Source organism: Pseudomonas sp. LARHCG127, assembly GCF_052871455.1.
The window spans coordinates 9,090-64,631 of the sequence record NZ_JBIXJT010000003.1 but is presented as its reverse complement, the minus strand read 5'-3'; the positions used below and the strand labels follow the sequence as shown (position 1 = coordinate 64,631).

Sequence of the window (55,542 nt, the reverse complement as noted above, 5' to 3'; positions counted from 1 at the left end):
CTTCTCGTTCGTGCTCGGCTACAACGAAGGCAAGCTCGGCGCGGGCAAGCCAACGGATTGGTCGGCGCTGTTCGACACCAAGACCTACCCCGGCAAACGCGCCCTCTACAAATGGCCAAGCCCCGGCGTGCTTGAGTTGGCCCTGCTGGCCGATGGTATATCCCAGGACAAGCTCTACCCGCTGGACCTGGACCGCGCCTTCAAGAAACTCGACACCATCAAGAAAGACATCGTCTGGTGGGGCGGCGGCGCGCAGTCCCAGCAACTGCTCGCGTCCGGCGAGGCCAGCATCGGCCAGTTCTGGAACGGCCGTATCTATGCCCTGCAACAAGACGGCGCCCCAGTCGGCGTGAGCTGGAAGCAGAACCTGGTCATGGCCGACATCCTGGTCATTCCAAAGGGCTCGAAAAACAAGGCCGCCGCCATGAAGTTCCTGGCCAACGCCAGCAGCGCCAAGGGCCAGGCCGATTTCTCCAACCTGACCGCCTACGCGCCGGTTAACGTCGACAGCGTCGCACGCCTGGATTCGGTGCTCGCTCCCAACTTGCCGACTGCCTACGCCAAGGATCAGATCACGCTTGATTTCGCGTACTGGGCCAAGAACGGTCAGGACATCGCGACACGGTGGAACGAATGGCTGGTCAAATGAAAATGTCGGCAACGGCAACCCAGCACACCGGGGGCGCCGCTGGCGCTGCCGGTGTGGCAACCGTCCCGGCCATTGCACCGCAAGCGCCGTCGCGGCTGCAGCGCTGGCGCGGGGCCGGTAACCTGCTCCCCGCCCTGCTGTTCCTCGGCCTGTTCTTCCTGGCGCCGCTGATCGGCCTGCTGCTGCGCGGCGTGCTGGAGCCGGTGCCCGGGTTGGGCAACTACGAGCAATTGTTCGCCAACTCGGCCTACGCCCGGGTGCTGTTCAACACCTTTTCGGTGGCCGGGCTGGTGACATTGTTCAGCCTGCTGCTGGGTTTCCCCCTGGCCTGGGCCATCACCCTGGTGCCCCATGGCTGGGGCCGCTGGATGCTGAACATCGTGCTGCTGTCGATGTGGACCAGCCTGCTGGCCCGCACCTACTCCTGGCTGGTGCTGTTGCAGGCCTCCGGGGTAGTGAACAAGGCATTGATGGCCCTGGGCATCATCGACCAGCCGCTGGAGATGGTGCACAACCTCACCGGCGTGGTGATCGGCATGAGCTACATCATGATCCCGTTCATCGTCCTGCCGTTGCAGGCGACCATGCAGGCCATCGACCCGATGATCCTGCAGGCCGGTTCGATTTGCGGCGCCAGCCCCTGGACCAACTTCTTCCGGGTGTTCCTGCCGCTGTGCCGGCCGGGGCTGTTCTCCGGCGGGCTGATGGTATTCGTGATGTCCCTCGGTTACTACGTGACCCCGGCCCTGCTGGGCGGCGCGCAGAACATGATGCTGCCGGAATTCATCATCCAGCAGGTGCAGTCGTTCCTCAATTGGGGCCTGGCCAGTGCCGGTGCCGCCTTGTTGGTGGCGATCACCCTGGTGTTGTTCTACTTCTACCTGAAGCTCCAGCCGGAATCCCCGGTGGGCGCCAGCAACGCGAGGTAAGCCGTCATGCTCCTGACTCCCAATGCCATGAGCCGGCGCATGCGGTTCGGCCTGTATTTCATCACCGGGCTGATCGCGCTGTTCCTGCTGTTGCCCATCGCGTTCATCGTGCTGCTGTCGTTCGGATCGTCCCAATGGCTGGTCTTCCCGCCCCCGGGCTGGACGCTCAAATGGTACGGCCAGTTTTTTTCCAACCCCGACTGGATGAGCGCGGCGCTGACCAGCCTCAAGGTTGCGCTGCTGACCACCGTCTGCGCCGTGGCGCTGGGTCTGCCGACGGCGTTTGCCCTGGTGCGCGGACGCTTCCCGGGCCGGGAAATGCTCTACGGCCTGTTCACCCTGCCAATGATCGTGCCGTTGGTGATCATCGCCGTGGCGGTGTACGCACTGTTCCTCAAGCTCGGCTACACCGGGACGATGTTCGCCTTCGTGGTCAGCCACGTCATCGTCGCGCTGCCATTCACCATCATCTCGATCATCAACTCGCTCAAGCTGTTCGACCAATCCATCGAGGATGCCGCCGTGATCTGTGGCGCCTCGCGCCTGCAAGCGGTGTTCAAGGTGACGTTCCCGGCCATTCGCCCGGGCATGGTCGCCGGCGCCTTGTTCGCGTTCCTGGTGTCGTGGGATGAGGTAGTCCTGAGCGTGATGATGGCCAGCCCGACCCTGCAAACCTTGCCCGTCAAGATGTGGACCACCCTGCGCCAGGACCTGACGCCTGTGATCGCCGTCGCTTCGACGCTGCTGATCGGCCTCTCGGTGTTGGTGATGGTGATCGCCGCCGCCCTGCGCCGGCGCAACGAAATCAGCGCTTGAGCGCCTAGGAGAACACGATGAGTGCCGTCAAAGACCCCGCACAACAGAACAACAAGACCCTGGTCAGCCTGCGCAACCTGAACAAGCACTACGGCGACTTTGCCGCCGTGGACGATATTTCCCTGGAGATCCAGGACGGCGAGTTCCTGACCTTCCTCGGCTCCAGCGGCTCGGGCAAGAGCACCACGCTGTCGATGCTGGCCGGGTTCGAGACCCCCAGCAGCGGCGAGATCCTGGTGAGCGGCAAATCCCTGGTCAACGTACCACCGCACAAACGCGACATTGGCATGGTGTTCCAGCGCTACTCGTTGTTCCCTCATCTTTCGGTGCGCGACAACATTGCCTTTCCCCTGGCGATTCGCAAACTGGCCAGCGCCGAGCGCGAACGCCGGGTCGACGCCATGCTCAAGCTGGTGCAGCTGGGAGAGTTCGCCCATCGTCGCCCTTCGCAACTGTCCGGCGGCCAGCAACAACGCGTGGCGATTGCCCGGGCACTGGTCTATGAACCGCGCATCCTGCTGATGGATGAGCCTCTCGGGGCCTTGGATAAAAAGCTTCGTGAAGACTTGCAGGACGAACTGCGCCAGTTGCACCGTCGGCTGGGCATCACCATCGTCTACGTCACCCATGACCAGGAAGAAGCCATGCGCCTGTCCCAGCGCATCGCCATTTTCAGCCACGGCAAAATCGTCGGCCTGGGCAGCGGCTATGACCTCTATCAGAACCCGCCGAACGCCTTTGTCGCGTCATTCCTGGGCAATTCCAACTTCCTCAAGCTCAAGGCCCAGGGCAATGCCGTGGCGAGTTTCGAAGGCCAGTCGCTGTCGATCCGCCTGACCGCCGGCCTGCAAACGGACCAGGACGTGCTGCTGATGGTGCGCCCGGAAAAAGCCCTCGCCCTGAGCGTCGAGCAAGCGACCCAGGAACCCTTGGCGGCCGGCTGGAATGAGGTCTCGGCCAAGGTCGTCGAAGTGCTGTTCCTCGGCGAAAGCCAGACCTGCAGCGTCGTGACCTCCGGCGGCACGGCCATGACCGTCAAGGCGCTGTCCGCCGCCGGCATGCCACTCAAGGCTGGCGACCCGGTGCGTGTGCGCTGGGCCACCGCCGATGCGTGCGTCTACACCCAATGGGCCGAGAGCGACCTGAACAAAGCCGCGGGTGCCCATTGATGAACATCGCGCGCCCACAACCGCCACAGCCCGAGGATCGTCCGATGATCGATGCCAACGTGTACAAACAAGTCATGGGCTCGTTCCCGTCCGGGGTGACGGTGATCACCACCCTCGATGACGACGGCCAGATCGTCGGCCTCACCGCCAGTGCCTTCAGCTCATTGTCGATGGAGCCGGCGCTGGTGTTGTTCTGCCCCAACTACAGCTCCGATTCCTACCCGGTGCTGATCAAGAACAAGCGCTTCGCCATCCATGTCCTCTCCGGCGGCCAACAGAACGAAGCCTATGCCTTCGCCCGCAAAGGCAAGGACAAGGCCCAAGGCATCGAATGGACCTTGAGTGAACTGGGTAACCCGCTGCTGAGCAACGCCACCGCCATCATCGAGTGTGAACTGTGGCGCGAATACGAAGGCGGCGACCACGCCATCATGGTCGGCGCCGTGAAGAACCTGATCGTGCCGCAGCACACACCGGGACCGCTGGTTTATTGCCACGGCAAGATGGGCGCCCTGCCCGTCCTCGCCTGAACCGATCGTCAACAAATAAGAGAAAGCGCCATGAAATTTTCCCTGTTCGTACACATGGAGCGCTGGGACGAAAGCGTCAGCCATCGCCAGCTGTTCGAAGACCTGAGCGAGTTGACCCTGTTGGCCGAGGCCGGCGGTTTCAGCACCGTCTGGATCGGCGAACATCACGCCATGGAATACACCATCTCGCCAAGCCCGATGCCGCTGCTGGCGTATCTGGCCGGCAAGACCACCACCATTCACCTGGGCGCTGGCACCATCATCGCGCCGTTCTGGCACCCGCTGCGGGTGGCCGGCGAATGCGCGCTGCTGGATGTCATCAGCAATGGCCGCATGGAAGTCGGCCTGGCCCGGGGCGCCTACCAGGTGGAGTTCGACCGCATGGCCGGCGGCATGCCGGCTTCCTCCGGCGGCCAGGCCCTGCGGGAAATGGTCCCGGTGGTGCGCGCCCTGTGGCAAGGCGACTACGCCCATGATGGCGAGATCTGGAAATTCCCCACCTCCACCTGCGTGCCCAAGCCAATCCGCAAGCCCCACCCACCGATGTGGATCGCCGCCCGCGACCCGGACTCCCACAATTTCGCCGTTGCCAACGGCTGCAATGTGATGGTCACGCCGTTGATGAAGGGCGATGAGGAAGTCCTGGACCTGAAGAACAAATTCCAGGCCGCCCTGGACAACAACCCCGACGTGCCACGCCCACAATTGATGGTGCTGCGCCATGCCCACGTACACGCAGTGGACGATCCCGAAGGCTGGAAAATCGGTGCCCAGGCGATTTCGAAGTTCTACCGCACCTTTGATGCCTGGTTCGGCAACAAGCAGGTACCGGTCAACGGCTTCCTCGCGCCGAGCCCGGAAGAAAAATTCGCCGAGCGTCCGGAATTCCAGCTGGAGAACATCCGCAAGAACACCATGATCGGCACGCCGCAGCAAATCATCGGGCGGATCAAGTATTACCAGGAACTGGGAGTGGATGAGTTCAGCTTCTGGTGCGACAACAGCCTGCCCCATGCCGAGAAGAAAAAATCCCTGGAACTGTTCATCCAGCAGGTGGTGCCGGCGTTTCGGTGATCAGTTGCATCGCTATCGCGAGCAGGCTCGCTCCCACAGGGGTCGCGGTGTATTGCAACATTTGTGTACGCCACGATCCCTGTGGGAGCCGGGCTGACCGCGAAGGCGGTGGCCCATTCAGCATCTCTGTGACAGTTACACCGCTTTCGCGAGCAAGCTCGCTCCCACAGAGGGCCTGCGGGGTATGCATTATTTGTGTACGCCGCCGGTCCCTGTGGGAGCGAGCTTGCTTGCGATGGCCATCCCACTGACACATATGTGTCAAATGTGACAATTGACCCCACTGCCCCGCCATCCCCCCGCAAACCACTATAAACGGCTCGCAAAGCCACCTAACGTACCGCTCAAACGGATCGACTCTGATTAAGGATGATGCACGTTGGGGGCTTATCGGTTGCTGTTGGCCATGTTGGTGGCCGTTTCGCACATGGGCGTGACTTTTCTTGGATTGAACCCCGGCGTCGTTGCCGTGGTGTCCTTCCTGATCATCAGCGGCTTCGTGATGACCTCGCTGATCGAGAAGACCTACAACACCCCGGGCCAGATCGGCCTGTTCTATATCGATCGACTGTTGCGGCTGTACCCGCAGTTCCTGGTGTACTTCGTCCTGTCCTGCGTCGTGATCCATTTTCTCCTGCCAGGCACACCCCAGGCCGCTGCCCTGACCCTCGAAAACATCGCCACCAGCCTGCCGATCCTGCCGCTGGGCTTCTACATGTTCGGCATCACCGTACCCGAGATCCTGCCACCGGCCTGGTCCCTGGGACTGGAAATGGGTTTTTACCTGCTGATCCCGTTCCTGATTCTCTACAAGACGCGGGGTATTGCCTTTGCGCTGTCCGTGACGGTGTTCATGGTCGCCTCGCTGGGCTACCTCGACACCGACATCTACGGCTACCGCCTGCTGCCAGGTGTGCTGTTCATTTTCCTCTGTGGCAGCTACCTGTATCGGGCCCAGGCCAAGGGGCTGTGGATCGTGTCCGTCACGCTGCTGGTTGCCGCGTTGATGTTCCTGGCCATCGTCGCGGGGATCATTCCCCGTCGGCCTTTCAATGCCGAGGTGACCCTGGGCATCGCCCTGGGCCTGCCGGCGGTGTTCTTGCTTAGCAGGCTGAAGCGTCACCGGCTGGATGAGTTCCTGGGCAATATCAGCTACGGCGTGTTCCTCAATCACTTTGTGGTGATGTATGTGTTGCGGGCGTTCTGGCCGGTGGCGTACAGCGACCTGATCGTCACGACGGTGCTGGTGTTGTCATTCGCCTTGAGTGGTATTTCGTATTACGGCGTTGAGCGACCGGCGCTGAAGCTTCGTCATGCTCTCAGGGCGGGCGTTAAGTACGATGCCACCCAAACTCCCGTCGGCAGCACGGCGGCTTAGCTGCTGACACCCATAAAAAATGCCCGGGACACAGGTCCCGGGCATTTTTTGTTTCAGCACGGCGGAATCAGAACGTCACACTGGCGCTCAGCCTGGCAGTACGCGGCTCGCCGACATTGACCTGCACCGGGCTGCCGGTGGAGGACGGGTAGTATTGCTTGTCGAACAGGTTGTCGACGTTCAGTTGCAATGACGTCTTGTGCCCGAACACTGGCGACTCCCAGCGTAGGAAGGCGTCGGCGACGGTGTAGCTGCTGAGCCATAAATCGTTGGCTTTATTGGCCGCACGTTCGCCGACGTAGCGAGCGCCGGCGCCGGCGTGCCAGGCACCGAATTCGGCAGGCACGTTCAGGTGGTGGCTCAGGTACAGGCTGGCGGTGTGTTTGGGCGCATCGGGGAGGCGATGGCCCTCGTCCTTGGGATCATCCAGTATTTCGGTGTGGGTGTAGGCATAGGTGCCGATCAAATCCCAACGGTCGGCCAGGCGACCAGTGATGTCCAGCTCCAGACCTTGGGAGCCAACTTTACCGGCGGCTTCAGATACGTCGTCAACGGTGGTGACAACGTTCTTTTTAATGATGTCGAACAACGCGAGGTTGATATTCAAGCCTGGCAGCGGATCGTACTTGGCGCCAATTTCGTAGCTACGGCCCTCCTCTGGTTGGAAGGTACGACGATCCTTGTCGACTACATCATTAGGCTTGAACGACCGGCTGTAGTTGCCGTACAGCGAAAGGGTATCGCTGGCTTTATAGACCAGCCCCAGGAACGGAACGAAGGCGTCGCCATTGTCATCACGATTGACATCGTAATCACCGCCTAAGCCTTGATCGCTGTACTGATCGTAGTGTTGATAGCGACCACCCAATACCAGAATCCAGCGGTCATCCAGATGCCAGTTGTCTTTCAGATACACCGAGCTGGAATTCAGCTGGTTTCGCAGGTCACTGTCAGTAGAGCTGACAAGGCTTGGCTCTGGCAGGTTGCCATAGACCGGCGACGTGACATCGAAACCAGGCTGGACTTTTCCACGGTAGGTCTTACCCCGGAACTGATCGGATACCTGGTTATCAATGCCAACCAAAAGGTCGTGGCGCTGGCCGAACAGTTCCTGCTTGCCCATGAAATCCCAGCTGGCGTAGCGGGTTTCATCATCGTAATGAGCGCCATTGGCCCTTCGGCTCAACAGGTTTCCAGTCAAAGTGACGGGCTGCGCAATCGAAAGACTATACCGGTCATTGTTCCACCCATAGGTCACCCGGGTTTTCCACGCCTCACTCAACTCATATTCAAACCGCGCCGTCGCCGTTTCGCGAATACCGACACTCTTGGCCCAAGGCTCGTCCAGGCGTTTGTCATAGTCGATGTCCACCGGGTGCCCGTTCTTGAACACCGTCCCCCGATCAAACGGATTGGAATATTCGTTGTACTCATAACTCAGGTTCAACGAAGCCCGCTCACCCGTCCAAGCCAGTGACGGCGCCACCAGGGTGCTCTCGTTGACGCCGTAGTTGCGCCAGTAATCCTCATGCCCGCGCTCGGCGATCAGGCGATAGGCCAACCCGGTGTCACCCAACGGCCCAGTGGTATCCAGGGCCATGGTGCCGCCGCCTTCGCTGTAGGCCGAACCGCTCAGCGTGGTGCTTTGGGTGTATTCCGGCTTCTTGCTGATGACGTTGATCAGACCGCCGGGCTCCAGTGCGCCGTACAACATCGAGGCCGGGCCCTTGAGCACTTCGACGCGGTCGGTGGTGGCGCTGAAGTTATGGCCCAGGTTCGAACGCACGCCGTCGCGCAGGATCGAGCCGTCGTCGTTGGTGCCAAAACCACGCTTGACCAGCGAGTCCCGCGAGCCGCCCAAGGTGTTGCCCTGGCTGACGCCACTGACGAACTTCATCGCATCAGCCAGAGAGCGCACTTGATAGTCCGCCAGGGTCTGCTGGGTTACCACGTTGATCGATTGCGCCTCTTCCTTGATCGGTACATCGCTCTTGCTCGCCGTGCTGGCTTGCGACGTCGTATATCCCTCGTCCTGAGTGACACGACTGCCCTGGATGGCCGTGGCCGGCAGTTCGACAGCGTCCTGCGCCCATAGCGGGCTGGCAATGAAGCAGCAGGACAAGGTTGGCAACACACACTGGATGAGGACGTTGCGATTTGCGAGGGGGGTGGAACGATTCAAGACGCGCACTCATGGAAGGGACGTTAATGAGAGCAAATATACTTTGAGAATCATTCCCAGTAAATCTTTTGTATCAAATGATGATCGTTCCAAAACCTTTGTGGGAGCGAGCTTGCTCGCGATAGCGGTAAGTCTGTTGCATTGATGTTGGATGTGCCGGCGCCATCGCGAGCGAGCTTGCTCCCACAGGATTTCGCGCCAGAGTGATATCAAATTGCCCTGCCGCCCTAAAGCTTTGGCGCTCGCGGTCGAATGTATTCCATTAAGAGATTTTTTTGCCCAGGAGCAGCGGCATGCAGACGTTAAAGGCCTTGTACGAGTCTATCGAGATGCAGTTTTTCGATACCCTCACCAAAAAGCTGTCGAGCCTTTTCCTGTTGGTGCTGGTCAGTGGCTTGCTTTATTGGGTCGCCCTCAGCGCCCGCGCCGAGATCATGCTGTTGTTGCGTAACGCGCAGTTGGACGGCACGCTGCTAGGGCAGATCGAGGGCCGGCTCGACAGCCTCACCCATGCCTTGCTCTTCGGCGCTGTCCTGACCCTGGGCATGATCAGCTTCATGGTCTGGTATTTCCGCCACCTCATCGTGCGCCCCGTCACCACCATGACCAAGGCCCTGGAAGAGATCGCCAACGGCGAAGGCGACCTGTCCAAGGACTTGCCGCTGGTGACCCACGACGAGATCCGCACACTCGCTGCCACCTGCAACCGCTTCCTGGCCAAGCAGCGGGAGATCATCAGCAATGTCCAGGCGCTGACCGTGCACATTGCTGTCGAGTCGGCCCGTTCGCTGAAGAACATCAGCGACTCCAGCGACAGTGCCACCCACCAGGCGCGCTTCGCCAAGGAAGTGATGGACCAGAGCAACACCGCCGTGGGCCGCATCGAAGAAGTGTCGCGCCAGACCCAGGGCATCTCCAGCACCACGGCGCAGAACCTGAGCATGGCCCGCGATTCCTACGCCGAGCTGTTGGAAGTGACTGGCAACATCAGCGAAATCTCCAGCAGTCTTGGTGAGTTCGCCACCCTGGTGAGCGCCTTGAACCAGCGTTCGTCGAGCATCAAGTCGATTGTCGGGTTGATCCAGCAGATCTCAGCCCAGACCAACCTGCTGGCGCTCAATGCCGCCATCGAAGCCGCCCGGGCCGGCGAAAGCGGCCGTGGCTTCGCGGTGGTGGCCGATGAAGTGCGGACCCTGGCACAAAACGTCAGCCGGGCCACCGACGATATCTCGCGCAACATCGACGCCATGCTCGACGAGGTCAGTTCGACCCATGAGCAGACCACGCAGATCAGCCACAGCGCCCGGGAAACCCAGAAAGTGGTGGAGCGCGCCTCCGGCCATTTCGAAAGCATGATCGTCGACTTCGAATCCACCAACGGCAAGCTGGCTGACATCGCGACCCACATCCAGCAGTTCGCCGACAGCAACACCGGGATCAATGACCGGGTCACCCAGATTCACGCCGATAGCCAACTGATCGACCAGCGCATGCAGCATTCGGCCACGGCCACTCGCGACCTGTCCGGCGTGGCCGAGAAGGTCCAGGCGCTGCTGGGTCGTTTCGTCCTTGGGCACGGCAAGCTGGATGCCGCCATCACCCGCGCCAGCGAGTGCCGCGATACGCTGCAAGTACGCCTGGAAGCGCTGCAACGGGAAGGCCTGAACCTGTTCGATCAGAATTACCAGCTGGTGCCCGGCACCGATCCCAAGCAGTACATGACCAGCTACACCGAACGCTTTGCCCAGGTCTGCCAGGAAGAATGCGACAAGCTCACCCGCAGCACGCCGGGTGGCAAGGTGTCGTTCATGGTCGACAGCAAGGGCTATTGCCCGGTGAATAACAGTTGGGTCTCCAAGCCGCCGACCGGCGACCGGGCGGTGGATTTGCCGGTGTGCCGCAACAAGCGCATCTTCAACGACCCGATCGGCCTGCGCGCGGCGGGCAACGTCCAGCGCTTCCTGCTGCAGACCTACCTGCGCGATACCGGGGAAATCATGACCGAGATCGACGTACCGTTCTTTTTCGGCGGCCGTCATTGGGGCAACTTGCGGGTGGGCTTCGATGCAGCGGTGTTGTTGGCGGACTGATATCACCGGAATCAAGCCAGACAACCGCCCCGTGGCGAGGGATCTGTGGTGTGAGCAAATCCTGGGACCCACCCCACAAGGGATCTGTGGTGTAGGCAAATCCTGAGGACCAACCCAAAACAACTGTGGGAGCGAGCTTGCTCGCGATAGCGGTGTGTCAGCCACATCAATGGCGACTGACCTGACGCCTTCGCGAGCAAGCTCGCTCCCACAGGGTTGCATCATCCACTGGCAGTCAGCGGTTCAACAGCACTTGGGCCCACCCTTGCCACCGTAACGGGCCTCCTGGCGTTCCCGGAAGAACGCCTCATAGTCCATCATCGGCTTGTCCGGGTGCTTGGTTTGCATGTGCTCGACGTAGTTGTCGTAGTCGGGCATGCCGACCATCAGGCGGGCGGCCTGACCGAGGTATTTACCCAAGCGACTCAAGTCATTGAACATCGTTGCAATCCTCTATCAAGCGTCCGGCAGGGCCTGGAAGGGTGCTTCCTTGTCCGTGCGTTCCTTCGTGCCCCAGGCGGCGATGCCAACCTTGAGCGCGTAGAACAGGATGCTGAAGACCACGAACAGGAACAACACCGTCAGCGTTGCGTTGGTGTAGGCGTTGAACACCACGTGCTGCATCTGCTCGATGCTCTTGGCCGGGGCCAGGATCTGGCCGGCGGCCAGGGCGTCGTTGTATTTGCGCGCCAGGGCCAGGAAGCCGATCGCCGGGTTGGCGTCGAACAGCTTGATCAGGCCCGCGGTGGTGGTGCAGATCAGCAGCCAGCTCGCCGGCAGCAGCGTGACCCAGACATAGCGCTGGCGCTTCATCTTGATCAGGACCACGGTGGCGAGCATCAGGGCGATACCGGCCAGCATCTGGTTGGAGATGCCGAACAGCGGCCACAAGGTGTTGATGCCGCCCAGCGGATCGATCACGCCCTGGTACAGCAAGTAACCCCACAGCGCCACGCAGCCGGCGGTGGCGATCAGGTTGGCAGTCCAGGATTCGGTGCGCTTGAGGGCCGGCACGAACGAGCCGAGCAGGTCCTGCAGCATGAACCGCCCGGCACGGGTGCCGGCGTCCACCGCGGTGAGGATGAACAGCGCTTCGAACAGGATCGCGAAGTGGTACCAGAACGCCATGGTGTTCTCACCCGGCAGCACCGAGTGCAGGATCTGCGCGATCCCCACCGCCAGGGTCGGCGCACCGCCGGCACGGGCCAGGATGGTGGTCTCGCCGATGTCCTTGGCCACCGCTTGCAGCGCGTCGGGGGTGATTGCAAAGCCCCAACTGCTGACAGTCTGGGCCACGGCCACCACATCAGTACCGACGATCGCCGCCGGGCTGTTCATGGCGAAGTACACGCCCGGTTCGATCACCGAAGCGGCCACCATGGCCATGATCGCCACGAAGGACTCCATCAGCATGCCGCCGTAACCGATGTAGCGGGCGTTGGTTTCGTTATCCAGCAGCTTGGGCGTGGTGCCCGAGGAGATCAGCGCGTGGAAGCCCGAGACCGCGCCGCAGGCGATGGTGATGAACAGGAACGGGAACAGACCGCCCTTCCACACCGGCCCGGTGCCGTCGGTGAACTGGGTCAGTGCCGGCATTTTCAGCTCGGGCATGGTGACCAGGATGCCGATCGCCAGGGCGACGATGGTGCCGATCTTGAGGAACGTGGACAGGTAGTCCCGTGGCGCCAGGATCAGCCACACCGGCAGCACCGCCGCGACAAAACCGTAGCCGATCAGCATCCAGGTGATCTGGATCCCGGTGAAGGTGAAGGCCTTGGCCCAGACCGGGTCGGCGGCAATCTGCCCGCCCAGCCAGATCGAACCCAGCAGCAACAGCACGCCGATGATCGAGATCTCGCCGATGCGGCCCGGGCGGATGTAGCGCATGTAGATGCCCATGAACATCGCGATCGGGATGGTCGCCATCACCGTGAAAATGCCCCACGGGCTCTCGGCCAGGGCCTTGACCACGATCAGCGCCAGCACCGCGAGGATGATGATCATGATCAGGAAGCAGCCGAACAGCGCGATGGTGCCGGGGATACGGCCCATTTCCTCGCGCACCATGTCGCCCAGGGAGCGACCGTTGCGGCGGGTGGACAGGAACAGGACCATGAAGTCCTGCACCGCACCGGCCAGCACCACGCCGGCGATCAGCCAGAGCGTGCCGGGCAGGTAGCCCATCTGCGCCGCCAGCACCGGCCCGACCAAAGGCCCCGCGCCGGCAATGGCCGCGAAGTGGTGGCCGAAAAGGATGTGTTTGTTGGTCGGGACGTAGTCCAGGCCATCGTTGTTGAGCACGGCGGGGGTGGCCCGGCGCGCATCGAGTTGCATCACGTTGTTGGCGATGAAGAGGCTGTAGTAGCGGTAGGCGACCAGGTAGATGGCCACGGCGGCGACGACGATCCAGAGGGCGTTGATCGCCTCGCCTCGACGCAAGGCCACGACGCCCAGGGCGCTCGCACCTATGACGGCCAGCAGTAGCCAGGGCAGATGGCGTAGCAGGCTATTATTGTTTTTCATTTTTATATTCCAGCCAGGGTGGACAAGAAAGATAGCCACTGGAGTTTAGCGCTAACCTGGGCAAAGGCCATACCCGACATTCGTCTGTCTGTTGCCGAACGGTGACGATGCTCTCCCAGTTCGGTCTATAGTCAGTGAATCTCCAGAGGGAATGCGTAATGAGCGAACGTCGCCGCTTCGTACGAGTTGAATTCCATGCCAGGACCGAACTGAGCCAGGGCCCGTTTATCTGGCCGGTGGAGTTATTGGATTTATCCCTCAAGGGGCTGCTGATCACAAAACCCGAACCCTGGCTTGGCGCCCCCGACCAACCCTTCATGGCGGATATCCATTTGAGCCCTGACGCGGAGATCAAAATGGAAGTTCGGTTGGCCCATGATGACCATGGTCACCTGGGCTTCGTCTGCGAACATATCGACCTGGCTTCCATCGCACACCTACGCCGATTGATAGAGCTGAACCTGGGCGACCCTAAGGAGCTGGAGCGGGAGTTGAAGGCTTTGATCCATATTTGAAAAGCCCCGCCGCAGCCCCCGTGTGCACAGTCCCCGCCCTGTGCACGATCCCCTGTGGCGAGGGAGCTTGCTCCCGCTGGGCCGCGTAGCAGCCCCAAGAGCAGCAACTCCACCAACCTGACACACCGCGATGCATATTTGAGGGGCTGCTGCGCACCCCAGCGGGAGCAAGCTCCCTCGCCACGGAGGCCTGCATCCGCCTCGGCATTATTCGAACAACGCATCCAACGCCTGCTCCAGGCGTGTCACCGCGATGATCTGCAACCCCGCCGGCGCTTCCTTCGGCGCGTTCCCCTTGGGCACGATGGCGCGTTTGAAGCCGTGCTTGGCGGCTTCCTTGAGCCGCTCCTGCCCGCTGGGCACCGGTCGCACCTCCCCCGACAGCCCGACTTCACCAAACACCAACAGATCATGGGGCAGCGGCCGGTTGCGCAGGCTGGACATGACCGCCGCCATCAACGCGAGGTCGGATGCGGTCTCCAGTACCTTGACCCCACCCACGACATTGAGGAACACGTCCTGGTCATGTGTCGGGATCCCACCGTGTCGATGCAATACCGCCAGCAGCATGGCCAGCCGGTTCTGATCCAGGCCCAGGGTGACCCGTCGTGGGTTCGCCAAGTGACTGTCGTCCACCAGCGCCTGCACCTCGACCAACATCGGCCGGGTCCCTTCCCACGTTGCCATGACCACGCTACCGGGGACTTCTTCCTGGGCACGTGTCAGAAAGATCGCCGACGGGTTCGAGACTTCTTTCAGGCCCCTGTCGGTCATGCCGAACACCCCCAGTTCATTGACCGCGCCAAAGCGATTCTTCACCGCCCGTAGCAAACGCAGGCGCCCATCGGATTCGCCTTCGAAATACAACACGGTGTCGACCATGTGCTCCAACACCCGCGGTCCTGCCAACGCACCTTCCTTGGTGACATGGCCCACCAGGAAAATCGCCGTGCCGCTCTGCTTGGCGTAGCGCACCAGCAACGCCGCGCTTTCACGCACTTGGGACACGCCGCCCGGGGCCGACTGCAGTTGTTCGGTGAAAATGGTCTGGATCGAGTCGATGACCATCACCTTGGGCTTTTCCAGGCGCGCCGTGGCAATGATGGTTTCGATGCAGGTCTCGGTCATGACCCGCAGCTGGTCCTGGGGCAAGCCCAGGCGCCGGGCGCGCATGGCGACCTGTTGCTGGGACTCTTCGCCCGTGACGTACAACGCCGGCATGCGCGTGGCGAGGTTGCACAAGGTTTGCAACAGGATGGTGGATTTACCGATGCCCGGATCGCCACCGATCAGCACCACCGAGCCGTCCACCAAGCCGCCCCCCAGCACCCGATCCAATTCACCGGACGCGGTGGAGAAACGCGGGATTTCTTCGACGCTGACTTCGGCCAGGGTCTTGATCTGCGCCTGTTGGCCGGCCCAGCCCGTGCGCCCGGTAGGGGCCGCCGCGCCGCCGCTTTCCACCATGGTTTCGGTCAGGGTGTTCCAGGCTCCGCATTCACTGCATTGTCCGGCCCACTTGGGGAAGGTCGAGCCGCACTCGGTGCAGCCGTACATGCGCTTTGCCTTGGCCATCTCAACTCCGGGGTAAAAACCGCGATGATAGCAGTCGGGCTTTATTGCGGGGCCGGCATTCTGATTTCACCGTTGGCCAGATTCGTCGCGGTATTGCCCAACGGATCCCTGGCCTCCAGGTCGGCGCCCTTGGCCTTCAAGGCATCGAGCAACTCGCCACGCTTGAACAGGCCGGCATACATCGCGGCGGTCTGGCCCGCGCCATTGCGTTGGTCCGGACTGCAGTCGGTGGACAATAAACGACGCGCAATCTGCACTTCGCCTTTAAAAATGGCGCCCATCAGTGCGGTGTTGCCACGCTTGTCCTGGGCACAGGCATCGGCCCCCGCGGCCAGCAACCGCTCCACCGCCGGCCCGTGGCCGTGATAGGCCGCCAGAATCAGCGCGGTGTAGCCCTTCTCATCCCGGGTATCCAACGAGTAGCCGGCCTCGATAAACGTATCGAGCATCGGCACGTCGCCCCGACGCGCGGCGTCGAAATAATAACTTTGCAGTTGCTCCTGCACCGCCGCCGGTTCGGTGGCTATTGGTTGATCGGCCAGTGCATTCACTGACCAGGCCACAAGCATCGATAAAAGCAATTTACCCATCATGACGTCTCCTCATTCCTCAAAGACTGTGGGAGCGAGCTTGCTCGCGATGCAGACACTGCGGTGCACAGCCAGACCGAGTTGCCTGCATCGCGAGCAAGCTCGCTCCCACAGATGGATCAGTCGCTCAGTTCTTCCGCCAGCGCCTTGACCCGGGCCAGGTCGCCTTTGGCAACACGGGCCACGCCAGTGCCGTATTCAGGATCGGCCTTGTAGAGGAACGACAGGATGATGTGCTTGCTCTCGTCATCGGTGGTCGCCAGGGAGCCACCAAAGCTTTCGATCAGGTCATCACGCTCTTTCTTGCTGAACGAACGATACAGATCACCGGCCTGCTTGAAGTTCTGCTCGCGCTGGATCTTCGCCTGCTGGGTGCTGCCGCTCAGCGCGGCCTGGCTGTAGCGTGCCGCTTGCGGTTCTTCGCGAGGCGTCAGGCGGCTCGGTTGGTAATTCACGCCGGTGCTGGTGCTGCCCGGGTTCATCGCGCCGTCCTGGTTGCCGTTGTTCACCGCCACCTTGGGGGCGTTGATCGGCAACTGCAGGGCATTGGCGCCTATCCGGTACATTTGCGTATCGGCGTAGGAAAACACCCGTCCCTGGAGCAAACGGTCCTCGGAAGGCTCGATGCCCGGCACCAGGTTGGCCGGCGCCATGGCCACCTGCTCGGTTTCTTGGAAGACATTCGCCGGATTACGGTTCAAGACCATTTGCCCGACCTTGCGCTCAGCCACACCCGGCCAGATCTTGGTCGCGTCCAATGGATCGAAATCAAACTTGGCCAGGTCCTGTGGATTCAACACTTGGACGTACAAGTCCCACTTCGGGAAGTCGCCCTTATTGATATGACTGACCAAGTCATTGGTCATGTGGCTGTAATCTTGACCCTGAACTTTCACAACTTCTTTCGGATCGAGATTTTTCAAACCCTGCAAACTTTTCCAATGAAACTTCACATAATGAACTTCACCCTTGGCGTTAACCAATTTGTAGGCATGCACACCATTACCGTCCATTTCACGATAACTGGCGGGCGTGCCAGCGTTGGAATACAACTCGGTCAGGGTGCGGGTCGACTCTGGAACATGGGAGAAGAAGTCGAACCGGCGCGAATCATCGTCCAGGTTGGTCCGCGGGTCGGGTTTGAAGGCATGAACCATGTCCGGAAACTTGATGGCATCACGAATGAAAAAGGTCGGGAAGTTGTTGCCCACCAAGTCCCAGTTACCGTCGGCGGTGTAGAACTTCGTGGCGAAGCCACGGGGGTCGCGCAGGGTTTCCGGTGAATGATTACCGTGCACCACGGCCGAAAACCGCACGAACACCGGGGTCACCTGGCCTGCGGCGAACACCTTGGCCTTGGTCAAGTCGCTGAGGTCGTCGGACACCGTGAAGGTGCCGTGGGCACCGGTACCGCGGGCATGCACCACGCGCTCGGGGATGCGTTCACGGTCGAAGCGTTGGAGCTTCTGGATCAACTGCACGTCTTGCAACAGGGTCGGACCGTTGGGACCTGCCGTTTGCGAATTCTGGTTATCGCCGACCGCCGCACCGTTGTCCCGGGTCAGGGTGGCCGCATTGACAGACAAGGATAGAAGGCTCGCGGTCAGCACAAAAAAAGCGCGGCGATGGGAATAAGCCCCGTGGCCAAGGGAAGTGTTCATAGCATGTTCCTCTGATGTTATAGAGCGCATCCATGTGCGCCATCCAGAGGCTAGTGCCGGAAAAAAGAAAACCTAAATAGAAATGCCATACCGTGCCGATAGAAAAAACGTTATAGGGCCCGGGCCTGAAACCGCGTATCGCGCGCGATTGATGGCACTTTGTAAACTTTTCCTCCCCGCTCAGGTCGATAACGGAAGCTTTGTAAGCAAGCGTTTCGAGCAAGACCCGTTGGGCTGACTTACACTGCCACTCATCTTTCATCTGTCACAAGGAATAACTCATGGGCGTGCTAAGCGAGTTCAAGGCCTTCGCGGTCAAAGGCAATGTCGTCGACATGGCCGTCGGGATCATCATCGGGGCCGCTTTTGGCAAAATCGTTTCGTCATTCGTTGGCGACGTGGTCATGCCGCCAATTGGCCTGTTGATCGGTGGCGTGGACTTCAGTGACCTGGCCATCACCCTCAAGGCCGCCCAGGGTGATGCGCCTGCGGTGGTACTGGCCTACGGTAAGTTCATCCAGAGCACCATTGACTTCATCATCGTCGCGTTCGCCATCTTCATGGGCGTCAAGGCCATCAACCGCCTCAAGCGTGAAGAGGCCGTGGCTCCCAGCGCCCCGCCGGTCCCGACCAAGGAAGAGCTGCTGCTGAGTGAGATTCGCGATCTGCTCAAGGCTCAGAACGAGCGGCCCTGAACCGTTCAATCACTGACACCTCTGTGGCGAGGAGCCAACCCTCCACACCACAACCTACCAGTAGTTTTCCACCGCCACCTGGCCCGGACGACGGGTCAGGCTCAGTTGCAGACCCCTGGTCTTGAGCAGCTTGCGCGTGTCGTCGATCATTTGCGGGTTGCCGCATAACATCACCCGCGAATGCTCCGGTGTCAGCGCTACACCGGCCGCGCGCTCCAACTCGCCATTGTCGATCAGCGTAGTAATCCGCCCGTTGAGCGCTCCCGGATGCTGCTCACGGGTGATGGTCGCAATGAAACGAAACTTGTGAGCGTACTCGGCCAGGTAGTCACGCTGGGGCAGTTCCTTGATGAGCTCCTGATAGGCCAGCTCCCGTGCCTCGCGCACGCTGTAGACCAGGATGATCCGCTCGAATTTTTCCCAGACCTCGAAATCCTGGAGGATCGAAAGAAACGGCGCCACGCCCGTCCCCGTGGACAGCAACCACAAATCCCGACCGTCGACGAAGCGGTCCAGCGTCAGGTAGCCAAAAGCCTGGCGATCCACCAACAGTTCGTCACCCGGCTGCAAGCGGCTGAGTTCGCTGGTGAATTCGCCATCGGGAACCACGATGGAAAAAAATTCGAGGAATTCGTCGAATGGCGACGACACCATGGAGTACGCCCGCCAGACGGTGGTGCCGTCCGCCTTGGCGACGCCCAGCCGGGCAAACTGGCCCGCCCGGAAGCGAAAACCGCGATCCCGGGTCGTGCGCAAGGTAAATAAATGAGGCGTCAACGGCTGGACATCGAGCAGGGTCTGGCGGGTGAACTTCTCTGCGCTGTCGGTCATGGGCCACTCCTATGAGACAAGACGTGCAGTGTCCCGCAAAGTGAACCCTTTCACCACCGACGAGCGAGCAATAGCACTTTAGCTGGACTCATACCACGCATAACTTTTACCAAAACTGTACAAAGTTATAAACGCTGCAAAAGAAATCAACCTACAGAAAAATTACATTACAGTTTTGTAAGCTAGTTAAAAAATCTCATACAAAGTTAGGAATAGTCCTACACTAAAAATGCGCATCATGGATTGGATCCATATGGACGGATCAAACTCAGGAGAAAGCGATGGACAGGTGGAAGGATTTACAGTTGAGGAAATTATCCTGTGAAAAAGACCTGCAGACGGCCTATCGTCTGGTACTGAATTTCTTTAACAATCAAGGATTTGAATATTGTGCATTTTCAGCCTATCTCGGAAGCCCCCACAAACACACCAGTAAGGTGGACCTGAACAACTACCCTTATGGATGGGACCGGTTTTATGAACAAAACGGTTATGCAGCGAATGACCCAGTAGTAGCACATTGCAATCAATCAACGCTCCCGATCCTGTGGGAGGAGAGTGTTTTCGCTAAAGCCCCCAAGTTATGGCGGGAACTTAATCGACTGGGACTCAAGTACGGCTGGACCCAGGCCGTTCATGACGAACAAGACGCGCAATGCAGCCTGTTCAGCCTCGCACGGACTCATTGCCCCATCGATATCGAGGAGCACTATGGAAATCTCGGCTACGCCATCTATGCCAGTCAAAAACTGCATGCCCTGGCCAGCAAAAAACTGGCAGACGCCATCACAGCCCAACCCAAATGTCACTTGTCGCCAAGAGAAATCGAAGTGTTGAGGTGGTCAGCCGAAGGCAAGACGGCGTCGGAAGTGGGCAGGATTCTCTGTCTTTCCGAACGAACCGTGAATTTTCATGTGTGCAGTTGCATGCGAAAGCTAAACGTCAGCAATAAGATTTCAGCAGTGGCCAAAGCCGCCCAGATCCATGTGATCTAACCCTTGGCCCGGCGTTGCCGAGCTGAAAAACCCGCGAGTAATGTGCAACAAAAAAACGTACCATTTGCGGTTCCTCTTGAATGATGCCGCTGCTAGCACGCGACGCCGTTCATTCAGGTGGTCCCGCACAGACACCTACCTCCAGGCAGCGGGACATTCGTTGATCTCCAGAGTCCCCAGCCATGCCCCTGCTTGACAGCCCTTTCGCTCAACTTGACCTGATCCGCCAACCCGAACAGCAGAACGAACCGCTGCAAGCCTTCGATGCGGCCGACGAATACCTGCTCGCGTACCTGGCCGAACAACAACCGGTCGCGCAGACTCGGGTCCTGGTGCTCAATGACGGCTTCGGCGCCCTGGCGGCCAGCCTGGCCGGTAACGTCCTGGTGACCAGCAGCGGTGATTCCTTCCTGGCTTTGCAGGCCCTGGAGAAAAACCTGGTGCGCAATGGCCGGCCCTTCGATGCGGTGCCCACGTTGCCCGCCAGCGAGCCGTTGACCGGCCCGTTCGATCGCGTCCTGATCAAAGTACCGAAAACCCTGGCCCTGCTGGAGGAACAACTGATTCGCCTGCAAGGCCAACTGGCGCCGGGCGCCCAAGTGATTGCCGGGGCCATGGTCAAGCACTTGCCCCGGGCCGCCGGCGATTTGCTGGAGCGTTACATCGGCCCGGTGCAGGCCTCACTGGCGGTGAAAAAAGCGCGGCTATTGATCGCCACGCCGCCAGCTGCCTCTTCGCCGGGCAATGTGCCGGCCGTATCGCCCTATCCCACGCGCTACTGGCTGGACGAGCCGAAGATCGAACTGCTCAACCACGCCAACGTGTTCTGCCGCGAAGGCCTGGACATCGGTACCCGTGCGTTCCTGCCCCATCTGCCAAAAAATCTCGGGACGGCCCGGGTCGCCGACCTGGGCTGTGGCAATGGCGTGCTGGCCATCGCCAGTGCCCTGCAAAACCCCGAGGCCCACTACACCTTGGTGGACGAGTCGTACATGGCCGTGCAATCGGCTGCCGAGAACTGGCGCGCGGCCTTGGGCGAACGCGAAGTGACCGTCCGGGCCGGTGATGGCCTGGCCGGGCAAGAAGCGCAGTCATTGGATGTGGTGCTGTGCAACCCGCCCTTTCACCAGCAGCAAGTGGTGGGCGATTTCCTCGCCTGGCGGATGTTCCAGCAGGCTCGCGAAGCGTTGGTGGTAGGCGGTGCGCTGTACATCGTCGGCAACCGGCACCTGGGCTACCACAGCAAACTGGCGCGGCTGTTCCGAGGCGTCGAGCAAGTGGCCGCCACGCCGAAATTCGTGATCCTCAAGGCCCGCAAATAATGATTGCCCTGTGGGAGCAAAGCTTGCCCCCACAGAGGAATCAGTGGGTGGTCAGCCCGGCGGCATTCATGAACATCCGCATCAAACTGGCGACGATGAACAACGCCAGCACGCTGCCAGCCCAGATCAGCGCCAGCCAGCCGAGCCGCTGCCAGAGTGGCTTGCGTTCGGCGGCCTCGATGTCTTTCAAGTCAGGTTTGGCCATGCTCACGCCCTCAATGGTAGCCGTCGTCATGGGTCACCTTGCCGCGGAACACGTAGTAGCTCCAGAAGGTGTACACCAGGATCAACGGAATGATGAACAGCGTGCCCACCAGCATGAAGCCTTGGCTCTGGGGCGGTGACGAGGCGTCCCAGATCGAGATGGACGGCGGTACGATGTTCGGCCACAGGCTGATGCCCAGGCCGCTGTAGCCGAGGAAAATCAGCACCAGGGTCAGGATGAAAGGCGTGTAGTTGGCATTGCGGGCCACCGCGCGGAACAACCCGTACATGGTCACCAATACCAGGATCGGCACCGGCAGGAACCAGAACAGGTTCGGCAACGTGAACCAGCGGGCCGCAATGTCGGCGTGGGCCAGCGGCGTCCAAATGCTGACGATACCGATCACGGCCAGCACCACGAACGCCAGCGGCCGGGCCAGGTCATGCATCTGCTCTTGCAGCTTGCCCTCGGTCTTCATGATCAGCCACGTGCAGCCGAGCAACGCGTACGCCGCGATCAACGCCAGGCCACAGAACACCGTGAACGGCGTGAACCAGTCCAGGGAGCCTCCGGCGAACTGGCGATTGACCACCTCGAAACCGTCGATGAACGCCCCCAGCGCCACACCCTGGAAGAAGGTGGCCGTCAGCGAACCGCCAATGAACGCTTTGTCCCAGAGGTGGCGCTTTTCAGCCTTGGCCTTGAAACGGAACTCAAAAGCCACGCCGCGGAAGATCAGGCCGATGAGCATCAAGATCAACGGCAGGTACAGGGCCGAAAGCACCACCGAATAGGCCAGCGGAAACGCCCCGAACAATCCGGCACCACCCAGCACCAGCCAGGTTTCGTTACCGTCCCAGACCGGCGCCACGGTGTTCATCATCACGTCGCGGTCGCGCTCGCCCTTGACGAAGGGGAAGAGGATGCCAATCCCCAGGTCGAAGCCGTCCATGATTACGTACATCATGATGCCGAAGATGATGACCACGGCCCAGATCAGCGGAAGATCAATACCCATGACTCAATTCCCCTTGTTCGAGCGGTCGTTGTGGTCCACGTCGTCGCCTTCGTTGGCGGCCGACAATGGCCGGGCCGGGGTGCGTTTCTGGCCCGGGCCGCCATCGCTCGGTTCGGCTTCGTGGGCCACCGGCCCTTTGCGCACTAGGCGCATCATGTAGCTCAGGCCGGCACCGAACAGCGCGAAATACACCACGACGAACAGCACCAGGGTGATGCTCATCTGGGCGAAGCTGTGGCCGGACGAAGCATCGGCCGTGCGCATCAAGCCGTAGACCACCCAAGGCTGGCGGCCGATCTCCGTGGTAAACCAGCCGGCCAGGATCGCAACCAGCCCGGACGGCCCCATCCACAGCACCATGTAGAGGAACGGTCGGGATTGATAGATCCGATCGTTGCGGCGCAGCCACAGGCTGCACAGGCCGGTAAAAATCATCAGCAACCCAAGGCCGACCATGACCCGGAACGACCAGAACACGATGGTCGAGTTGGGTCGATCTTCAGGCGGAAACTCCTTGAGGGCCGGCACCTGCTCGGTCAACGAATGCGTCAGGATCAGGCTGCCCAGGTAGGGAATTTCCACGGCGTATTTGGTTTTTTCCGCTTGCATGTCGGGCCAGCCGAACAGGATCAGCGGGGTCGGTTCATTGCCGACGTTTTCCCAGTGGCCCTCGATGGCGGCGATCTTCGCCGGTTGATGCTTGAGGGTGTTCAGGCCATGGAAGTCGCCGATGACCGCTTGTATCGGCGCCACCAGCAACGCCATCCACATCGCCATCGACAGCATCCGGCGGATGGCTGGGTTGTCGCGACCGCGTAGCAAATGCCAAGCCGCCGATGAGCCGACGAAGAACGCCGTGGCCACGAACGCCGCGGTGGACATGTGCAACAAGCGATAAGGAAACGAGGGGTTGAACACCACCGCCAGCCAGTCCACCGGGATCACCCGGCCGTCGATGATTTCGTAGCCCTGGGGGGTCTGCATCCAACTGTTGGAGGACAGGATCCAGAAGGTCGAGATCAGGGTGCCGATCGCCACCATGACCGTGGAAAAGAAATGCAGGCCACGGCCGACGCGGTTCCAGCCAAACAGCATCACGCCGAGAAAACCCGCCTCGAGGAAGAACGCCGTGAGCACCTCGTAGGTCAGCAGGGGCCCGGTCACCGCACCGGCGAAGTCTGAAAAGCGGCTCCAGTTGGTCCCGAACTGATAGGCCATGACCAACCCGGACACCACCCCCATGCCGAAGTTGACGGCAAAGATCTTCGACCAGAAGTGATACAGGTCACGGTAGGTGTCATCGCGGGTCTTGAGCCACAAGCCCTCGAGCACCGCCAGGTAACTCGCCAGGCCGATGGTGATGGCCGGGAACAGGATATGGAACGAGATGGTGAACGCGAATTGGATTCGGGCGAGATCGAGCGCCTCCAAACCGAACATAAGTCTTCCTCTGTCAGGTAAAACCGGCTGCGGGTGGGGCTTGCACCAACCCCCAGGGATATGGAGTGCAGTGCTTTTCAAATCGTTCTTTTTTTAACCGTCACAACGCAGGACGCAGGCCGGATGGCCACCAGTGCAACGCCCCGAAGGGCATTGATCTGGATCAAGCAATGCTCAAAGAGTAGTCGCATTATTGCCGATGGACGGCGTGGTCTTTTGTCGCGTGACAGGTTGTCTCAGTGTCGTAATCCTGCTTCAAGCTGTGATTTCCAAACCCACACGGCCCCCGTGGCGAGGGAGCTTGCTCCCGCTCGGTTGCGCAGCGACCGCAAAATCCCGGGGCCGCTGCGCAGCCCAGCGGGAGCAAGCTCCCTCGCCACAGAGGCCCGCATGTTCCCGGGAACAACCGCTTCTGCCAGTAAAAGTAGATGTTTGGCTAACTATTTTTCCCGCTACCGCAACTTCCTGTTACAGCTCGATGATAATCTCGTAGCCTTCATCACCGGACCCGTCATAGATGCCCAGCCAAGCACCGCTGCTGCTCCGTCACCATCGTCCCTTCATCGCCTTCTGGCTGGCCCGGATCTTCACTGCCAGCGGCTTCCAGATGCTCACCGTGGCCATCGGCTGGAACCTCTATCAACTGACCGGCAACGTTCTCGACTTGGGCCTGGTGGGCCTGGTGGAATTTGCCCCGCGCGTGCTGTTCATGCTCCACACCGGGCATGTGGCGGACCGCTACGATCGGCGCAAGGTCGCAGCCATTTGCCAGTCGTTGCAGGCGATGATTGCCCTGGCGCTGGCGATCGGCAGCGCCACCGACCATGTCACCCGGGAAATGATCTTCATCCTTGCCTTCCTGCTGGGTGCCGCCCGCTCCTTCGAAATGCCGACCACCCAGGCGTTGTTGCCCAGCATCGTGCCGGCCGGCCTGTTTCCCCGCGCCGTGGCCGCCGCGCAATCGGCCCAGCAATCAGCCACCATCGTCGCTCCGGCACTGGGCGGCTTGCTCTACGCCTTCGGTAGCGTCTGGGTCTATGGGCCCACCGTGGTGCTTTACCTCATTGCCTGCTGCCTGATGCTCAACCTGCCCGCCCGGCAGACGCCGCTGAACAAAGGCAAGGCGACCCTGGATTCGTTGCTGGCCGGGGTTCGCTTCATTCGCAGCCGCCCGGACATCCTCGGGGCGATCTCCCTGGACCTGTTCGCCGTGCTGCTCGGCGGCGCGACGGCGCTGCTGCCGGTGTTCGCCAAGGACATCCTGCTCACCGGCCCCTGGGGCCTGGGCCTGCTGCGTTCGGCGCCAGCGGTCGGGGCCTTGCTGATGTCGCTGTGGCTGGCGCGGTTTGCCGTGGAGCGCAAGGTTGGCCGGGTGATGTTCACCGCAGTGGGCGTGTTCGGCGTCGCCACCATTGCCTTCGGCCTTTCCACCTCGTTCTGGTTTTCCTTGGCAGTGCTGGTGGTGCTGGGCGCGGCAGACATGATCAGCATGGTGATCCGCGCCTCGTTCGTGCAACTGGAAACCCCGGATGAAATGCGCGGCCGGGTCAGCGCGGTGAACGGGCTGTTCATCGGCGCTTCGAATCAGTTGGGCGAATTCGAATCCGGCCTCACCGCCCACTGGTTCGGCACGGTGCCGGCGGTGGTCATGGGCGGTGTGGGCACGCTGCTGGTGACCGGGACCTGGATCAAGCTGTTCCCGACCCTGGCCAACCGCGACCGGATGCACGAACCGGTGGACGAAGCGAAGGCCTAGTGGCCTGTACGGTTAATTCGAGTACTCAAATTCGAGTGCCAGGGCTTGCCAGGCAAGGCGCCATGACGAGTCGTAGCCCGCTACGGCGAGGAATGGCAACGCAGCCTGGCAAGTTCTGGCGCCGAAGTTAAGTGCACGAATTAGCCACACAGGCCACTAGATTAATTTGTCGAGGGTGATTGGGAAGTCCCGCACCCGCTTGCCAGTGGCATGGTAGATCGCATTGGCCACCGCCGCGGCCACCCCGACGATGCCGATCTCACCGACGCCCTTGGACCCGAGCGCATTGACGATATCGTCCTGTTCCTCGACGAAAATCACCTCGATGTCACCGATGTCGGCACTGACCGGCACGTGATACTCGGCCAGGTTGTGGTTCATGTGGCGTCCGAGGGCGTGGTCGGTCAGGGTTTCTTCGTGCAGGGCCATGCCGACGCCCCACACCACGCCCCCGAGAATCTGGCTGCGGGCGGTTTTCGGGTTGACGACCCGGCCGGCGGCGATGGCACTGACCACTCGGTTGACCTTCACCGTCCCCAAATCCTCGTCCACCCACACTTCGACAAACACCGCCGAGTGAGTGGCCGTGGCGTAGGCCTGGCGTTTTTTGTCCGGCTCGGCGGTGACCTGGGCCTGCAGCGGTGTCTCGCCGCTTTTCTGCGCCAGCTCTGCCAATGCCACACTCGCTTCGCCCAGCCGCAGCTGGCCATCGGCAAACGTCACCTGCTCAAGGGTCGCGCCGCTGAAGGCCGGACACGCCTGGCGGGCCACGGCCAGGAGTTTTTCCTTCAGCGCCTCACAGGCCTGCTGCACGGCGGTGCCCACCGACGAGACGGTGAACGAACCGCCCTGCAACGGCGCGGTGGGCAGCGATGAATCGCCCAGGACAAACGTGACGTTCTCAAGGGAAACGCCTGACGCCTCGGCGGCGATCTGGGTCATGACCGTGTAGGTCCCGGTGCCGATGTCCGTGGTGGCGCTGCTGACGGTCAGCTTGCCATTCGTATCCAGCGAGGCCCGGGCACTGGCCTTCTGCTGCATGGCCTCCCACACGCCACCGGCCATGCCCCAGCCGACCAGTTGCCGGCCTTCACGCATGCTGCGCGGTTCCGGATTGCGCTTGTCCCAGCCGAAACGACGGGCACCTTGGGCATAACATTCACGCAGTTCCTTGCTGGAATAGGGCTTGCCTTCGTTCTCGTTGCGTTCGGCGTAGTTGATCAACCGCAGTTGCACCGGATCGATCGCCAGGGCACAGGCCAGTTCATCCATGGCGCATTCCAGGCCGATCAGCCCCAGGGCCGCGCCGGGCGCACGCATGTCCAGGGGCGTGTAGACGTCCAGCGGCACCAACTTATAGGTCAATGTCACGTTGTCGCAGTGATAGAGCATGCCGCTCCACTCCACCACGTGCTCGGTGAAGTCTTCGAAACGCGAGGTCTGGCCGACAGCGGTGTGCGCCACGGCCAGCAAGCGACCATTGGCCGCCGCCCCCAGCTGCACGCGCTGGAACGTGCGCGGCCGATAGCCAAAGGTGAACATCTGCTGGCGCGTCAGGCTGACCCGCACCGAACGCTGGAGGGCCAGTGCCGCCATCACCGCCAACGGCAATTGATATTGCGGACGCAGTCCGGAACCGAAGGCGCCGCCGACAAACGCGGCAAACACGCGCACCTGCTCTTTCTCAAGGCCGAAGACCTTCTGCACATAGGCTTGGCAATTTTGCGTGCCTTGGGTCTTGTCGTGGATGTGTAGGCTGCCGTCAGGCTGATACAGCACGGTGGAGGCGTGTGGTTCCATCGGGTTGTGGTGTTCCACCGGCGTGCTGTAGGACACATCCACGCTGAGCGCGGAACTGGCGTACTCGCCCTGAAAATTCCCACGAGGCTTGGGCAATTCAGCGGGTGCCGGTTGGGCCTCGTTTTGCAGGATTTTCAGATCGGTCTGGTGATCCTCGGCCGCGTATTCGATATCAACCAGTGAGCCGGCATACCGCGCCAGCTCGAGATTTTCCGCCACCACCAGGGCCAGTGGCTGGCCACTGTAGAGTATCTGGTCGTTGTACAACGGCCGGAACGGCGAGCCATCCGCCGCATCGGCATCCTGGTAGGGCTCATCGTAGCTGGCGATTCTCGGCCGGTTGGTGTGGTCGATGACTGCGACTACGCCGGGCAGCGCCAAGGCTCTGGACGCATCGATGCGCAGCACACGGCCACGGGCGACCGTACCGGACACAACGCTGCCGTGCAGCAGGCCGTCCTCGGGATATTCACCGGCGTAACGCGCCTGGCCCGTCACCTTGAGCAAGCCATCGACCCGGTCGAGTGGCTGCCCTATGGATTTGCTCGAAGCGTTCATCAGGCGTGTCCTCCCTGCGGTGCGCTACCCAACGCGGCATTGCTCAAGGCGCGGACAATCGCCCGCCGCGCCAACCTGACCTTGAAGCCGTTGTGCTCCAGCGGCTCGGCGTGTTGCAGCAGCGCATCGGCGGCGGCGGTGAACGTTTCGCGGCTGACAGTCTGCCCGGTCAGCCAGCTCTCCACCGCCCTGTCGCGCCAGGGTTTGTGCGCCACGCCTCCCAGGGCCAGGCGTGCCTGGCGAATCACCGGCCCGTCCAGCTCCAGCGCCGCCGCCACCGAAACCAGGGCAAAGGCGTAGGAGGCACGGTCACGGATCTTCAGATAGTGGCTATGGTCGGCAAAACCGGCGGCAGGCAACTCGATGGCGGTGACCAATTCATCGTCAGCCAACTGGTTATCACGTTCCGGGGCATCGCCGGGCAGACGATGGAAATCGGCGAACTCGATGGTCCGCGCCCCGCCCCGTCCCATGACGTGGACCACCGCTTCCAGGGCCGCCAAGGCCACGCACATGTCGGAGGGATGGGTGGCGACACATTGATCGCTGGCACCGAAAATCGCGTGGATGCGGTTCAAACCGTTCCGGGCCGGGCACCCGCTGCCGGGCCGGCGTTTGTTGCACGGCACGCTCGCGTCATAGAAGTAATAGCAGCGGGTACGTTGCAGCAGATTGCCGCCGGTGCTGGCCATGTTGCGCAGTTGCGGCGAGGCCCCCGCCAGGATCGCCTGGGCCAGCAGTGGATAACGGCGTTCGATCCACGGGTGCCAGGCCAGGTCGGCATTGCTCACCAAGGCCCCGATCATCACCCCGCCGGAAGGGGTTTCACTGAGGTCCGCCAGGGGCAAGCCGGTGATGTCGATCAAGTGTTCAGGGCGGGTGAGGTTCTCCTTCATCAGGTCCAGCAGATTGGTGCCGCCGGCGATGAAGCGGGACACCGGGCTCGACAGATCGACGGCCGCCTGCACCGTGTCCGGCTTGCTGTATTGGAAAGGGTTCATCGGTCACCCCCTTGTTCCTGACGGCAACGAGGCAAGGCGTCTTCAATGGCATCGCGAATGTTGTTGTAGGCACCGCACCGGCACAGATTGCCGCTCATCAGCTCACTGATCTGTGCGCGGGTCTGCGCCCTGCCCTCGTTGGCCAGCCCCACCGCCGAACAGATCTGCCCCGGCGTGCAGTAGCCGCACTGGAACGCGTCATGGGTGATGAACGCCTGCTGCATGGGATGCAATGCCCCATCACTGGCCAGGCCTTCGATGGTGGTCAATTCGGCGCCGTCGCACATCACCGCCAGGGTCAGGCAGGCATTGATCCGCTTGCCATCGCGCAGCACAGTGCAGGCCCCACACTGGCCGTGGTCGCAGCCTTTCTTGCTGCCCACCAGGTCCAGTTGCTCACGCAGCAGGTCCAGCAAGGTGGTCCAGGCCAGCACTTGCAACTCTCGCACTTGGCCATTGAGGGTCAGGCGAATCGGATGACGGACGAAGGACGCCGACGTCGCTTCGGACAGGGTCGCGCTCATGGAACACCTCACGGTTGGTCGTACTCGCGGCGTTTTGGGAAACCGCCGTCATAAGGGTTACGACTTCAGGGTGGGGTGATGCGTTCAAGGCAATTGCGATGCTGCGGGCACTGCAAGCAACATGAATTTAACGGGCCTGTGCGGTATATATGTACCGCACCGAGTGTAATGTATCGCCTTACACTCTGTTCCATGATTAAATCCTTCCAGCACAAAGGCCTCAGGCTCTTTTATGAGACGGGGTCGACCCGTGGTATCCGGGCGGACCACGGAAAACGCCTGGCCCGCATGCTCCAGTTCATGGACAGGGCGCAGGCCGCCAACGACTTGGATATCCCGGGATGGCGATTGCATCCGCTCAAGGGTGGGCTGGATGGATACTGGTCGCTGGGGGTTTCGGGAAACTGGCGGGTTATTTTTCGTTTCATCGGGTCCGATATCGAACTGGTCGATTATCTGGACTACCACTGATCAGGAGGCTGGAACATGCCCATGCACAATCCGCCACACCCTGGCGAAACCTTGCGGTTGGACGTGTTGCCCGAGCTGGGCATCACGGTCACCGAACTGGCACGACACCTGGGCTTCGCCCGGCCTCATCTCTCCCGGGTATTGCATGGCCATGCGCCCATCAGCCCCGATCTGGCGGTGCGCCTGGAACGTGCCGGGATCGGCAAGGCCAGGGTGTGGTTGGGCGTCCAGGCCGACTATGACTTGTGGCAAGCCGAGCGCCGCGAGCAACCCGCGATCGAACCTTTCCCCCAACACGCTTGACCTCCGTCAGGCCAGCAACTCCGCCGCCACCACGCTCCTCACGCCCTTGCCACTGAGTTGTTCCACCAGCATCAAGGCAAACGCCAGGGCGGCGGCCGAGCCTTGGGCGGTGATGCAGTTGCCGTCTACCACCACGGGCTGATCCACGAAGCTGCAACCGGACAGTTGCTGGCTTACCGCTGGCAGGCAGGTCATGCGGCGCTGGCGCAGGACGCCGAAGGCCTGTAGCGCCAGGGCCGGGGCTTCGGCGATGGCGGCAAAGAAACGCCCGGCGGCGGCCTGGTCCTTGATCAATTGTTGCAGCGGCTGATGGGCCGCCAAGTGCTGAGCGCCGATGATGCCGCCCGGCAGGACGACCAGGTCGAAATCCTGCACGAGCACGTCCACCAGCATGCCATCGGCCGTCAGGCGCGTGCCGCGGGCGCAAGTGAGCATGCGCCGTCCTTCGATGCTCGCCACCACGGTTTCGATCTGCGCGCGCCGCAGCACATCGATCAAGGTGACCGTCTGCAAGTCGTCGACGCCCTCGGCGACGGCAATCAGGGCTCGGGGGATCTTGGTTCCAGGAATCATGGGCGCTCTCTCCACTGGGTGATGCCTGTAGTGTAGGAGCTGCCGAAGGCTGCGATCTTTTTACAAGCGCTTGAGACTCAAGCGTCTGGGGAAAGATCGCAGCCTCGCTTCGCTCGGCAGCTCCTACACAACGGTTATGCATTTCTCACGCGGGGGCCGGGCTATTTGATGTACAACTGGGTCGACATCCGGTTGCCCGGGGCGTTGATCGACTGGTTGCTGAAGCTGAAGGTGCCCTCTTGCTTGCCCTTCAGGTCGAAGATGTACACATAGCCGACGACTTTGGTCCGCACCGAGCAGTCGTTGAGATTGCCATTGCTGTAGGCACATACCGGCGAGCGGGTGCCGTCGACTTCAAAGCCGTCCAGGGTGACATGGGGCTGATGGCCATAGCCGACTTCCAGCACGTAGACCTTGATGTTCGGCCCGCCGTGATCGCAACGCGTCTGCGCCTGCCCGGGGACGATGTCCTCGAAACCACAGGCCGGCGACTCGACCTTGAGTACCTTGACCTCACTCAAGGGCGGTGCCGACGCGGCATTGACGGCTTGGCCGAGCATCCACAGGGCCAGCGCGCAGCCCACGGCCACCAGCCGCTTTTTATTCATGTGAAGCATAGAGACCTCCCGGAACCGCGGGCAGTATGGCCCACTTGGCGCGTTGGCAAAACATCGACGACGATCGCAGCCACAACGCTACGCTGCTGGTATGATGCGCGGCTTTTTCCGACCCGCAGAAAATTCCCGGGCGCCGCTGGCGACCTGTGCTTTGCTGTTGAGGTCGATACATTCACGGCGCCGGGCGCGCCACGGGGAGCAGACATGCTGGAAAGGCTGTTTCAACTCAAGGCACACAACACCAACGTGCGGACCGAGATCCTGGCGGGCGTCACGACCTTCCTGGCCATGGCCTACATCCTGTTCGTCAACCCGAGCATCCTCGGCGAAACCGGCATGGACAAGGGCGCGGTGTTCGTCGCCACCTGCCTGGCGGCGGCCATTGGCTCCACGGTCATGGGCCTGATCGCCAACTACCCGATCGCCCTCGCGCCGGGCATGGGCCTGAACGCCTTCTTCACCTACACCGTGGTCCTGCACATGGGCCACACCTGGCAAGTGGCGCTGGGCGCGGTGTTCGTCTCCGCCGTGCTGTTTTTCCTGCTGTCGATCTTCCGCATCCGCGAGTGGATCATCAACAGCATCCCGCTGCCGCTGCGCTCGGCCATTGCCGCCGGTATCGGCCTGTTCCTGGCGTTGATCGCCCTGAACAATGCCGGCATCGTGGTGAAAAACCCGGCGACCATGGTGGGCCTCGGCGACTTGAAGCAACCGGCGCCGATCCTCGCGACCCTCGGCTTTGTCCTGATCGTCGCCCTCGAAGCCTTGAAAGTACGCGGCGCGGTGCTGATCGGCATCCTGGCGGTCACCATCGTTTCGATCCTGATGGGCTTCACCCCGTTCAACGGCGTCATCTCCGCGCCGCCATCCCTGGCCCCGACCTTCCTGCAACTGGACATCAAGGGCGCCCTGGACATCGGCCTGGTGAGCGTGATCTTCGCCTTCCTGTTCGTCGACCTGTTCGACAACTCCGGCACCCTGATCGGCGTTGCCAAGCGCGCCGGACTCATGGGCAAGGACGGCCACATGCCGAAGATGGGCCGTGCGCTGATCGCCGACAGCACCGCCGCCATGGCCGGTTCGCTGCTGGGCACCTCCACCACCACCAGCTACATCGAATCGGCGGCGGGCGTCAGCGCCGGCGGCCGCACCGGTTTGACCGCCATCGTGGTGGCGATCCTGTTCCTGCTGGCGCTGTTCTTCTCGCCACTGGCCGCCAGCGTCCCGGCCTTCGCCACCGCGCCTGCCCTGTTGTTCGTCGCCGTGCTGATGACCTCGGGCCTGGCGGAAATCGACTGGGATGACATCACCGTCGCCGCGCCCGTGGTGGTGACCGCCCTGGCGATGCCATTCACCTATTCCATCGCCAACGGCATCGCTTTCGGTTTCATCGCCTGGACCGCCATCAAACTGGTGTCTGGCCGTGGCCGTGAGCTGAACCCGGCGCTGGTTATTCTGTCGATCCTGTTCGTGATCAAGTTGGGTTGGTTCAACGCATGACTTTTGATTCCCAGGCCTACGCCGCCCAGTTACAGGACAAGGTCACCCGCTTGCGTGACCTGTTGGCGCCGTTCGACGCACCGGAACCTGCGGTGTTCGATTCGCTCCTGAAAAACTTTCGCCTGCGGGCCGAATTCCGCCTCTGGCGCGAGGCCGGCGAACGGCATTACGCAATGTTCTCCCAGGACGACAAACGCACACCGATCCTCATTGAGGAATTTCCCATTGCCAGCCTGCGCATCAACCAATTGATGCCGCAGCTCAAGGCCGCCTGGCAAGCCAGTGCGCCCCTGAGCCATAAGCTGTTCCAAGTGGAATTCCTGACCACCCTCGCGGGCGATGCGATGATCACCCTGTGTTATCACCGCCCGCTGGACGAGCACTGGCACGCGGCCGCGTCAAAATTGGCGGCCGACCTGGGCGTCAGCATCATTGGCCGCTCCAAGGGCAAGCGGGAAGTGATCGGCCACGATTACGTGGTGGAGAAACTTGAAGTGGGCGGCCGCACCTTCAGCTATCGCCAACCCGAGGGTGCCTTCACCCAGCCCAACGGCACGGTGAATCAGAAGATGCTCAACTGGGCCTATGAAGCGCTGGGCGATCGCAGCGACGATCTGCTGGAGTTGTACTGCGGCAACGGCAACTTCACCCTGCCCCTGGCCACCCGCGTGCGCAAAGTCCTGGCCACCGAAATCAGCAAGACCTCGGTGAACGCCGCGCTGAGCAACCTCAGCGAAAACGCTGTGGATAACGTTACCCTGGTGCGCCTGTCCGCCGAAGAACTGACCGAAGCCTTGAACGAAGTCCGACCGTTCCGTCGCCTGCAGGGCATCGACCTGAAAAGCTACGAATTCGGCAGCGTATTCGTCGACCCGCCGCGTGCCGGCATGGACCCGGACACCTGCGAGTTGACTCGGCGGTTCGACAACATCCTCTACATCTCCTGCAACCCGGAGACCCTCGCCGCGAACATCGCGCAATTGAACGACACCCACCGCATCACGCGTTGTGCGTTGTTCGATCAATTTCCTTGGACCCATCACATGGAATCCGGGGTGTTGTTGACTCGGCGCTGAGTCCTCCCTTTCGGGGTGAAGGATTACCCTGTGGCGAGGGGATTTATCCCCGCTGGGCTGCGAAGCGGCCCTCTGCTCTGTCTTGTCTGGCCTCTTGCGAGTGCTGCGCACTCGAGCGGGGATAAATCCCCTCGCCACAATTGCTCTCCCTCACCTTTCGGCCGGCAATGTTCGATCATCGAACACTTATTGCCCAACGACCGCGGCTTTATTTGACCAAATTAACCATCTAGTACAATTTATCTCCACCGGCTGAAACCCCGCCGACACCAACAATAAAAATGTGGAGAAACTGCGATGCCTCCGATCGTTCTGGTGCTCAACGGCCCGAACCTGAACCTGCTCGGCACCCGCGAGCCGGCCACCTACGGCCATGAAACCCTGGCCGATATCTCTGCACTGTGCGGGCGCGCCGCCGACGAATTCGGCCTGGCGGTAGAGTTCCGCCAGACCAACCAGGAAAGCGAATTGCTGGACTGGATTCACGGTGCCCGGGGCCGGTGCGCCGGTATCGTCATCAACCCGGCGGCCTGGACCCACACTTCCGTGGCGATCCGTGACGCCCTGGTGGCCAGCGAAGTGCCGGTCATCGAAGTCCACCTGTCCAACGTTCATGCCCGTGAAACCTTCCGCCACCACTCCTTTGTCTCATCCGTCGCCATTGGCGTGATGTGCGGGTTTGGCAGCCATGGCTATCGCCTGGCCCTTGAACATTTCAGTCAGCGGTTGAAGGGTTGATGGGCATGTCGAATATCACTGTGCTGGCCGGCCTGATCGGCGCGGGTATCCAGGCGTCCCGCACGCCGGCGCTGCATGAGCGCGAAGGCGATGCCCAAGGCATGCGTTATCTCTATCGACTGATCGACCTCGACGCGTTGAAGCTCGACAGCGGTGCCCTGGCCGACTTGCTGATGGCCGCCGAACGCATGGACTTCACCGGCCTGAACATCACTTTTCCCTGCAAGCAGGCGATCATCCCGCTGCTGGACGAGCTGTCGCCCGAGGCCCGAGGCATAGGCGCGGTCAATACGGTGGTGCTCAAGGACGGCAAGCGCATCGGCCACAACACCGACTGCCTGGGGTTCGCCGAAGGTTTTCGCCGTGGCCTGGGGGAAGTGGCGCGCAAGCGCGTGGTCCAGATGGGCGCGGGGGGCGCTGGCGCGGCGGTGGCCCATGCGCTGTTGCTAGAGGGCGTGGAAACCCTGAGCATCTTTGACGTCGAAGTCAGCCGCGCCGAGGCACTGGCCAACAACTTGAATCAACACTTCGGCACCGGCCGCGCTCGCGCCGGGCATGACCTGCCAACGGCCATGGCCGAGGCCGACGGTCTGGTGAACACCACGCCCATGGGCATGGCGAAACTGCCGGGCATGCCAGTGCCGGTCGAGTTGTTGCGGGGCGCTTTGTGGGTCGCTGAAATCGTTTACTTCCCATTGGAAACCGAGCTGCTGCGCAACGCCCGCGCCATCGGCTGCCGCACGCTGGATGGCGGCAACATGGCGGTGTTCCAGGCGGTGAAGGCGTTCGAACTGTTCAGTGGCGTGGCGCCGGACGCGCAGCGGATGCTGGCGCATTTTCAGAGCATGAATCACTGAAGCCGGTGATGAATCCCCTGTGGAAATGACCTGTGGGAGCGAGCTTGCTCGCGATGGCGGTGTGTCAGTCGCAACTGATGTTGGCTGATCGACCGCTATCGCGAGCAAGCTCGCTCCCACATAAGCCCGCACACACATCAGGTTCGGTGTCAGGCCTGCAAGTACCGCAACACCGACTCACACACCATCTGCCGATGCCGCTGCTTCACTGCTTCATCCGACAGGTCGATCTGAAAGATCTCACCGAACGTCTGGCGGTTGGACACCCGGTAGAAGCAGAACGAGCTGATCAGCAGATGCACGTCCAGCGGCTCGAGGCCGGCACGGAACACGCCCTCTTCGGCGCCGCGCCGCAGGATCACCCCCAGGGAATCGAGGATGGTATTGGTCATCGCCTTGATCGCGCCTGACTGCTTCACGTACTCGGCGTTGTGAATGTTCTCGATGCAGACGATGCGCACGAAATCCACATTGCGGTCGTGGTGGTCGAAGGTGAATTCCACCAGGCGCCGGATCGCGTCCACCGGGGCCAGTTCCGCCAGGTGCAGGCGGCTCTCGGTGGTGCGGATATCGCCGTAGAGTTTTTCCAGCACCTCGACGTACAACTGCTCCTTGCTGCCGAAGTAGTAGTAGATCATGCGCTTGGAGGTGTGGATGCGCTCGGCGATGGCGTCGACCCGGGCACCCGCCAGGCCCTGCTGGACGAATTCGACGATGGCTTCCTGAAGAATGTTTTCCCGGGTCTTCTCCGGGTTGTTCTTGCGACTCTTGCGCGGCTGGGCGACAGGTTCGTCGAGCGCTGCGGAAAGCTCTGGATTCATAGTCATTGCGGGCTCACGGCCATCACTGCACAGGCTGGCGATTATGGGCCGCACCGTGCACTGAAGGAAGCCACGGCACCGCCCATTACCGCCACGTTTACGATTTCCCTACAACTTGGCGTGCCGCAAGCCACCGCTGCGGGACTTGGCCATGGCCGCCAGGCGCACCGCGACGTTGGCGGCGCCATAACCGGCGTAACCGTTCTTGCGCTGGATGATCTCAAAGAAAAACCGCCCCTCGAACGGCTCGGTGTAGACATGGAACAGCTCGCCACCCTGGGCGTCACGGTCGTACAGCACGTTGAAGTAAGCCAGTTCGCTGAGGAACTCGTCATCGAAATCGAAACGCGCCGCCAGGTCGTCGTAGTAGTTGAGCGGGATGTCGAGCAACGGTACGCCCGCCTCCTTGGCCCGACTGACCTGGGCGAAGATGTCGTCGCAGTCGAAGGCGATGTGATGCACGCCGGAGCCGCGATAACTCGACAGCGCATGTGAGATCGCGGTGTTGCGGTTCTCGGAAATGTTCAGCGGCAAGCGGATCGAACTGCAGCGGCTGCGCAGCGCCCGGCTTTTTACCAGGCCATAGGGGTCGGGCAAGACCACTTCGTCGTCGGCCTCGAAATCCAGCAGGCTCTTGTAGAACAGCACCCAACTGTCGAGGCTGTCGGCCGGCAGCGCCATCGCCATGTGGTCGATGCGCTTGAGCCCGGCCCCGATGACCGCCCCCGGTTGCAGGTTGAAATCGGTGCCATAGACGTCGGCGTCCTGGTCTACCAGGTAAATCAGGCTGCCGTCCGGTGCACGCACCGCCGCCAGCTCCAGCTCATTGGGCCCCACCAGTCCGCGATAGGGCTGACCCTTGTAGGCAACCGCCCGCTCCAGGGCACTGGCGCTGTTTTTCACCCGCACGGCGGTGGCGCACAACGATGGCCCGTGGGCTTCGAAAAAGCTGTGGGCGAAGGAATACGGTTCACTGTTGAGGATCAGGTTGATGTCGCCCTGGCGCAGCAGGCTGACATTCTTCGAGCGATGCTGGCCCGCCTTGACGAACCCCAACCGTTCCAACCAGTGGGAGAGCTTGGCGCCGAGGTTGTCGTCCACGGCAAACTCGAGGAATTCGATGCCGGCGTATTCGCTGGCCGGGGGTGTGGCGAACAGGATGTCGGCATTGCCAACGGCGCTCGCTTCTTCGGCCAGGCGCTGGCGGGTCTTTTCTTCCAGGTACAGCAGCGAACGCAGGCCGTCGGCGGCATTGGCCCGTGGCGGCGCGGCACGAAAACCGTCGTTGAAGATCTCCAGCGACAGCGGCCCGGTATAACCACTCTTGATGATCGGCGCCAGGAACCCCGGCAAGTCGAATTCGCCCTGGCCCGGGAAACAACGGAAATGCCGGCTCCACTCCAGGACGTCCATGGCCAGGATCGGTGCATCGGCCATTTGCACAAAAAAGATCTTGTCGCCCGGGATCTGAGCAATGGCGCTCGGGTCGCCCTTGAGGGACAAGGTGTGGAAGCTATCGAGCAACACGCCGAGGTTGGGGTGATCGGCCTGGCGCACGATGTTCCAGACCTGTTGATAAGTATTCACATGGCGGCCCCAGGCCAGCGCCTCGTAACCGATGCGCAAGCCGCGGGCACCGGCCCGTTCGGCCAGCAGGCGCAAGTCATCGATCAGGATCTGTTCATCGCCGACGCTGTCGGCCGAGGCATTGCTGCACACCAACACCAGGTCGGTGCCCAGCTCCTGCATCAAGTCGAACTTGCGCTCGGCCCGCTCCAGGTTGCGGGGCAGACGATCGCGGCGGCAGCCTTCGAAATCACGAAACGGTTGGAACAAGGTGATGGCGATGCCCAGGTCAGCGCACATCTGCCTGATTTCCCGAGGGCTGCCATCGTAATAAAGAAGGTCATTCTCGAAAATTTCCACCCCATCAAAACCAGCGGCGGCAATGGCGTCGAGTTTCTCCGGCAAAGTACCGCTCAAGGACACGGTGGCAATGGAACGCTGCATGACTTCGGCTCCCGGGACAGGCATCGGCTACAAAGGTGCGCCGCTTTTTAAAGAGTGAGCCGATTATTGAGCTGCCGGTTTCTTTCAGCAATTCAATATGTACCATCCGGTTAGTTTTTTGGGCGATTATCGAACACAATGCCCATGGCTGAATTGACGATTTTTTGCTCACTGCGCACCATCGCTCCCACATTGACACCGGCTCTGATCGCCAATCTCGATGGATAGACCCAGACCAACCATAAGAATTTCAAAAACGGGTACACGCTATGATTCCCTCCCAAAGTTCCCGCCTGGCCCCTGGCCTGGGTGCCTCCACCGGCAGCGTCGGTGACAAGATCCGCGGCGCCATGGCCGTGGGCAAGACCCGTTGGGGCATGCTCGCCCTGGTGTTTTTCGCCACCACCCTGAACTACATCGACCGTGCCGCCCTGGGCGTCATGCAGCCGATCCTGGCCAAGGAAATGAGCTGGACGGCGATGGATTACGCCAACATCAACTTCTGGTTCCAGGTCGGGTATGCCATTGGCTTCGTGTTGCAGGGGCGACTGATCGACCGGATCGGCGTCAAGCGCGTGTTCTTCTGCGCCGTGCTGCTCTGGAGCCTGGCGACCGGCGCCCACGGCCTGGCCACGTCGGCGGTGGGCTTTATGGTTTGCCGTTTCATTCTCGGCCTTACCGAAGCCGCCAACTACCCGGCCTGCGTGAAGACCACCCGGCTGTGGTTCCCGGCGGGCGAACGGGCTGTCGCCACCGGTATTTTCAATGCCGGAACCAACGTTGGTGCGATGTTCACGCCGATGCTGCTGCCACTGGTCCTGCACGTATGGGGCTGGCAGGCGGCGTTCCTGTGCATGGCCGCGCTGGGCGGGATCTGGCTGCTGTTCTGGGGCCTGAAGTACTTCAACCCTGAAGACCATCCCACCGTTAAACAGTCGGAGCTGGACTACATCCAGGCCCAGGACGAACCGGACCCGGTCCGCGTACCGTTCTCGCGCATCCTGCGCATGCGCGGCACTTGGGCGTTCGCCCTGGCCTACTCGATCACCGCGCCGGTATTCTGGTTCTACCTCTACTGGTTGCCGCCGTTCCTGAACCAGCAATACAACCTGGGCATCAACGTGACCCAGATGGGCATCCCGCTGATCATCATCTACCTCACCGCCGACTTCGGCAGCGTCGGCGGCGGGATCCTGTCGTCGTTCCTGATCGGCCGCGGCCTCGACCCGATCAAGGCGCGACTGGTGTCCATGCTGCTGTTCGCCTGCTGCATCATCGGCGTGATCATGGCCGCGGGTTCCAGCAGCCTGTGGATGGCGGTGTTCGCCATTTCCCTGGCCATCGGCGCGCACCAGGCCTGGACCGCCAACATCTGGAGCCTGGTGATGGACTACACGCCCAAGCACATGATGAGCACGGTGTTCGGCTTCGGCGGCATGTGCGCGGCCATCGGCGGGATGTTCATGACCCAACTGGTGGGCCACATTCTCACGATCACCCACAATAACTACACCGTGCTGTTCACCCTGATCCCGGCGATGTACTTCATTGCCCTGACCTGGCTGTACTTCATGGCGCCGCGCAAGGTGCCTACCCTGGAAAAATGACTGTCCACACGCTAACGGGCAACGATTCACCTGTGGCGAGGGAGCTTGCTCCCGCTCGATTGCGCAGCAATCGCAAAAAAGCGAGGGCCGCTTCGCCCGAAGCGCCGGACCGGCCCAGCGGGAGCAAGCTCCCTCGCCACTGGGGGCTGTGCTAGCCCAGAGAGTGCTGTGCTAGCCACAAAAGGGTTTGTCAGCGGTTACGCCCGCCGCTGTTGCCACGCCGCTGCCAACCCACTCAAGCAGATCAAGACGATGCCCACCACGGTGGTCAGCGTCGGCGTGTGGTTGAACAACAACCAGCCCAGCAGGCCGGCAAACACGATCTGGCAATACCCGAACGGCGCGAGCAGCGCCGGGGCGGCAAAGCGGAAGGCCTGGGTCAGCATCAGGTGCGCCGTCATCCCGCAGGCCCCCAGCGCCAACATCATCGCCCCGTGCATCAGGCTCGGCACCTGCCAGAAGAACGGCACCAGCGCGCTCATCACCAAGGTATTGCACAGGCCGGCGAAGAAATTGCTGGTGGTCGGGCTGTCGATCTCGCTGAGCTTGCGCGTGAGCAGTTGGTAGAAGCAGAAAAACAGTGCCGAACAGAACGGTAACAGCACCGCCGGGGTGAACAGATCGCCGCCGGGATGGACGATGATCAACACCCCGATGAAACCGAAGATCACCGCGATCCATTGACCGCGCGTCACCCGTTCGCCCAGCAATGGCACCGACAGCGCCGTCACCAGTACGGGCGCGAGGAAGTTGACCGCCGTCGCCTCCGCCAGAGGTATGAACATCAACGCGGTGGTGAAAAACAGACTGGTGCCCAGCAGGCACAACGCCCGGGCCAACTGCCACAACGGGCGCTTGGTACGCAGTACCCGCAGCCCCGAGCGTGGCAGGAAAATACCCGCCATCAACAACGTGTGCACCACGTAACGCGCCCAGACCACCATGACGATCGGATAAAAACCGGACAGGTATTTGGACAACGCGTCATGACTGGAGAACAGGAACGTTGCGGCCAGGATTAGCACGATGCCCTTGAAAGCCTGATTGACGCCGGAGAGCGGTGTGCTGACGGTCATGAGGGAAACCTGCGTTGCTTGATGTAAGGGCCGTGACGCACGATGCAGTTGTTGGGCCAGCGAGCATGCCGATAAGTTCTGAATCGGCAGTGTAATGAAAATTCCGGCGCCAGGCAGGATCGGCACTTCGATGAACCAAAACCCGTGTCCGTTGCCTGACAGCACAAGCGCGGCGCGCACCTTGGGCGCCTGAAAGCTAGACTCACCGCCACAGCAGTCATTTCTCGCAGCGTCATTTAGAGGATCTCCCACATGTTATGGAAAAAAGGTCGCCGCAGTGACAACGTGGTGGACGCCCGTGGTGATGGTGGGGGCGGTGGCGGAATGCGTTTTGGCGGCGGCAAGGGATTGAGCCTGACGGCCATTCTCCTGATCGTCGGCATCGGCTGGATCACCGGCCAGGACCCGATGCAGATTCTCGGGCAACTGGCCGGGCAGATGGACCAGTCCGCACCCGCCACGTCACAAACCCGCCAGGCGCCACCGGCCAACGACGAACAGGCCGAGTTCGTGCGCTCGATCCTCGGCGATACCGAAGACACCTGGGGCCAAGTCTTCCAGCAGGCCGGACGCCAATACCAGCAGCCCAAACTGGTGCTGTTCAGTGGTCGGGTCAATTCGGCTTGCGGCCTGGCCTCCTCGGCGACCGGGCCGTTCTATTGCCCGGCGGACCGGCAGGTCTACCTGGACATGAGTTTCTTCAAGGAAATGTCCCAACGCTTTGCCGCCGCCGGCGACTTCGCCCAGGCCTACGTCATTGCCCACGAAGTCGGCCACCATGTGCAGACGCTGCTCGGCGTGTCGGCGAAAATCCAGGAAGCACGCCAGCAAGGCCGGCAGATGGAAGGCGACGGCGGCTTGTTGGTGCGCCAGGAATTGCAGGCCGATTGCCTGGCAGGGGTCTGGGCCAACCATGCGCAGAAACGCTTGAACTGGCTGGAGCCGGGAGACATCGAAGAGGCCTTGACCGCCGCCAATGCCATCGGTGACGACCGCTTGCAGCAGCAAGGCCAAGGCCGCGTGGTGCCGGACTCCTTCACCCACGGTACGTCGGCGCAGCGGGTGCGTTGGTTCAAGACCGGCTTCGCCCAGGGCCAGGTCAGTCAGTGCGACACGTTCGCGGCGAAAACCCTGTAGATGAAGAGGTGGGCGTTGATCGGGCTGGTGCTGTGCTGCGCCGCAGCCCAGGCCGATGAACACGGCGTCAACGTGGTCGCCCAGGGGCGCCTGCAACTCAAGGGCGGTGCCATGGCCGTCGCCGTCAGCCCGCCCCCGGCGTCCATTCAACGCGTGCTGATCATCCTTCATGGTCGGCTGCGCAACGCCGACACCTACCTGCACAGCGCCGAAAAAGCTGCCGGGCAGGCCGGGCAACAGGGCACGACGCTGGTCATCGCCCCGCAATTCCTCAACGAGCAGGACGTGGCTCGCCACACGTTGCCCAATGATCTACTGCGCTGGCAGGGCAATGATTGGATGGCCGCAGGCCTGTCCACGGGGCCCAACCCGGTCAGCTCCTTCCAAGTCCTCGACGACATCGTCGCGCGGGTCAGTGACCGGCAGCAATTTCCCGAAGTAAAGGACATCGTCATCGCCGGTCATTCCGGCGGCGCCCAGGTCGTGCAGCGCTATGCCCTGCTCGCCCAAGGCCAATACCGGATCAACCCGCGTTTCGTCATCGCCAACCCGTCGTCCTATGCCTACTTCGATGCGCAACGGCCCATGGCCTTCGACGCCGCCAGTTGCCCGGGCTTCAACCGCTGGAAATACGGCCTGCAGGACCTGCCCGCCTATGCCGCTGGGCGAACGCCCGCCCAGCTGGAGGAACACTACGTCAAGCGCGATATCGTTTATCTGCTCGGGCAGCAGGACATCGACCCGGAGCATCCGGCGTTGGACAAGGGTTGTGAAGCACAGACCCAAGGCGCGTATCGATTACTGCGTGGGCACTTCTTTTTCGACTACCTGACCCGGCGCCATCCCGAGGGGCTGAACCAGCGGCTGATCGAGGTGCCCGGGGTCGGGCACGATGGGGATGGGATGTTCAATTCGCCGGAGGGGCTGAGGGTGTTGTTTGGGCAGTAAGCCTCGTGGCGACTGATAGGGCCTCATCGCGAGCAAGCTCGCTCCCACAGGGTTTTCTGTGTTCGCCACACATCCCCTGTGGGAGCGAGCTTGCTCGCGATGGCGGCTAGCCAGCCAATAACAATCTCAAGCCGACAACATCCGCCGCAACTCAAGGCAATCCCGCGCATGCCAATCCGTCAGCTCCGGCCATGGATTGTCCGGCAAATTCACCAGCACCGTCCGCGCCCCCGCCGCACGGCCGCAATCCAGGTCGAAGCGGTAGTCGCCCACCATCACCATCGTGTCGGGCGTCACGCTCCAGGCCTCGGCCAGTTTCAACAGGCCACCGGGATGCGGCTTGGGCGGTGCTTCATCGCGGCCCAGCACATCGTCCACCGCGAAACAGTCCGCCAGGCCAATGGCCTCCAGGGTCACGTGGGCCAGCTCACGGGCGTTGCGGGTCAGGATCCCCAGGCGATAGCCGCGCCCGGCCAGCTCGCGCACCAATTCGACCGCGCCCGGCGCAGGCTTGGAGCCCAGCGCCAGGTCCCGCTCGTGTTCCAGCAACCAGGCATGCTTGGCCGCGGCCTCCTCAGCGGGCAACCCTGCCAGGTGAGTGAGAATGTCATCTTCGGCCGGAATCGCCAGGGCCACGCGGATCGCCGCGAAATCATGCACGGCGATGGTCAGCGTGCCATCCATGTCGAACACCCAGTGACGAACCTCGGCCAGGCTCATGCCCAGTCCTTGCGGTGGCGAATCAGGCCTTCCTGGGTGACCGACGCCACCAGTTGCCCAGCGCGATTGAACACGCTGCCACGGGAGAAACCACGGGAATTGCCGGCCCACGGGCTGTCCATGGCGTAGAGCAACCAGTCATCGGCGCGCAGGTCAGCGTGGAACCACAACGCGTGATCAAGGCTGGCGACCTGCATGTCCTTCTGCCACACCGATTTGCCGTGGGGCAGCATCGAGGTGGTCAGCAGGCCGAAGTCCGACGCGTAGGCCAGCAGGTATTTGTGCAGGGCCGGGATGTCCGCCAAGGCGCCATCGGCACGGAACCACACGTATTTCACCGGGTCGGCCGGTTGCGGGTTGTACGGGTCTTTTTCGGTGACCGGGCGGACTTCGATCGGCTTGGGGCACAGCAGTTTTTCACGCATGTGCTCGGGCAACAGGTGCGCGCGCTGCTGGGTCAGCTCCAGCTCGGACGGCAGGTTCTCCGGGCCGACGACTTGCGGCATGGTGCTCTGGTGCTCGAAACCCTGCTCGTCATACTGGAACGAGGCGCTGCAGGTGAAGATCGGGTTGCCCTTCTGGATCGCCGTCACCCGGCGGGTGCTGAAACTGCCACCGTCACGCACCCGGTCCACCTGGTAGACCACCGGCAGCGCAGCATCGCCTGGACGCAGGAAATAACCGTGCATCGAATGCACATGGCGCGCCTCTTCCACGGTCTGGCTGGCCGCCGACAACGACTGGCCCAGTACCTGGCCGCCGAACAGCTGGCGAAACCCCAGGTCCTGGCTGCGACCGCGAAACAGGTTCTCTTCGATCGGTTCCAGGGTCAGCAGGTCGACCAGATCTTCCAACACGTGGCTCATTCAGACTTTCCTCACACAGCGCAATTGCCGCAGTCTACGCCGCGGCGGTGGATCGATTGTTGGCCCAGGCCATTCTGGCGGGCATTGTAAACGTCCGTGTCGGCTAACCGTGAAGGGTCTGCAACCATTGCTCACGATTGATGCGATAAAGCACATGGTGACGCAATGGATGATCGACCGCGAGTTTTGGGTGCTCGAAATCGTCGGCAGGATCATGCTGCATGCCGATGGCCTGCATGACTTTCTGCGACGGCAGGTTATCCACAGCGGTAAACGCCACCACTTCATCCAACCCCAGGCGGTCGAAGGCACAGCGCAGCGCGGTCCACGCCGCTTCGCTGGCATAACCGAGCCCCCAATGCTCGCGCGCCAGGCGCCAGCCGATCTCCACCGCTGGCGTGAAAGGCGCGTCGAACCCGACCACGCCCAGCCCGGTAAAGCCAATGAAAGCCCCGGTGTCCTTGCGCTCCAACGCCCACAAACCAAAACCATGCTCGGCAAAATGCCCGCGCACACGGCCGATCAACGCAGCGCTTTCCAGGCGACTCAAGGGTGCCGGAAAATAACGCATCACTTGCGGATCGGCAGACATGGCCGCAAACGCCGGCAAATCATCGTCGCGCCACTGCCGCAATATCAGCCGTGCGCTTTCCAGTTCCAGTATCGGCTCCATCTTCACTCCCCTCCATGCCCTCAGAGTCTACATCGCTGGTAGGATTCGTGGCTCAATCACCACTGAAAACACCATGCCGCTACCGCTGATCTATCACGAAGACTACAGCCCCGAATTCCCGGCGGAACACCGCTTCCCCATGGACAAATTTCGCCTGTTGCGCGACCACCTGGTGGAGAGCGGCCTGACCCGCGATGCCGACCTGTTGCGCCCCTCACTGTGTCCGCCGGACATTCTCGCCCTGGCTCACGACCGCGCGTATATCGAGCGCTACATGGGCGGCGAGCTGTCCCGCGAAGACCAACGGCGACTGGGCCTGCCCTGGAACGAGGCCCTGGCCCGCCGGACGGTGCGCGCCGTCGGCGGTTCGCTCCTGGCCGCCGAGCAAGCCCTCGCACACGGCTTGGCCTGTCACTTGGCCGGCGGTACCCACCACGCCCACTACGACCACCCGGCCGGATTCTGCATTTTCAACGACCTGGCGGTGATCAGCCGTTATTTCCTGGCCAGCGGCCGGGTGTCGCGGGTGCTGATCTTCGATTGCGATGTGCATCAGGGCGACGGCACCGCTCGAATACTCCATGACACCCCGGACGCCGTGACAGTTTCCTTGCACTGCGAAAAGAATTTTCCCGCACGCAAGGCGCAAAGCGACTGGGACATCCCGCTGCCGATGGGCATGGGCGACGCCGCTTACCTGAACGTGGTGGACGATGCGCTCAACTACCTGCTGCCGCTCTATCAACCGGACCTGGTGCTGTATGACGCCGGCGTCGACGTGCACAAGGATGACGCCCTCGGTTACCTGAAGCTGACGGACGAAGGCCTCGCCGCCCGGGACGAGAGCGTCATGCGCCATTGCCTGGGACGCGACATCCCGGTGGTCGGGGTGATCGGCGGTGGCTATAGCAAGGATCGCCAGGCCCTGGCCCGCCGCCACGGGATCCTGCACCACAGCGCACAAAGGGTCTGGACGTCATCAGGTTGTCACTGAAACCTGGGCTTTACCCACAATGCCTGTGGAGCGGCTTGTGGATAACCTGAGCGAAACGGCCTACAGGCTATGCCGCCTGAAGCGTACAGAGGCTTGGCTGTTTTTTGATCAGAGTTCTAAAAAACACCTGCATTCCCCGTGGGAGCGAGCTTGCTCGCGATAGCGGTGGACCCGTTACATCAATGCCACTGACACACCGCCATCGCGAGCAAGCTCGCTCCCACAGAATTTTGTGCTGATAGAATGCCTCGCCTATTCCAGCCCCGCAGCCCAGATCATGACCTCGACCGTCCAGCCTTCTACCCCAAACATCGCCATCATCGGCGGCGGCCCCGCCGGCCTGATGGCGGCCGAGGTGCTGAGCCAGGCCGGCTTGCAGGTCGACCTGTACGACGGCATGCCATCGGTGGGCCGCAAATTCCTGCTGGCCGGCGTGGGCGGCATGAACATCACCCACTCCGAAGCCTTCCCGGCCTTCCTGTCCCGCTACGCCGAACGCGCGCCCAACCTCGCGCCACTGCTGCGAACGTTCGGGGCGGACGAGTTGTGCACCTGGATCCGCGGGCTGGGCATCGACACCTTTGTCGGCAGCTCCGGGCGGGTATTTCCCACCGACATGAAGGCCGCGCCGCTATTGCGCGCCTGGCTCAAGCGCCTGCGTGATGCCGGTGTGGTGATCCACACCCGTCACCGCTGGCTCGGCTGGAACCCCGACGGCAGCTTGCGCATCGCCTCGCCGGAAGGCGAAAAAACCCTGCGCCCCCAGGCCACCTTGCTGGCGTTGGGCGGCGGCAGTTGGGCGCGCCTGGGCTCCGACGGCGCCTGGATGCTACCGCTGGAACAACGCGGCGTGGCCCTGGCGCCGTTGCAACCGAGCAACTGCGGGTTCGAGGTCGAGGCCTGGAGTGACTTGATGATCAGCAAATTCGCCGGCGCCCCGCTGAAGAACATCGCCATGGGCCTGAACGACGATGTGCCACGCCTCGGCGAATGCGTGATCACCGTCACCGGCCTCGAAGGTAGCCTGGTCTATGCCCTGTCGGCGCCCATTCGTGAAGCCATCAACCAGCATGGCCATGCGACCGTTCATCTGGACCTGTTGCCGGGCCGGCCTGTGGATAAAATCCTCCAGGCCTTGAACAAACCGCGCGGCTCACGCTCGATGGCCAAGCACTTGCACAGCCAGCTGGGGATCGACGGCGTCAAGGCGGCGCTGCTGCGCGAGCTCACGCCGGCCGAGTGCTTCACCGACCCGGCGCAACTGGCCCAGGCGATCAAGGCCCTGCCGGTCACCCTGGTGAAGCCTCGTCCCCTGGACGAAGCCATCAGCAGCGCCGGTGGCGTGACCTTCGAGGCCTTGGATGAACGCCTGATGCTCAAGCACCTGCCCGGCGTGTTCTGCGCCGGGGAAATGCTCGACTGGGAAGCGCCGACCGGCGGCTACCTGCTCACCGCCTGCTTTGCCAGCGGCCGGGCGGCGGGGTTGGGGTTGGTGGAGTGGTTACAGCGCCTGGATTGAAGACCGAGGCGCGGCCATCGCGAGCAAGCTCGCTCCCACAGAAGATCTGTGGTGCATACAGGATCTGTGAGCACCTGAGCACCACTGTGGGAGCGAGCTTGCTCGCGATAGCGGTATCTCAGGCACAGCAAATCATCAAGGCTTACGCTTACGCGGCCCGGTATTGAACACCGGCACTTTTCGCACAGGCTTGACCGAAGGTTCCACAGGCGCAGCGTCGCCACTGTCCACCCACTTGCCCAGGTTGCGCTTGCCGCCACCACCGGAAGTTTTCGGTTTCTTCGGTTTTTTCGGCTTCTTGATCACCTGGCCGCTGGCATCGGTGTCCGGCACCCGATGCTCGGGTTCGAAGTCCTGTTCCATCTGCCGAGCCAGCGTCTGGCGGGTCAGCATCTCGATGGCCGAGAGCAGATTCACCTCGTCGGCACAGACCAGGGAAATCGCCTGCCCGGTGGCGCCCGCCCGACCGGTACGGCCGATACGGTGGATGTAATCTTCGGCGACGATCGGCAGGTCGAAGTTCACCACCAACGGCAAATCCTCGATGTCCAAGCCACGAGCAGCGACGTCAGTCGCGACCAGAATCTGCACTTCGCTGGCCTTGAAGCGGTCAAGCGCCCGCTGGCGAGTGGCCTGGGGCTTGTCCCCGTGGATGCCGTCGGCGTTGACGCCCAGGCCTTGGAGTTTTTCCACCAGCGCATCGACACCGTTGCGGGTCTTGGCGAAGACCAGCACCTGCTTCCACTTGTTCTTGCGCATCAGGTGCACGAACAACTCCGCCTTGCGCTTCTTGTCCACCGTCACCACCCATTGCTTGACGGTGTTGGCGGCGACGTTGCGCGGGCTCACTTCGATGCTCAGCGGATCGTTGAGCATCTGCCCGGCCAACAGGCGGATCGCATCGGAAAAGGTCGCCGAGAACAACAGAGTCTGGCGTTTCTTCGGCAGCGCCTTGTAGATATTCGCCAGTTCCTCGGAGAAGCCCAGGTCGAGCATGCGGTCGGCTTCGTCCAGCACCAGGGTCTGCAACTGGTTGAACTTCAGTGCGTTCTGGCGGAACAGATCGAGCAAGCGACCCGGCGTGGCAACCAGCAGGTCGACACCCTTGCGCAACTTCATCATCTGCGGATTGATGCTGACGCCGCCGTAGACCGCGTAGGTGCTCAGTGGCAGGTTCTGCGCGTACTGCCGCACGCTTTCATGGACCTGCTCAGCCAGTTCACGGGTCGGCACCAGGATCAGCGCCCGCACCGAGTTGGCCGCGACCTTCGGCCCTTCAGTGGTCAGCAACTGCAACAGCGGCACCGCAAAACCGGCGGTCTTGCCGGTGCCAGTCTGGGCCGCGGCCATCAGGTCGCGACCGGCGAGCACCGCCGGCATGGCTTGGGCCTGAACCGGGGTCGGAGTCTGGTAGCCGAGCGTCTCGAGGGCGCGCAACAAGGGTTCGATCAGGCCAAGGGTGGCGAAAGTCATGGAAGTACCGTAGGAAAAATCAGCGCAAGGTGTGCAATGCGCGGCAGTTTACCCTAAATCAGGCGGCGGCCGGCGCAGGCTTGGGCTTGCGCCACTGCGGCAAGCCGATCAACACCACGGCACTGATGATCACCAACATCGCCAGGGCCTCCTCGATGCCGATGGTTTCACCGGCAAACACGATGCCCAACAGCACCGCCACGGCCGGGTTGACGTAGGCATAACTGGTGGCCGCCGCCGGGCGCACATGCTTGAGCAGGTACATGTAGGCGTTGAAGGCGATGATCGAACCGAAGCCGATCAGGTAGAACAAGGCCAACCAACCTTCCAGCGGCGGCATGCTGTCCAAGTGTTCGCCGCTGGCGAAACTGCCGATCAACAGCACCACACCGCCCACCAGCATTTCCACGGCACTGGCCATCGCCCCGGCCGGTAACGGCAAATGCTTGCTCAGCACCGAGCCAAAGGCCCAGGACGCCGCCGCGAACACCAGCAAGGTCGCGCCCAACGGGCTGGACTGCAGGTTGGAACCGAGGTTGAGCATGGCGATGCCGATCAACCCCAGCACAATGCCCGCCCATTCCAGACGCGTATTACGCGCGCCCCAGAAATAGCCGCACAACAGGGTAAACAAAGGCACCGTCGCCACCGCCAATGCCGCGACCCCGGACGCCACGCCCGTGTGCTCGGCGACACTCACCGCGCCATTGCCAAAACTGAGCAGCAGCACGCCAATGATCGCCCCGGCCTTCCACTGCGCCCAGGTCGGTGCCGGCGCCCCACGCCAGCGCAGGAAGCCGTACATCAGCGAACCGGCCAGCACAAAACGAATCCCGGCCAGCAGCAACGGCGGCCAATGCTCCACGCCGATACGAATCACCAGGTAGGTCGACCCCCAGATGACGTACAAGGCAAAGAAGGCAGCGATCAAGGGCAGGGGAAAACGGCGTGTGCCAGGCATGTTCAACTCGAAGTCAGGACAATGAGAGACGTTATTCTAGAAAGGCGACAGACGGAATTTAAGTTACAAAACCTGTTTATCCAAGCCATACACTTTTCAAAACACGGCGTTCGGCGCTATAAATCGCGCTTTCGAAAGTCACGTCATTTGGAAGCCTACCTGTGGATAAATACGACCGCATGCTGCTCAGCGCCTTGTTGGAAAACGGTCGTGCGTCCTACGCTGAACTGGCCCGCAAAGTGAACCTGTCAGCCCCGGCCGTGGCCGAGCGGGTCAGCAAACTGGAAACCAGCGGCGTCATTACCGGCTATCAAGCCAAGGTCGACATGGCCAAGATCGGCCTGCCGGTGCAGTGCGTCATCGAACTGCGCATGAACCAGCACGGCAACCAGAAGACCTACGATGAACTGTGCAAGATCCCACAACTGACCGAATGCCATCGGGTCACCGGGGACCCGTGCGTGATCATGCAAGCGGCTGTCGGCTCGATGCCCGAGCTGGAAGAGCTGATCAACCGCATCGCCAAGTTCGGTTTCAGCAAGACCTCGATCGTGCTGTCCAGTGCCATTGAAAAGCGCGTGCCGTTGGGGCAGTTGGAAGGGAATGGCAAGTAACGCTAATCGAAACTGTGGGAGCGAGCTATAACCGCTACTCAACCCTGTGGGCGCGAGCGTGCTCGCGATAGCGTCGGATCAGTCAGCCTCTCTATTGACTGACACACCGCTATCGCGAGCAAGCTCGCTCCCACAGTTTTTGTTTTGTGGTGTGTCTAGAACCCGCGATGCCGCTTGAGGTGCTCGTTGATCTTCGCCGCCGGCACCTTCTGCAAACTGCACAGCAGATCATGGGACAGCTCCCGTAGCCCGTGCTTCTGCCGCAGTTCCGCAGCCAGGTGCGCGGTGAGGTTGGCGGCCATTTCGGCGTCGGCCATGGCCCGGTGAGCCTGGCCGGTGTGGGGCAAGCCGGCGAACGTGTTGAGTGTGCCTAGCTTGTGGTTCGGCGCCGCCGGCATCAAGCGCCGGGCCAGCAACAGTGAGCAGGCAAAATTCTGCAGGCGGGTGCGCTTGATGCGTCCCAGCTCGAAATCCCAGAACTTCTGGTCGAACGCAGCGTTGTGGGCCAGCAGCGGCGTGGTGCCGACGAACTCGTTGACCTCGTTCATGACCTTTTCCGCCGACGGTGCGCTGCGCAACATGGCGTTGCTGATGCCGGTCAGTTGTTCGATGAAGGCTGGGACGTGTACACCGGCATTCATCAGGCTCTGGTAGCGGTCGACGATCCGGCCTTGTTCGAGCATCACCACTGCGATTTCAGTGGCCCGGCAGCTGCTGCTCGGGGTGATGCCGGTGGTTTCAAAGTCGATGACTGCGATGCGTTCCAAACCTTTTGAACTCCGTGAAAATCAATTCTTGAGCAACAACGCGCCTTCGATGGGCACATAGCGACTGGCGGCGCGGATCAGCGAGTTGGCGGTCAACCCCGGCACGCCATAGGCCACGGCCTGGATGCCGTGCTTGTTGATGATGCGTTCGAGCAGCATGTCGAAATCGCCATCGCCGGAGGCCAGCACCACTTCATCGACGTGATCGGCAGCGTCCATGATGTCCAGCGTGATGCCCACGTCCCAGTCGCCCTTGGCCGAGCCGTCGCTGCGCTGGATGTAGGGCTTGAGCTTCACGATGAAACCCAGGTTGCGCAGGATCTGCTGGAACTGCTGCTGCTTGCTGTCACCGCGATCGATCGCATAGGCGTAGGCCTCGACGATCTGGCCTTGTTTGCTGACATCTGCCCACAGCGCGGCATAGTTGAAATGGCAACCATAAGCCTGGCGCACGGTGTAGTAGAGGTTCTGGACATCGGCGAACACTGCAATTTTTTTCACCGCGTTTCCTCTTGGATGCACACGCAGGCAGACCACCAGGGCCGAAAAGTCGCCCAGTATGCCAGCCAGAGGGATTGTTCCGCGAATAATCGGCCCGAGGCGCCAGGGCGCCCCGGACGAATGGCAGCTCAGACGAAGGAGTCGTCGTCGCCGAAGGAAGATGAATCGTCGCTGTAGTCCGCGTCGCTGAAGCCGCCCGGGTCGTTTCCGTAGGCGTCGTTATCGGCCATACGCTGGTCATCGCCCCAACTGCTGTCAGTGGTGTCGTTGACCGGTTGCGCCGGTTCTTCCTTGAGGATCTCGACGATTTCCTGCGGTTGCTGGTTGCTGTGGAACAGGCTGCTGATGCCCTGGGCCAGCATCACGCCACCGGCCACGCCCGCCGCGGTTTTCAGCGCGCCGCCGAGGAAGCTGCCCGCTGCCGGGGCCTGCTGCTGCGGCGCGCCATAATTGCCGGGCGGCGCGCCGAAACCCTGTTGCGCCGGGGCATTGAAGGACGACGGTGTCGGTTCGCGCCAACCACCTCCGCTGGAGGCCGGTGCGCTCGCCGGGCGCGAGTCCCGTGGGCTTCCGCCGAAAATACTCGAGAGGAAACCACCGCCACCGCTGGACGCCGGCGCTTGCTTGCGAGCCTGTTGCAACTCGGCCTGCAACTGCTCGACCTGCTGGGAGAGCTGCCTGTTCTGCTCATCGAGGCGCTTGATCGCAGCCTCCTGCACCAGGATCGCCTGGGCCATGAAATAGCCCGCCGCTGGCTGGCTCGCCAGGTGCTCCTTGATCCGCGCCTCGGCCTGGGCATCGCGCGGGGCTGAATCCTTTTCGGCCTGTTGCAGCCGTGAAAACAGTCCATCGATCAGGGTTTGTTCTTCGCTGTTCATGGCGACCTCATTCGATTGCCGGGTAGAAACCATTCCGATCCCGAAGACCGGTGCCCATCAGTAATGGGGCGCGTCGAAAAGCTTTCAATGGTCTTTACCTGATGTTTACGTTTGTTTCTGCGGTCACCTGATGGGTAAAGTGTCGGACCGCTTTTTTTGAACTGCGATACCGACCCATGAATCCGTTAGAAGTACTGCGTGACTCCTTGTATTTTTTCAAGCGCCATCTGGGCCGGATCGCCCAGTTGTGCCTGCCGCTGGTGATACTTGAAGCCGTGCTGCAACAAGGGGTGGACAACGCCCTGGGGGCCGACGGTTTTTCCGGCTACAGCGTCATCGTTGGGTTATTGGTCTATCCGCTGTACACCGCGGCGCTGATTCTGTTTCTCGATGCCCGCAGCCGTGGTGAAGCGCCACGCACGCGAGACCTGCTTGCCGCCGCCCTGCTCCAGTGGCCGCGCTTCGCCTTGCTGACCGCTCTCAACACGTTGCTGATCCTGATCGGCATCTCCTTGTACTTCCTGCCTGGGCTGTGGCTGATGGTCGTCCTGGCCTTCGGCGAATACCTGTTGGTGTTGAGGGGCATGGCGCCACTGGCCGCCATGAAGGAAAGCGCGCGCCTGAGTCGAGGCCATTTCTGGCGAATCCTGCTTTGCATCCTGGCCGTCATGGTCCCGCTGTGGTTGCTCAAGGGTGCCAGCGTCTCGGTGTATCCGCCGCCGCAGAATCCGTTGATCAGCTTGTTGGTCGACAGCCTCCACAGCTTCCTGCAATTGTTCACCACCGTGGTGTTGTTCCGAATGTTCATGCTGATTGCAGAAAAACCCAAGCCATGACCCGTCTACTACGCCACGCCTTGCTGGGCCTGCTGTTGATTGTCGGCATCGGTGCCTTTGCAACCTATGGCCTGACCTGGCGCCCCCAGGCCCGGGAAGCACTGCCCGTCAGTTGCACTGCCAACGCAGCAGCGCTGGTGCCCGGCCAGGCCTTGAAGGTGATGACCTGGAACGTCCAGTTCCTCGCCGGCAAGCGCTACGTGTTCTGGCACGACCTGGCCCAGGGCGACGATGAAAGCCCGACCTTGGAGGACATGGCCTTCAGCCTCGACGAAGTGGCCCGGGTCATTCGCGACGAACAACCGGACATCGTGTTGCTCCAGGAACTGGACAAGGGCGCCAAGGCCAGCGATTACCAGGACCAGCTCAAGCTGCTACAGGAACGCCTGGCCGACCTCTATCCGTGCGGCACCAGCGCCTTCGACTGGAAGGCCGACTTCATCCCCAACCCGCGTATCTTCGGCAGTGTCGGCCGGCAACTGGCGACCCTGAGTCGCTACCGCATCGACCATGCCGAACGGGTGCAACTGCCGGTGGCCGACGCCAACTTCATCAGCCGTCAGTTCCAGCCAAAAAACGCTTTGTTGGTGAGTTATCTGGCGCTGAGCGACGGCGGCCAACTGGCGGTGCTCAACACCCATCTGGAACGGGCCACCGAGCCGGACGACACCCTGCCCAAGCAAATCGCCGCCGTCACCAAGGCAGTGGATAAACTCGAATCCGCGGGCACGCCCTGGCTGATCGGTGGCGACTTCAACCTGCTGCCCCTGGGCCAGTACCGGCGCCTGCCATCCGAGCAGCGCACGCCTTACGCCGCCGACAGCCCGCTGCACCTGCTGTGGGACAAATACCCGATGATTCCCACCAACAACGAAGCCAGCGGCATCGACCGCGAACATTGGCTGACCCACTACCCGAACGACCCCGGCCTCAACGGCCCCGACCGCACCGTCGACTACCTGTTCTACAGCCCGCGCATCAAACGGGTCCAGGCCCAGGTAAGGCAGGACGATACCTTGCGCATCTCCGATCACTTGCCGGTGATTGCCCGGTTCCTGTTGCCGGCCGCGCCTTAGCGGACTCACCGAAGCCCCCTGTGGGAGCGGGGGGGGGGGGGGGGGGGGGGGGGGGGGGGGGAGGGAGGGGGGGGGGGGGGGGCCCACAGGGGCCCACACGCGCC

At 61.8% G+C, this 55,542-nt stretch carries 53 protein-coding genes (1 of these 53 cut by a window edge); 27 read left to right on the top strand and 26 right to left on the bottom strand.

Annotated elements, in window-relative coordinates; all coding sequences use genetic code 11:
- The 7 genes from ACIPQ1_RS06125 to ACIPQ1_RS06095 all read left to right on the top strand — a co-directional run.
- Positions 1-649: the 3' portion of an ABC transporter substrate-binding protein gene (locus ACIPQ1_RS06125; RefSeq protein ID WP_446533758.1), read on the top strand. It extends 377 nt beyond the left edge of the window; the window shows 649 of its 1,026 coding nt (coding positions 378-1,026); the start codon falls outside the window, past its left edge; the stop codon is at positions 647-649.
- Positions 646-1,578, top strand: coding sequence for an ABC transporter permease (locus ACIPQ1_RS06120; RefSeq protein WP_411384585.1), 933 nt, complete (start codon positions 646-648; stop codon positions 1,576-1,578). The genes ACIPQ1_RS06125 and ACIPQ1_RS06120 overlap by 4 nt, the downstream gene beginning before the upstream one ends.
- Before the next feature lie 6 nt (positions 1,579-1,584).
- Entirely contained in the window at positions 1,585-2,394 is an 810-nt protein-coding gene (locus tag ACIPQ1_RS06115) for an ABC transporter permease (protein WP_411384584.1), read from the top strand.
- Positions 2,395-2,411: 17 nt separating this feature from the next.
- Positions 2,412-3,563, top strand: coding sequence for an ABC transporter ATP-binding protein (locus ACIPQ1_RS06110; RefSeq protein ID WP_250965465.1), 1,152 nt, complete (start codon positions 2,412-2,414; stop codon positions 3,561-3,563).
- 44 nt (positions 3,564-3,607) lie between these two features.
- The gene (locus tag ACIPQ1_RS06105) at positions 3,608-4,093 is read left to right on the top strand and encodes a flavin reductase family protein (protein ID WP_411387507.1); all 486 of its coding nucleotides are present in this window, start codon (positions 3,608-3,610) and stop codon (positions 4,091-4,093) included.
- A 30-nt stretch (positions 4,094-4,123) separates the two neighbouring features.
- The gene (locus tag ACIPQ1_RS06100) at positions 4,124-5,167 is read left to right on the top strand and encodes an LLM class flavin-dependent oxidoreductase (RefSeq protein WP_446533757.1); all 1,044 of its coding nucleotides are present in this window, start codon (positions 4,124-4,126) and stop codon (positions 5,165-5,167) included.
- A gap of 379 nt (positions 5,168-5,546) precedes the next feature.
- Entirely contained in the window at positions 5,547-6,545 is a 999-nt protein-coding gene (locus ACIPQ1_RS06095) for an acyltransferase family protein (RefSeq protein ID WP_446533756.1), read from the top strand.
- A 67-nt stretch (positions 6,546-6,612) separates the two neighbouring features.
- On the opposite strand, the gene ACIPQ1_RS06090 is transcribed toward ACIPQ1_RS06095, so the two are convergent.
- On the bottom strand, positions 6,613-8,727 hold the full coding sequence (locus tag ACIPQ1_RS06090) for a TonB-dependent siderophore receptor (RefSeq protein WP_446533755.1): 2,115 nt from the start codon (positions 8,725-8,727) through the stop codon (positions 6,613-6,615).
- A 293-nt stretch (positions 8,728-9,020) separates the two neighbouring features.
- Between ACIPQ1_RS06090 and ACIPQ1_RS06085 the strand changes: the two genes are divergently transcribed.
- A complete protein-coding gene (locus tag ACIPQ1_RS06085) occupies positions 9,021-10,817 on the top strand; it encodes a methyl-accepting chemotaxis protein (protein WP_411384580.1) in 1,797 nt (598 codons plus the stop codon).
- 243 nt (positions 10,818-11,060) lie between these two features.
- Here the strand turns inward: ACIPQ1_RS06085 and ACIPQ1_RS06080 are convergent, their stop codons facing one another.
- Positions 11,061-11,258 (bottom strand): YbdD/YjiX family protein, encoded by a 198-nt coding sequence (locus tag ACIPQ1_RS06080; RefSeq protein WP_003182142.1) that lies wholly within the window; start codon positions 11,256-11,258, stop codon positions 11,061-11,063.
- A gap of 15 nt (positions 11,259-11,273) precedes the next feature.
- The gene (locus ACIPQ1_RS06075; protein ID WP_411385681.1) at positions 11,274-13,340 is read right to left on the bottom strand and encodes a carbon starvation CstA family protein; all 2,067 of its coding nucleotides are present in this window, start codon (positions 13,338-13,340) and stop codon (positions 11,274-11,276) included.
- A gap of 158 nt (positions 13,341-13,498) precedes the next feature.
- Here ACIPQ1_RS06075 and ACIPQ1_RS06070 point away from each other — a divergent pair, with 158 nt between their 5' ends.
- Positions 13,499-13,855, top strand: a complete 357-nt coding sequence (locus ACIPQ1_RS06070) for a PilZ domain-containing protein (protein ID WP_411385682.1) — start codon at positions 13,499-13,501, stop codon at positions 13,853-13,855.
- A gap of 207 nt (positions 13,856-14,062) precedes the next feature.
- Here ACIPQ1_RS06070 and radA read toward each other — a convergent pair whose 3' ends face one another.
- From radA to katB, 3 genes are all read right to left on the bottom strand, one after another.
- Positions 14,063-15,430 carry a DNA repair protein RadA gene (gene radA, locus ACIPQ1_RS06065; protein ID WP_030140305.1) on the bottom strand — a complete coding sequence of 456 codons (1,368 nt, stop codon included), beginning with the start codon at positions 15,428-15,430 and terminating at the stop codon, positions 14,063-14,065.
- A 41-nt stretch (positions 15,431-15,471) separates the two neighbouring features.
- Positions 15,472-15,999: an ankyrin repeat domain-containing protein gene (locus tag ACIPQ1_RS06060; protein ID WP_411387558.1), complete on the bottom strand. Its 528-nt coding sequence runs from the start codon at positions 15,997-15,999 to the stop codon at positions 15,472-15,474.
- A 140-nt stretch (positions 16,000-16,139) separates the two neighbouring features.
- Positions 16,140-17,681, bottom strand: a complete 1,542-nt coding sequence (katB, locus tag ACIPQ1_RS06055; RefSeq protein ID WP_446533754.1) for a catalase KatB — start codon at positions 17,679-17,681, stop codon at positions 16,140-16,142.
- Positions 17,682-17,962: 281 nt separating this feature from the next.
- Here katB and mscL point away from each other — a divergent pair, with 281 nt between their 5' ends.
- Positions 17,963-18,376, top strand: a complete 414-nt coding sequence (gene mscL, locus ACIPQ1_RS06050; protein WP_003205779.1) for a large-conductance mechanosensitive channel protein MscL — start codon at positions 17,963-17,965, stop codon at positions 18,374-18,376.
- A 54-nt stretch (positions 18,377-18,430) separates the two neighbouring features.
- Here the strand turns inward: mscL and ACIPQ1_RS06045 are convergent, their stop codons facing one another.
- Positions 18,431-19,207 carry a ferredoxin--NADP reductase gene (locus tag ACIPQ1_RS06045; protein ID WP_446533753.1) on the bottom strand — a complete coding sequence of 259 codons (777 nt, stop codon included), beginning with the start codon at positions 19,205-19,207 and terminating at the stop codon, positions 18,431-18,433.
- A gap of 281 nt (positions 19,208-19,488) precedes the next feature.
- Between ACIPQ1_RS06045 and ACIPQ1_RS06040 the strand changes: the two genes are divergently transcribed.
- Positions 19,489-20,202 carry an autoinducer binding domain-containing protein gene (locus ACIPQ1_RS06040; RefSeq protein WP_250963270.1) on the top strand — a complete coding sequence of 238 codons (714 nt, stop codon included), beginning with the start codon at positions 19,489-19,491 and terminating at the stop codon, positions 20,200-20,202.
- Between the two features lie 182 nt (positions 20,203-20,384).
- Positions 20,385-21,524 carry a methyltransferase gene (locus ACIPQ1_RS06035; RefSeq protein WP_446533752.1) on the top strand — a complete coding sequence of 380 codons (1,140 nt, stop codon included), beginning with the start codon at positions 20,385-20,387 and terminating at the stop codon, positions 21,522-21,524.
- 40 nt (positions 21,525-21,564) lie between these two features.
- On the opposite strand, the gene ACIPQ1_RS06030 is transcribed toward ACIPQ1_RS06035, so the two are convergent.
- From ACIPQ1_RS06030 to ACIPQ1_RS06020, 3 genes are read right to left on the bottom strand one after another with little or no spacing between them, the layout of a single operon-like run.
- Positions 21,565-21,729, bottom strand: coding sequence for a DUF2474 domain-containing protein (locus ACIPQ1_RS06030; protein WP_003205785.1), 165 nt, complete (start codon positions 21,727-21,729; stop codon positions 21,565-21,567).
- A gap of 10 nt (positions 21,730-21,739) precedes the next feature.
- A complete protein-coding gene (gene cydB / locus ACIPQ1_RS06025) occupies positions 21,740-22,747 on the bottom strand; it encodes a cytochrome d ubiquinol oxidase subunit II (protein ID WP_053125566.1) in 1,008 nt (335 codons plus the stop codon).
- A gap of 3 nt (positions 22,748-22,750) precedes the next feature.
- Positions 22,751-24,187: a cytochrome ubiquinol oxidase subunit I gene (locus ACIPQ1_RS06020; protein WP_446533751.1), complete on the bottom strand. Its 1,437-nt coding sequence runs from the start codon at positions 24,185-24,187 to the stop codon at positions 22,751-22,753.
- A gap of 517 nt (positions 24,188-24,704) precedes the next feature.
- Here ACIPQ1_RS06020 and ACIPQ1_RS06015 point away from each other — a divergent pair.
- Entirely contained in the window at positions 24,705-25,943 is a 1,239-nt protein-coding gene (locus tag ACIPQ1_RS06015; protein ID WP_186706521.1) for an MFS transporter, read from the top strand.
- 156 nt (positions 25,944-26,099) lie between these two features.
- On the opposite strand, the gene ACIPQ1_RS06010 is transcribed toward ACIPQ1_RS06015, so the two are convergent.
- The 3 genes from ACIPQ1_RS06010 to ACIPQ1_RS06000 are packed head-to-tail and all read right to left on the bottom strand — an operon-like array spanning position 26,100 to position 29,826.
- The gene (locus ACIPQ1_RS06010) at positions 26,100-28,301 is read right to left on the bottom strand and encodes a xanthine dehydrogenase family protein molybdopterin-binding subunit (protein ID WP_446533750.1); all 2,202 of its coding nucleotides are present in this window, start codon (positions 28,299-28,301) and stop codon (positions 26,100-26,102) included.
- A complete protein-coding gene (locus ACIPQ1_RS06005) occupies positions 28,301-29,302 on the bottom strand; it encodes an FAD binding domain-containing protein (protein ID WP_250963275.1) in 1,002 nt (333 codons plus the stop codon). Before ACIPQ1_RS06005 ends, ACIPQ1_RS06010 begins: the two co-directional genes overlap by 1 nt.
- The gene (locus tag ACIPQ1_RS06000; RefSeq protein WP_250963276.1) at positions 29,299-29,826 is read right to left on the bottom strand and encodes a (2Fe-2S)-binding protein; all 528 of its coding nucleotides are present in this window, start codon (positions 29,824-29,826) and stop codon (positions 29,299-29,301) included. Before ACIPQ1_RS06000 ends, ACIPQ1_RS06005 begins: the two co-directional genes overlap by 4 nt.
- 192 nt (positions 29,827-30,018) lie before the next feature.
- Here ACIPQ1_RS06000 and ACIPQ1_RS05995 point away from each other — a divergent pair, with 192 nt between their 5' ends.
- Together ACIPQ1_RS05995 and ACIPQ1_RS05990 are read left to right on the top strand one after the other, a co-directional pair.
- Positions 30,019-30,297 carry a type II toxin-antitoxin system RelE/ParE family toxin gene (locus tag ACIPQ1_RS05995; RefSeq protein WP_411385688.1) on the top strand — a complete coding sequence of 93 codons (279 nt, stop codon included), beginning with the start codon at positions 30,019-30,021 and terminating at the stop codon, positions 30,295-30,297.
- A gap of 15 nt (positions 30,298-30,312) precedes the next feature.
- Complete coding sequence (locus tag ACIPQ1_RS05990) at positions 30,313-30,600, top strand: HigA family addiction module antitoxin (RefSeq protein ID WP_186730615.1); 288 nt, start codon at positions 30,313-30,315, stop codon at positions 30,598-30,600.
- 6 nt (positions 30,601-30,606) lie between these two features.
- Here ACIPQ1_RS05990 and ACIPQ1_RS05985 read toward each other — a convergent pair whose 3' ends face one another.
- Together ACIPQ1_RS05985 and ACIPQ1_RS05980 are read right to left on the bottom strand one after the other, a co-directional pair.
- Positions 30,607-31,173 (bottom strand): DJ-1 family glyoxalase III, encoded by a 567-nt coding sequence (locus tag ACIPQ1_RS05985; protein WP_250963278.1) that lies wholly within the window; start codon positions 31,171-31,173, stop codon positions 30,607-30,609.
- Between the two features lie 161 nt (positions 31,174-31,334).
- Positions 31,335-31,790 (bottom strand): DUF4879 domain-containing protein, encoded by a 456-nt coding sequence (locus ACIPQ1_RS05980; RefSeq protein ID WP_411385689.1) that lies wholly within the window; start codon positions 31,788-31,790, stop codon positions 31,335-31,337.
- A 204-nt stretch (positions 31,791-31,994) separates the two neighbouring features.
- Here ACIPQ1_RS05980 and ACIPQ1_RS05975 point away from each other — a divergent pair, with 204 nt between their 5' ends.
- From ACIPQ1_RS05975 to ACIPQ1_RS05960, 4 genes are all read left to right on the top strand, one after another.
- A complete protein-coding gene (locus ACIPQ1_RS05975; protein ID WP_186706528.1) occupies positions 31,995-33,290 on the top strand; it encodes an NCS2 family permease in 1,296 nt (431 codons plus the stop codon).
- The gene (gene trmA, locus ACIPQ1_RS05970) at positions 33,287-34,366 is read left to right on the top strand and encodes a tRNA (uridine(54)-C5)-methyltransferase TrmA (protein WP_411385691.1); all 1,080 of its coding nucleotides are present in this window, start codon (positions 33,287-33,289) and stop codon (positions 34,364-34,366) included. Before ACIPQ1_RS05975 ends, trmA begins: the two co-directional genes overlap by 4 nt.
- A 297-nt stretch (positions 34,367-34,663) precedes the next feature.
- A complete protein-coding gene (aroQ, locus tag ACIPQ1_RS05965; RefSeq protein WP_186706530.1) occupies positions 34,664-35,104 on the top strand; it encodes a type II 3-dehydroquinate dehydratase in 441 nt (146 codons plus the stop codon).
- A 5-nt stretch (positions 35,105-35,109) separates the two neighbouring features.
- Positions 35,110-35,961, top strand: coding sequence for a shikimate dehydrogenase (locus ACIPQ1_RS05960; protein ID WP_411385692.1), 852 nt, complete (start codon positions 35,110-35,112; stop codon positions 35,959-35,961).
- Between the two features lie 149 nt (positions 35,962-36,110).
- On the opposite strand, the gene ACIPQ1_RS05955 is transcribed toward ACIPQ1_RS05960, so the two are convergent.
- Positions 36,111-36,788: a TetR/AcrR family transcriptional regulator gene (locus ACIPQ1_RS05955; RefSeq protein WP_411385693.1), complete on the bottom strand. Its 678-nt coding sequence runs from the start codon at positions 36,786-36,788 to the stop codon at positions 36,111-36,113.
- 102 nt (positions 36,789-36,890) lie between these two features.
- Positions 36,891-38,792 carry a 3-dehydroshikimate dehydratase QuiC gene (gene quiC / locus ACIPQ1_RS05950; protein ID WP_446533749.1) on the bottom strand — a complete coding sequence of 634 codons (1,902 nt, stop codon included), beginning with the start codon at positions 38,790-38,792 and terminating at the stop codon, positions 36,891-36,893.
- A gap of 269 nt (positions 38,793-39,061) precedes the next feature.
- On the opposite strand from quiC, the gene ACIPQ1_RS05945 reads away from it, so the two are divergent.
- Positions 39,062-40,399 (top strand): MFS transporter, encoded by a 1,338-nt coding sequence (locus ACIPQ1_RS05945; RefSeq protein ID WP_411385695.1) that lies wholly within the window; start codon positions 39,062-39,064, stop codon positions 40,397-40,399.
- A gap of 197 nt (positions 40,400-40,596) precedes the next feature.
- Here ACIPQ1_RS05945 and ACIPQ1_RS05940 read toward each other — a convergent pair whose 3' ends face one another.
- Positions 40,597-41,475 carry a DMT family transporter gene (locus ACIPQ1_RS05940; RefSeq protein WP_186730609.1) on the bottom strand — a complete coding sequence of 293 codons (879 nt, stop codon included), beginning with the start codon at positions 41,473-41,475 and terminating at the stop codon, positions 40,597-40,599.
- Between the two features lie 252 nt (positions 41,476-41,727).
- Between ACIPQ1_RS05940 and ypfJ the strand changes: the two genes are divergently transcribed.
- Together ypfJ and ACIPQ1_RS05930 are read left to right on the top strand one after the other, a co-directional pair.
- Positions 41,728-42,612, top strand: a complete 885-nt coding sequence (gene ypfJ / locus ACIPQ1_RS05935; RefSeq protein ID WP_411385696.1) for a KPN_02809 family neutral zinc metallopeptidase — start codon at positions 41,728-41,730, stop codon at positions 42,610-42,612.
- Positions 42,613-43,560 (top strand): alpha/beta hydrolase, encoded by a 948-nt coding sequence (locus ACIPQ1_RS05930; protein WP_446533748.1) that lies wholly within the window; start codon positions 42,613-42,615, stop codon positions 43,558-43,560.
- Positions 43,561-43,686: 126 nt separating this feature from the next.
- Here the strand turns inward: ACIPQ1_RS05930 and ACIPQ1_RS05925 are convergent, their stop codons facing one another.
- From ACIPQ1_RS05925 to ACIPQ1_RS05915, 3 genes are all read right to left on the bottom strand, one after another.
- Entirely contained in the window at positions 43,687-44,280 is a 594-nt protein-coding gene (locus tag ACIPQ1_RS05925) for an HAD family hydrolase (protein ID WP_411385698.1), read from the bottom strand.
- Complete coding sequence (gene tesB / locus ACIPQ1_RS05920) at positions 44,277-45,146, bottom strand: acyl-CoA thioesterase II (RefSeq protein WP_039594097.1); 870 nt, start codon at positions 45,144-45,146, stop codon at positions 44,277-44,279. The genes ACIPQ1_RS05925 and tesB overlap by 4 nt, the downstream gene beginning before the upstream one ends.
- Positions 45,147-45,249: 103 nt before the next feature.
- Complete coding sequence (locus tag ACIPQ1_RS05915) at positions 45,250-45,819, bottom strand: GNAT family N-acetyltransferase (RefSeq protein WP_207967007.1); 570 nt, start codon at positions 45,817-45,819, stop codon at positions 45,250-45,252.
- 73 nt (positions 45,820-45,892) lie between these two features.
- On the opposite strand from ACIPQ1_RS05915, the gene ACIPQ1_RS05910 reads away from it, so the two are divergent.
- Together ACIPQ1_RS05910 and ACIPQ1_RS05905 are read left to right on the top strand one after the other, a co-directional pair.
- Positions 45,893-46,813: a histone deacetylase family protein gene (locus tag ACIPQ1_RS05910; protein WP_446533747.1), complete on the top strand. Its 921-nt coding sequence runs from the start codon at positions 45,893-45,895 to the stop codon at positions 46,811-46,813.
- Between the two features lie 277 nt (positions 46,814-47,090).
- Positions 47,091-48,332 carry a TIGR03862 family flavoprotein gene (locus ACIPQ1_RS05905; protein ID WP_446533746.1) on the top strand — a complete coding sequence of 414 codons (1,242 nt, stop codon included), beginning with the start codon at positions 47,091-47,093 and terminating at the stop codon, positions 48,330-48,332.
- A gap of 135 nt (positions 48,333-48,467) precedes the next feature.
- Here the strand turns inward: ACIPQ1_RS05905 and ACIPQ1_RS05900 are convergent, their stop codons facing one another.
- Together ACIPQ1_RS05900 and yedA are read right to left on the bottom strand one after the other, a co-directional pair.
- Positions 48,468-49,805, bottom strand: a complete 1,338-nt coding sequence (locus tag ACIPQ1_RS05900) for a DEAD/DEAH box helicase (protein WP_434574181.1) — start codon at positions 49,803-49,805, stop codon at positions 48,468-48,470.
- A gap of 58 nt (positions 49,806-49,863) precedes the next feature.
- Positions 49,864-50,766, bottom strand: coding sequence for a drug/metabolite exporter YedA (gene yedA, locus ACIPQ1_RS05895; protein WP_411385700.1), 903 nt, complete (start codon positions 50,764-50,766; stop codon positions 49,864-49,866).
- Positions 50,767-50,927: 161 nt separating this feature from the next.
- On the opposite strand from yedA, the gene ACIPQ1_RS05890 reads away from it, so the two are divergent.
- A complete protein-coding gene (locus ACIPQ1_RS05890) occupies positions 50,928-51,380 on the top strand; it encodes an Lrp/AsnC family transcriptional regulator (RefSeq protein WP_053125600.1) in 453 nt (150 codons plus the stop codon).
- Between the two features lie 155 nt (positions 51,381-51,535).
- On the opposite strand, the gene ACIPQ1_RS05885 is transcribed toward ACIPQ1_RS05890, so the two are convergent.
- From ACIPQ1_RS05885 to ACIPQ1_RS05875, 3 genes are all read right to left on the bottom strand, one after another.
- Positions 51,536-52,147, bottom strand: coding sequence for a 3'-5' exonuclease (locus ACIPQ1_RS05885; RefSeq protein WP_446533745.1), 612 nt, complete (start codon positions 52,145-52,147; stop codon positions 51,536-51,538).
- A 21-nt stretch (positions 52,148-52,168) separates the two neighbouring features.
- Positions 52,169-52,648 carry a LabA-like NYN domain-containing protein gene (locus tag ACIPQ1_RS05880; RefSeq protein WP_053125603.1) on the bottom strand — a complete coding sequence of 160 codons (480 nt, stop codon included), beginning with the start codon at positions 52,646-52,648 and terminating at the stop codon, positions 52,169-52,171.
- Between the two features lie 128 nt (positions 52,649-52,776).
- A complete protein-coding gene (locus tag ACIPQ1_RS05875) occupies positions 52,777-53,526 on the bottom strand; it encodes a DUF2076 domain-containing protein (protein WP_446533744.1) in 750 nt (249 codons plus the stop codon).
- Between the two features lie 176 nt (positions 53,527-53,702).
- Here ACIPQ1_RS05875 and ACIPQ1_RS05870 point away from each other — a divergent pair, with 176 nt between their 5' ends.
- Together ACIPQ1_RS05870 and ACIPQ1_RS05865 are read left to right on the top strand one after the other, a co-directional pair.
- Entirely contained in the window at positions 53,703-54,362 is a 660-nt protein-coding gene (locus ACIPQ1_RS05870) for a YciC family protein (protein ID WP_250963295.1), read from the top strand.
- Positions 54,359-55,438 carry an endonuclease/exonuclease/phosphatase family protein gene (locus ACIPQ1_RS05865; RefSeq protein ID WP_250963296.1) on the top strand — a complete coding sequence of 360 codons (1,080 nt, stop codon included), beginning with the start codon at positions 54,359-54,361 and terminating at the stop codon, positions 55,436-55,438. Before ACIPQ1_RS05870 ends, ACIPQ1_RS05865 begins: the two co-directional genes overlap by 4 nt.
- The last annotated feature ends 104 nt before the right edge of the window (positions 55,439-55,542 follow it).

Excerpts from the sequence above, each read along its gene's own strand:
- ACIPQ1_RS06110 (WP_250965465.1), top strand. The coding sequence starts at position 2,412 with ATGAGTGCCGTCAAAGACCCCGCACAACAGAACAACAAGACCCTGGTC.
- ACIPQ1_RS05925 (WP_411385698.1), bottom strand. The coding sequence starts at position 44,280 with ATGAGCCTGGCCGAGGTTCGTCACTGGGTGTTCGACATGGATGGCACG.
- ACIPQ1_RS05905 (WP_446533746.1), top strand. The coding sequence starts at position 47,091 with ATGACCTCGACCGTCCAGCCTTCTACCCCAAACATCGCCATCATCGGC.
- ACIPQ1_RS05990 (WP_186730615.1), top strand. The coding sequence starts at position 30,313 with ATGCCCATGCACAATCCGCCACACCCTGGCGAAACCTTGCGGTTGGAC.
- ACIPQ1_RS06035 (WP_446533752.1), top strand. The coding sequence starts at position 20,385 with ATGCCCCTGCTTGACAGCCCTTTCGCTCAACTTGACCTGATCCGCCAA.
- ACIPQ1_RS06070 (WP_411385682.1), top strand. The coding sequence starts at position 13,499 with ATGAGCGAACGTCGCCGCTTCGTACGAGTTGAATTCCATGCCAGGACC.
- ypfJ (WP_411385696.1), top strand. The coding sequence starts at position 41,728 with ATGTTATGGAAAAAAGGTCGCCGCAGTGACAACGTGGTGGACGCCCGT.
- ACIPQ1_RS06030 (WP_003205785.1), bottom strand. The coding sequence starts at position 21,729 with ATGGCCAAACCTGACTTGAAAGACATCGAGGCCGCCGAACGCAAGCCA.
- ACIPQ1_RS05915 (WP_207967007.1), bottom strand. The coding sequence starts at position 45,819 with ATGGAGCCGATACTGGAACTGGAAAGCGCACGGCTGATATTGCGGCAG.
- ACIPQ1_RS06000 (WP_250963276.1), bottom strand. The coding sequence starts at position 29,826 with ATGAGCGCGACCCTGTCCGAAGCGACGTCGGCGTCCTTCGTCCGTCAT.
- ACIPQ1_RS06020 (WP_446533751.1), bottom strand. The coding sequence starts at position 24,187 with ATGTTCGGTTTGGAGGCGCTCGATCTCGCCCGAATCCAATTCGCGTTC.
- aroQ (WP_186706530.1), top strand. The coding sequence starts at position 34,664 with ATGCCTCCGATCGTTCTGGTGCTCAACGGCCCGAACCTGAACCTGCTC.
- ACIPQ1_RS06075 (WP_411385681.1), bottom strand. The coding sequence starts at position 13,340 with ATGAAAAACAATAATAGCCTGCTACGCCATCTGCCCTGGCTACTGCTG.
- ACIPQ1_RS05960 (WP_411385692.1), top strand. The coding sequence starts at position 35,110 with ATGTCGAATATCACTGTGCTGGCCGGCCTGATCGGCGCGGGTATCCAG.
- cydB (WP_053125566.1), bottom strand. The coding sequence starts at position 22,747 with ATGGGTATTGATCTTCCGCTGATCTGGGCCGTGGTCATCATCTTCGGC.
- ACIPQ1_RS06080 (WP_003182142.1), bottom strand. The coding sequence starts at position 11,258 with ATGTTCAATGACTTGAGTCGCTTGGGTAAATACCTCGGTCAGGCCGCC.
- ACIPQ1_RS06040 (WP_250963270.1), top strand. The coding sequence starts at position 19,489 with ATGGACAGGTGGAAGGATTTACAGTTGAGGAAATTATCCTGTGAAAAA.
- ACIPQ1_RS05955 (WP_411385693.1), bottom strand. The coding sequence starts at position 36,788 with ATGACTATGAATCCAGAGCTTTCCGCAGCGCTCGACGAACCTGTCGCC.
- ACIPQ1_RS05910 (WP_446533747.1), top strand. The coding sequence starts at position 45,893 with ATGCCGCTACCGCTGATCTATCACGAAGACTACAGCCCCGAATTCCCG.
- ACIPQ1_RS05980 (WP_411385689.1), bottom strand. The coding sequence starts at position 31,790 with ATGCTTCACATGAATAAAAAGCGGCTGGTGGCCGTGGGCTGCGCGCTG.
- radA (WP_030140305.1), bottom strand. The coding sequence starts at position 15,430 with ATGGCCAAGGCAAAGCGCATGTACGGCTGCACCGAGTGCGGCTCGACC.
- ACIPQ1_RS05975 (WP_186706528.1), top strand. The coding sequence starts at position 31,995 with ATGCTGGAAAGGCTGTTTCAACTCAAGGCACACAACACCAACGTGCGG.
- ACIPQ1_RS06085 (WP_411384580.1), top strand. The coding sequence starts at position 9,021 with ATGCAGACGTTAAAGGCCTTGTACGAGTCTATCGAGATGCAGTTTTTC.
- quiC (WP_446533749.1), bottom strand. The coding sequence starts at position 38,792 with ATGCAGCGTTCCATTGCCACCGTGTCCTTGAGCGGTACTTTGCCGGAG.
- ACIPQ1_RS06015 (WP_186706521.1), top strand. The coding sequence starts at position 24,705 with ATGCCCAGCCAAGCACCGCTGCTGCTCCGTCACCATCGTCCCTTCATC.
- ACIPQ1_RS05930 (WP_446533748.1), top strand. The coding sequence starts at position 42,613 with ATGAAGAGGTGGGCGTTGATCGGGCTGGTGCTGTGCTGCGCCGCAGCC.
- yedA (WP_411385700.1), bottom strand. The coding sequence starts at position 50,766 with ATGCCTGGCACACGCCGTTTTCCCCTGCCCTTGATCGCTGCCTTCTTT.
- ACIPQ1_RS05940 (WP_186730609.1), bottom strand. The coding sequence starts at position 41,475 with ATGACCGTCAGCACACCGCTCTCCGGCGTCAATCAGGCTTTCAAGGGC.
- ACIPQ1_RS06115 (WP_411384584.1), top strand. The coding sequence starts at position 1,585 with ATGCTCCTGACTCCCAATGCCATGAGCCGGCGCATGCGGTTCGGCCTG.
- ACIPQ1_RS05995 (WP_411385688.1), top strand. The coding sequence starts at position 30,019 with ATGATTAAATCCTTCCAGCACAAAGGCCTCAGGCTCTTTTATGAGACG.
- ACIPQ1_RS06105 (WP_411387507.1), top strand. The coding sequence starts at position 3,608 with ATGATCGATGCCAACGTGTACAAACAAGTCATGGGCTCGTTCCCGTCC.
- ACIPQ1_RS05875 (WP_446533744.1), bottom strand. The coding sequence starts at position 53,526 with ATGAACAGCGAAGAACAAACCCTGATCGATGGACTGTTTTCACGGCTG.
- ACIPQ1_RS06120 (WP_411384585.1), top strand. The coding sequence starts at position 646 with ATGAAAATGTCGGCAACGGCAACCCAGCACACCGGGGGCGCCGCTGGC.
- ACIPQ1_RS06010 (WP_446533750.1), bottom strand. The coding sequence starts at position 28,301 with ATGAACGCTTCGAGCAAATCCATAGGGCAGCCACTCGACCGGGTCGAT.
- ACIPQ1_RS05985 (WP_250963278.1), bottom strand. The coding sequence starts at position 31,173 with ATGATTCCTGGAACCAAGATCCCCCGAGCCCTGATTGCCGTCGCCGAG.
- ACIPQ1_RS06045 (WP_446533753.1), bottom strand. The coding sequence starts at position 19,207 with ATGACCGACAGCGCAGAGAAGTTCACCCGCCAGACCCTGCTCGATGTC.
- ACIPQ1_RS05945 (WP_411385695.1), top strand. The coding sequence starts at position 39,062 with ATGATTCCCTCCCAAAGTTCCCGCCTGGCCCCTGGCCTGGGTGCCTCC.
- ACIPQ1_RS06100 (WP_446533757.1), top strand. The coding sequence starts at position 4,124 with ATGAAATTTTCCCTGTTCGTACACATGGAGCGCTGGGACGAAAGCGTC.
- ACIPQ1_RS06060 (WP_411387558.1), bottom strand. The coding sequence starts at position 15,999 with ATGCTTGTGGCCTGGTCAGTGAATGCACTGGCCGATCAACCAATAGCC.
- ACIPQ1_RS05900 (WP_434574181.1), bottom strand. The coding sequence starts at position 49,805 with ATGACTTTCGCCACCCTTGGCCTGATCGAACCCTTGTTGCGCGCCCTC.
- ACIPQ1_RS05865 (WP_250963296.1), top strand. The coding sequence starts at position 54,359 with ATGACCCGTCTACTACGCCACGCCTTGCTGGGCCTGCTGTTGATTGTC.
- trmA (WP_411385691.1), top strand. The coding sequence starts at position 33,287 with ATGACTTTTGATTCCCAGGCCTACGCCGCCCAGTTACAGGACAAGGTC.
- tesB (WP_039594097.1), bottom strand. The coding sequence starts at position 45,146 with ATGAGCCACGTGTTGGAAGATCTGGTCGACCTGCTGACCCTGGAACCG.
- ACIPQ1_RS05870 (WP_250963295.1), top strand. The coding sequence starts at position 53,703 with ATGAATCCGTTAGAAGTACTGCGTGACTCCTTGTATTTTTTCAAGCGC.
- mscL (WP_003205779.1), top strand. The coding sequence starts at position 17,963 with ATGGGCGTGCTAAGCGAGTTCAAGGCCTTCGCGGTCAAAGGCAATGTC.
- ACIPQ1_RS06005 (WP_250963275.1), bottom strand. The coding sequence starts at position 29,302 with ATGAACCCTTTCCAATACAGCAAGCCGGACACGGTGCAGGCGGCCGTC.
- katB (WP_446533754.1), bottom strand. The coding sequence starts at position 17,681 with ATGAACACTTCCCTTGGCCACGGGGCTTATTCCCATCGCCGCGCTTTT.